This is a genomic window from Streptomyces sp. NPDC008079, from assembly GCF_042957385.1.
Classification (GTDB): Bacteria; Actinomycetota; Actinomycetes; order Streptomycetales; family Streptomycetaceae; genus Actinacidiphila.
On the sequence record NZ_JBIBIC010000002.1, the window covers coordinates 346,030 to 403,700 of the forward strand.

The 57,671-nt window shown below is 71.1% G+C and carries 42 protein-coding genes and 1 tRNA gene (2 of these 43 only partly in view); 31 read left to right on the plus strand and 12 right to left on the minus strand.

Features of this window, described 5'->3' with window-relative positions:
- Both gltB and ACFZAM_RS08570 read left to right on the plus strand, forming a co-directional pair.
- Positions 1-2,987, plus strand: partial view of a glutamate synthase large subunit gene (gene gltB / locus ACFZAM_RS08565; protein WP_355333988.1) — the 3' portion only. The gene continues 1,579 nt to the left of window position 1, outside the view; only the last 2,987 of its 4,566 coding nucleotides appear in the window; its start codon lies off the left edge, out of view; the stop codon is at positions 2,985-2,987.
- Positions 2,980-4,443 carry a glutamate synthase small subunit gene (locus ACFZAM_RS08570; protein ID WP_391044035.1) on the plus strand — a complete coding sequence of 488 codons (1,464 nt, stop codon included), beginning with the start codon at positions 2,980-2,982 and terminating at the stop codon, positions 4,441-4,443. The genes gltB and ACFZAM_RS08570 overlap by 8 nt, the downstream gene beginning before the upstream one ends.
- Positions 4,444-4,629: 186 nt before the next feature.
- On the opposite strand, the gene ACFZAM_RS08575 is transcribed toward ACFZAM_RS08570, so the two are convergent.
- A complete protein-coding gene (locus ACFZAM_RS08575; protein ID WP_355333984.1) occupies positions 4,630-5,559 on the minus strand; it encodes a hypothetical protein in 930 nt (309 codons plus the stop codon).
- 139 nt (positions 5,560-5,698) lie between these two features.
- Between ACFZAM_RS08575 and pepN the strand changes: the two genes are divergently transcribed.
- The 3 genes from pepN (at position 5,699) to ACFZAM_RS08590 (ending at position 11,872) form a co-directional block, all read left to right on the plus strand.
- Positions 5,699-8,215 carry an aminopeptidase N gene (pepN, locus tag ACFZAM_RS08580; protein WP_391044037.1) on the plus strand — a complete coding sequence of 839 codons (2,517 nt, stop codon included), beginning with the start codon at positions 5,699-5,701 and terminating at the stop codon, positions 8,213-8,215.
- A 637-nt stretch (positions 8,216-8,852) separates the two neighbouring features.
- The gene (locus ACFZAM_RS08585; protein WP_391044040.1) at positions 8,853-10,331 is read left to right on the plus strand and encodes an aminotransferase class V-fold PLP-dependent enzyme; all 1,479 of its coding nucleotides are present in this window, start codon (positions 8,853-8,855) and stop codon (positions 10,329-10,331) included.
- Positions 10,328-11,872 (plus strand): SidA/IucD/PvdA family monooxygenase, encoded by a 1,545-nt coding sequence (locus ACFZAM_RS08590; protein WP_355333978.1) that lies wholly within the window; start codon positions 10,328-10,330, stop codon positions 11,870-11,872. The genes ACFZAM_RS08585 and ACFZAM_RS08590 overlap by 4 nt, the downstream gene beginning before the upstream one ends.
- Here ACFZAM_RS08590 and ACFZAM_RS08595 read toward each other — a convergent pair.
- On the minus strand, positions 11,841-13,670 hold the full coding sequence (locus ACFZAM_RS08595; RefSeq protein ID WP_391044044.1) for a 5'-nucleotidase C-terminal domain-containing protein: 1,830 nt from the start codon (positions 13,668-13,670) through the stop codon (positions 11,841-11,843). The genes ACFZAM_RS08590 and ACFZAM_RS08595 overlap by 32 nt on opposite strands.
- A gap of 307 nt (positions 13,671-13,977) precedes the next feature.
- On the opposite strand from ACFZAM_RS08595, the gene pyk reads away from it, so the two are divergent.
- The 6 genes from pyk to ACFZAM_RS08625 all read left to right on the plus strand — a co-directional run bounded on the left by pyk (position 13,978) and on the right by ACFZAM_RS08625 (position 21,734).
- Positions 13,978-15,414, plus strand: a complete 1,437-nt coding sequence (pyk, locus tag ACFZAM_RS08600) for a pyruvate kinase (RefSeq protein ID WP_391044046.1) — start codon at positions 13,978-13,980, stop codon at positions 15,412-15,414.
- A 522-nt stretch (positions 15,415-15,936) separates the two neighbouring features.
- Complete coding sequence (locus ACFZAM_RS08605) at positions 15,937-17,184, plus strand: ABC transporter substrate-binding protein (RefSeq protein ID WP_391044049.1); 1,248 nt, start codon at positions 15,937-15,939, stop codon at positions 17,182-17,184.
- Positions 17,185-17,295: 111 nt separating this feature from the next.
- Positions 17,296-18,225 carry a branched-chain amino acid ABC transporter permease gene (locus ACFZAM_RS08610; protein ID WP_355333968.1) on the plus strand — a complete coding sequence of 310 codons (930 nt, stop codon included), beginning with the start codon at positions 17,296-17,298 and terminating at the stop codon, positions 18,223-18,225.
- Positions 18,226-18,230: 5 nt separating this feature from the next.
- Positions 18,231-20,120 (plus strand): branched-chain amino acid ABC transporter permease, encoded by a 1,890-nt coding sequence (locus ACFZAM_RS08615; protein WP_355333965.1) that lies wholly within the window; start codon positions 18,231-18,233, stop codon positions 20,118-20,120.
- Between the two features lie 7 nt (positions 20,121-20,127).
- Complete coding sequence (locus ACFZAM_RS08620) at positions 20,128-21,021, plus strand: ABC transporter ATP-binding protein (protein WP_355333963.1); 894 nt, start codon at positions 20,128-20,130, stop codon at positions 21,019-21,021.
- On the plus strand, positions 21,018-21,734 hold the full coding sequence (locus tag ACFZAM_RS08625; protein ID WP_188282943.1) for an ABC transporter ATP-binding protein: 717 nt from the start codon (positions 21,018-21,020) through the stop codon (positions 21,732-21,734). Before ACFZAM_RS08620 ends, ACFZAM_RS08625 begins: the two co-directional genes overlap by 4 nt.
- Before the next feature lie 87 nt (positions 21,735-21,821).
- On the opposite strand, the gene ACFZAM_RS08630 is transcribed toward ACFZAM_RS08625, so the two are convergent.
- Positions 21,822-22,463, minus strand: a complete 642-nt coding sequence (locus tag ACFZAM_RS08630; RefSeq protein WP_355333958.1) for a response regulator — start codon at positions 22,461-22,463, stop codon at positions 21,822-21,824.
- Between the two features lie 91 nt (positions 22,464-22,554).
- Between ACFZAM_RS08630 and ACFZAM_RS08635 the strand changes: the two genes are divergently transcribed.
- Positions 22,555-22,637 (plus strand) — tRNA-Leu (locus ACFZAM_RS08635).
- Between the two features lie 24 nt (positions 22,638-22,661).
- On the opposite strand, the gene ACFZAM_RS08640 is transcribed toward ACFZAM_RS08635, so the two are convergent.
- Positions 22,662-23,147 carry a PaaI family thioesterase gene (locus tag ACFZAM_RS08640; protein WP_188282940.1) on the minus strand — a complete coding sequence of 162 codons (486 nt, stop codon included), beginning with the start codon at positions 23,145-23,147 and terminating at the stop codon, positions 22,662-22,664.
- 68 nt (positions 23,148-23,215) lie between these two features.
- Entirely contained in the window at positions 23,216-25,537 is a 2,322-nt protein-coding gene (locus ACFZAM_RS08645) for an FdhF/YdeP family oxidoreductase (protein WP_391044056.1), read from the minus strand.
- A gap of 166 nt (positions 25,538-25,703) precedes the next feature.
- On the opposite strand from ACFZAM_RS08645, the gene polA reads away from it, so the two are divergent.
- The 4 genes from polA to ACFZAM_RS08665 all read left to right on the plus strand — a co-directional run bounded on the left by polA (position 25,704) and on the right by ACFZAM_RS08665 (position 31,377).
- Positions 25,704-28,421 (plus strand): DNA polymerase I, encoded by a 2,718-nt coding sequence (polA, locus tag ACFZAM_RS08650; RefSeq protein WP_355333953.1) that lies wholly within the window; start codon positions 25,704-25,706, stop codon positions 28,419-28,421.
- 221 nt (positions 28,422-28,642) lie between these two features.
- Entirely contained in the window at positions 28,643-29,914 is a 1,272-nt protein-coding gene (locus tag ACFZAM_RS08655; protein WP_355333950.1) for a lytic transglycosylase domain-containing protein, read from the plus strand.
- 196 nt (positions 29,915-30,110) lie between these two features.
- Positions 30,111-30,245: an SPW_0924 family protein gene (locus ACFZAM_RS08660; RefSeq protein ID WP_188282936.1), complete on the plus strand. Its 135-nt coding sequence runs from the start codon at positions 30,111-30,113 to the stop codon at positions 30,243-30,245.
- 106 nt (positions 30,246-30,351) lie between these two features.
- On the plus strand, positions 30,352-31,377 hold the full coding sequence (locus ACFZAM_RS08665) for a DUF3068 domain-containing protein (RefSeq protein WP_355333948.1): 1,026 nt from the start codon (positions 30,352-30,354) through the stop codon (positions 31,375-31,377).
- A gap of 173 nt (positions 31,378-31,550) precedes the next feature.
- Here the strand turns inward: ACFZAM_RS08665 and hrpB are convergent, their stop codons facing one another.
- On the minus strand, positions 31,551-34,127 hold the full coding sequence (gene hrpB / locus ACFZAM_RS08670) for an ATP-dependent helicase HrpB (protein ID WP_391044280.1): 2,577 nt from the start codon (positions 34,125-34,127) through the stop codon (positions 31,551-31,553).
- Positions 34,128-34,192: 65 nt separating this feature from the next.
- Positions 34,193-35,065 carry a methyltransferase domain-containing protein gene (locus ACFZAM_RS08675; protein ID WP_391044060.1) on the minus strand — a complete coding sequence of 291 codons (873 nt, stop codon included), beginning with the start codon at positions 35,063-35,065 and terminating at the stop codon, positions 34,193-34,195.
- 283 nt (positions 35,066-35,348) lie between these two features.
- On the opposite strand from ACFZAM_RS08675, the gene rpsA reads away from it, so the two are divergent.
- Positions 35,349-36,854 carry a 30S ribosomal protein S1 gene (gene rpsA / locus ACFZAM_RS08680; RefSeq protein WP_188283396.1) on the plus strand — a complete coding sequence of 502 codons (1,506 nt, stop codon included), beginning with the start codon at positions 35,349-35,351 and terminating at the stop codon, positions 36,852-36,854.
- Positions 36,855-37,069: 215 nt separating this feature from the next.
- On the plus strand, positions 37,070-38,011 hold the full coding sequence (locus ACFZAM_RS08685; protein ID WP_391044062.1) for a hypothetical protein: 942 nt from the start codon (positions 37,070-37,072) through the stop codon (positions 38,009-38,011).
- 53 nt (positions 38,012-38,064) lie between these two features.
- On the opposite strand, the gene ACFZAM_RS08690 is transcribed toward ACFZAM_RS08685, so the two are convergent.
- Complete coding sequence (locus ACFZAM_RS08690; RefSeq protein ID WP_391044064.1) at positions 38,065-39,060, minus strand: right-handed parallel beta-helix repeat-containing protein; 996 nt, start codon at positions 39,058-39,060, stop codon at positions 38,065-38,067.
- A 182-nt stretch (positions 39,061-39,242) separates the two neighbouring features.
- On the opposite strand from ACFZAM_RS08690, the gene ACFZAM_RS08695 reads away from it, so the two are divergent.
- The 4 genes from ACFZAM_RS08695 to ACFZAM_RS08710 all read left to right on the plus strand — a co-directional run bounded on the left by ACFZAM_RS08695 (position 39,243) and on the right by ACFZAM_RS08710 (position 42,589).
- Entirely contained in the window at positions 39,243-40,172 is a 930-nt protein-coding gene (locus ACFZAM_RS08695; protein WP_188283398.1) for a PAC2 family protein, read from the plus strand.
- Between the two features lie 371 nt (positions 40,173-40,543).
- On the plus strand, positions 40,544-41,152 hold the full coding sequence (coaE, locus tag ACFZAM_RS08700; RefSeq protein WP_391044068.1) for a dephospho-CoA kinase: 609 nt from the start codon (positions 40,544-40,546) through the stop codon (positions 41,150-41,152).
- A gap of 91 nt (positions 41,153-41,243) precedes the next feature.
- A complete protein-coding gene (locus ACFZAM_RS08705) occupies positions 41,244-41,612 on the plus strand; it encodes a tetratricopeptide repeat protein (RefSeq protein ID WP_188283400.1) in 369 nt (122 codons plus the stop codon).
- Positions 41,613-41,617: 5 nt separating this feature from the next.
- Positions 41,618-42,589, plus strand: coding sequence for an SPFH domain-containing protein (locus tag ACFZAM_RS08710; protein ID WP_391044070.1), 972 nt, complete (start codon positions 41,618-41,620; stop codon positions 42,587-42,589).
- Between the two features lie 86 nt (positions 42,590-42,675).
- Here ACFZAM_RS08710 and ACFZAM_RS08715 read toward each other — a convergent pair whose 3' ends face one another.
- Both ACFZAM_RS08715 and ACFZAM_RS08720 read right to left on the minus strand, forming a co-directional pair.
- Positions 42,676-42,831 (minus strand): hypothetical protein, encoded by a 156-nt coding sequence (locus ACFZAM_RS08715; protein ID WP_355333933.1) that lies wholly within the window; start codon positions 42,829-42,831, stop codon positions 42,676-42,678.
- Between the two features lie 74 nt (positions 42,832-42,905).
- Positions 42,906-43,409 carry a methylated-DNA--[protein]-cysteine S-methyltransferase gene (locus ACFZAM_RS08720; RefSeq protein WP_355334689.1) on the minus strand — a complete coding sequence of 168 codons (504 nt, stop codon included), beginning with the start codon at positions 43,407-43,409 and terminating at the stop codon, positions 42,906-42,908.
- A gap of 211 nt (positions 43,410-43,620) precedes the next feature.
- Between ACFZAM_RS08720 and uvrB the strand changes: the two genes are divergently transcribed.
- The 6 genes from uvrB (at position 43,621) to ACFZAM_RS08750 (ending at position 51,611) form a co-directional block, all read left to right on the plus strand.
- Complete coding sequence (uvrB, locus tag ACFZAM_RS08725; protein WP_355333931.1) at positions 43,621-45,717, plus strand: excinuclease ABC subunit UvrB; 2,097 nt, start codon at positions 43,621-43,623, stop codon at positions 45,715-45,717.
- Between the two features lie 121 nt (positions 45,718-45,838).
- Positions 45,839-46,417, plus strand: coding sequence for a TerD family protein (locus ACFZAM_RS08730; protein WP_355333929.1), 579 nt, complete (start codon positions 45,839-45,841; stop codon positions 46,415-46,417).
- An 81-nt stretch (positions 46,418-46,498) separates the two neighbouring features.
- Positions 46,499-48,421 carry a TerD family protein gene (locus tag ACFZAM_RS08735; protein ID WP_391044073.1) on the plus strand — a complete coding sequence of 641 codons (1,923 nt, stop codon included), beginning with the start codon at positions 46,499-46,501 and terminating at the stop codon, positions 48,419-48,421.
- A 202-nt stretch (positions 48,422-48,623) separates the two neighbouring features.
- On the plus strand, positions 48,624-49,622 hold the full coding sequence (locus ACFZAM_RS08740; protein WP_355333925.1) for a TerC family protein: 999 nt from the start codon (positions 48,624-48,626) through the stop codon (positions 49,620-49,622).
- Between the two features lie 166 nt (positions 49,623-49,788).
- Positions 49,789-50,823 carry a cytochrome c oxidase assembly protein gene (locus ACFZAM_RS08745; RefSeq protein WP_391044282.1) on the plus strand — a complete coding sequence of 345 codons (1,035 nt, stop codon included), beginning with the start codon at positions 49,789-49,791 and terminating at the stop codon, positions 50,821-50,823.
- 101 nt (positions 50,824-50,924) lie between these two features.
- Positions 50,925-51,611 carry a DUF3761 domain-containing protein gene (locus ACFZAM_RS08750; protein WP_355333922.1) on the plus strand — a complete coding sequence of 229 codons (687 nt, stop codon included), beginning with the start codon at positions 50,925-50,927 and terminating at the stop codon, positions 51,609-51,611.
- 111 nt (positions 51,612-51,722) lie between these two features.
- On the opposite strand, the gene ACFZAM_RS08755 is transcribed toward ACFZAM_RS08750, so the two are convergent.
- Positions 51,723-52,379, minus strand: a complete 657-nt coding sequence (locus tag ACFZAM_RS08755) for an MBL fold metallo-hydrolase (RefSeq protein ID WP_391044077.1) — start codon at positions 52,377-52,379, stop codon at positions 51,723-51,725.
- Positions 52,380-52,405: 26 nt separating this feature from the next.
- Complete coding sequence (locus ACFZAM_RS08760) at positions 52,406-53,134, minus strand: maleylpyruvate isomerase family mycothiol-dependent enzyme (protein WP_391044080.1); 729 nt, start codon at positions 53,132-53,134, stop codon at positions 52,406-52,408.
- A 214-nt stretch (positions 53,135-53,348) separates the two neighbouring features.
- On the opposite strand from ACFZAM_RS08760, the gene uvrA reads away from it, so the two are divergent.
- The 3 genes from uvrA to uvrC all read left to right on the plus strand — a co-directional run.
- Positions 53,349-56,339 (plus strand): excinuclease ABC subunit UvrA, encoded by a 2,991-nt coding sequence (uvrA, locus tag ACFZAM_RS08765; protein ID WP_391044083.1) that lies wholly within the window; start codon positions 53,349-53,351, stop codon positions 56,337-56,339.
- 164 nt (positions 56,340-56,503) lie between these two features.
- Positions 56,504-56,926, plus strand: a complete 423-nt coding sequence (locus ACFZAM_RS08770; protein WP_355333910.1) for a Rieske (2Fe-2S) protein — start codon at positions 56,504-56,506, stop codon at positions 56,924-56,926.
- Positions 56,927-57,039: 113 nt separating this feature from the next.
- Positions 57,040-57,671, plus strand: partial view of an excinuclease ABC subunit UvrC gene (gene uvrC / locus ACFZAM_RS08775; RefSeq protein WP_391044085.1) — the start only. It continues 1,459 nt past the right edge of the window; the window shows 632 of its 2,091 coding nt (coding positions 1-632); the start codon lies at positions 57,040-57,042; its stop codon lies off the right edge, out of view.

The following is a 57,671-nucleotide window of genomic DNA, read 5'->3' on the forward strand; positions in this document are numbered from 1 at the left end:
TCACCAACCCGCCGCTGGACGCCATCCGCGAGGAACTGGTCACCTCGCTGATCTCCACCATCGGCCCGTCGGGCAACCTGCTGGAGCCCAGCCCGGCCTCCTGTCGCAACATCACCCTGCCGTTCCCGGTGATCGACAACGACGAGCTGGCCAAGCTCATCCACGTCAACGCCGACGGCGACCTGCCCGGGCTCAAGGGCGCCACCCTGTCCGGCCTCTACCGGGTCACCGGCGGCGGCCAGGCACTCGCCGCCCGGCTCGCCGAGATCTGCGCCGAGGCCGACGCCGCCATAGAGGACGGCGCCCGCCTGATCGTGCTCTCCGACCGGCACTCCGACGCCGAGCACGCGCCGATCCCGTCGCTGCTGCTCACCTCCGCCGTGCACCACCACCTGATCCGCACCAAGCAGCGCACCCAGGTCGGCCTCCTCGTCGAGGCGGGCGACGTGCGCGAGGTGCACCACGTGGCGCTGCTCATCGGCTACGGCGCCGCGGCCGTCAACCCCTACCTGGCCATGGAGTCCGTCGAGGACCTGGTCAGGGCGGGCACCTTCCTGCCCGGCGTCGAGGTCGAGACCGCGCTGAAGAACCTGATCAAGGCGCTCGGCAAGGGCGTGCTGAAGGTCATGTCCAAGATGGGCATCTCCACCGTCGCCTCCTACCGCGGCGCGCAGGTCTTCGAGGCGGTCGGCCTGGAGTCCGACTTCGTCGACAGCTACTTCCACGGCACCGACACCAAGATCGGCGGCGCGGGCATCGACGTCGTCGCGCAGGAGGTCGCCGCCCGGCACGCCAAGGCGTACCCGCTGTCCGGCATCGCCGCCGCGCACCGCAGGCTCGACATCGGCGGCGAGTACCAGTGGCGACGCGAGGGCGAACCGCACCTGTTCGACCCCGACACCGTCTTCCGGCTCCAGCACGCCACCCGCACCCGGCGCTACGACATCTTCAAGCAGTACACGCAGCGGGTGAACGAGCAGTCCGAGCGGCTGATGACGCTGCGCGGCCTGTTCGGGCTGAAGAACGACCGCGGCCCGGTCCCGATCGACGAGGTCGAGCCGGTCTCCGAGATCGTCAAGCGCTTCTCCACCGGCGCCATGTCGTACGGCTCGATCTCGCGCGAGGCGCACGAGACGCTGGCCATCGCCATGAACCAGCTCGGCGGCAAGTCCAACACCGGTGAGGGCGGCGAGGACGCCGACCGGCTGTACGACCCGGCCCGGCGCAGCGCCATCAAGCAGGTCGCCTCCGGCCGCTTCGGCGTGACGTCGGAGTACCTGGTCAACGCCGACGACATCCAGATCAAGATGGCCCAGGGCGCCAAGCCCGGCGAGGGCGGTCAGCTCCCCGGCCACAAGGTCTACCCGTGGATCGCCGGCACCCGGCACTCCACCGCGGGCGTCGGCCTGATCTCGCCGCCGCCGCACCACGACATCTACTCCATCGAGGACCTCGCCCAGCTCATCCACGACCTGAAGAACGCCAACCCCAAGGCGCGCGTTCACGTCAAGCTGGTCTCCGAGGTCGGCGTCGGCACCGTCGCGGCCGGTGTGTCCAAGGCCCACGCGGACGTCGTCCTGATCTCGGGACACGACGGCGGTACGGGCGCCTCGCCGCTCACCTCGCTCAAGCACGCGGGCGGCCCCTGGGAGCTGGGCCTGGCCGAGACCCAGCAGACGCTGCTGCTCAACGGCTTGCGGGACCGTATCGTCGTGCAGACCGACGGCCAGCTCAAGACCGGCCGGGACGTCGTCATCGCCGCGCTCCTCGGGGCCGAGGAGTTCGGCTTCGCGACCGCGCCGCTGGTGGTCTCCGGCTGCGTCATGATGCGCGTCTGCCACCTCGACACCTGTCCGGTCGGCGTCGCCACCCAGAACCCGGTGCTGCGCGACCGCTTCACCGGCAAGCCCGAATTCGTCGTGAACTTCTTCGAGTTCATCGCGGAGGAGGTCCGCGAGATCCTCGCCGAGCTGGGCTTCCGCTCCATCGAGGAAGCCGTCGGCCACGCCGAGCTGATCGACGCCGACCACGCCGTGGAGCACTGGAAGGCGCAGGGCCTCGACCTCGCCCCGCTGCTGTACGTGCCGGAGCTGCCCGAGGGCGCGGTGCTGCACCGTACCGTCGAGCAGGACCACGGCTTGGACCGCGCCCTGGACAACGAGCTGATCCGGCTCGCCGCCGAGGCGCTGGAGTCCGGCGCCCCGGTCCGCGCGCAGGTGCCGATCCGCAACGTCAACCGCACGGTCGGCACCATGCTCGGCCACGAGGTGACCAAGAAGTACGGCGGCGCGGGCCTGCCCGACGACACCATCGACGTCACCTTCACCGGCTCCGCCGGCCAGTCCTTCGGCGCGTTCCTGCCCCGGGGCGTCACCCTGCGGCTCGAAGGCGACGCCAACGACTACGTCGGCAAGGGCCTGTCCGGCGGCCGGGTCATCGTCCGCCCCGACCGCGGCGCCGACCACCTCGCCGAGTACTCCACCATCGCGGGCAACACCATCGCGTACGGCGCGACCAGCGGCGAGCTGTTCCTGCGCGGCCGTACCGGCGAACGGTTCTGCGTCCGCAACTCCGGCGCGACCGTCGTCTCCGAAGGCGTCGGCGACCACGGCTGCGAGTACATGACCGGCGGCCGGGCCGTCGTCCTCGGCGCCACCGGGCGCAACTTCGCGGCCGGTATGTCCGGCGGCATCGCCTACGTCCTCGACCTCGACCCCGGCGCCGTCAACTTCGGGATGGTCGGCGTCGAGTCGCTGGACGCGGGCGACATCACGTGGCTGCACGATGTCGTGCGCCGCCACTTCGAGGAGACCGGCTCCACCGTCGCCGAGCGGCTGCTCGCCGACTGGGGCGGCGCCCTCACCCGCTTCGGCAAGGTCATGCCGAGGGACTACAAGGCAGTGCTCGCCGCCAAGAACGCCGCCGAGCAGGCCGGACTCTCCGAGTCCGAGACCACCGCGAAGATGATGGAGGCGGCAAATGGCTGACCCCAAGGGCTTCCTCACCACCCCGCGTGAGACCGCTCCGACCCGCCCGGTCGAGGAGCGCCGGCAGGACTGGAAAGAGGTCTACGTCCCCGGCGGCCTGCTGCCGATCATCAGCAAGCAGGCCGGACGCTGCATGGACTGCGGCATCCCGTTCTGTCACAACGGCTGTCCGCTGGGGAATCTGATCCCCGAGTGGAACGACTACGCCTACCGCGAGGACTGGACCGAGGCCAGCGAGCGGCTGCACGCCACCAACAACTTCCCGGAGTTCACCGGGCGGCTGTGCCCCGCGCCGTGCGAGTCGGCCTGCGTGCTGGGCATCAACCAGCCCGCCGTCACCATCAAGAACGTCGAAGTCACCATCATCGACAAGGCGTGGGACAACGGCGACGTCACCCCGCAGCCGCCGGACCGGCTGTCCGGCAAGACCGTCGCCGTGATCGGCTCGGGCCCCGCGGGCCTGGCCGCCGCCCAGCAGCTCACCCGCGCCGGGCACACCGTCGCGGTCTACGAGCGCGCCGACCGGATCGGCGGACTGCTGCGCTACGGCATCCCCGAGTTCAAGATGGAGAAGCGGCACATCAACCGGCGCATCGAGCAGATGCGCGCCGAGGGCACCAAATTCCGCACCGGAGTGCAGATCGGCGTCGACCTCGACGCGGCCAAGCTCGCCAAGCGGTACGACGCGGTGGTCATCGCGGCCGGCGCGACCGTCTCCCGCGACCTGCCCGCACCCGGCCGTGAGCTGGGCGGCATCCACTTCGCCATGGAGTACCTCCCGCTGGCCAACAAGGTGCAGGAGGGCGACTTCGTCTCCCCGCCGATCACCGCGCAGGGCAAGCACGTGGTCGTCATCGGCGGCGGCGACACCGGCGCGGACTGCGTCGGCACCGCCCACCGGCAGGGCGCGGCCTCGGTCACCCAGCTCGAGATCATGCCGCGGCCGTCCGACGACCGGCCCGCGGGCCAGCCGTGGCCGACGATGCCCGCCGTCTACAAGGTGACCTCGGCGCACGAGGAGGGCGGCGAGCGGGTCTACGCCGTCAACACCATGAAGTTCGAGGGCGACGAGAACGGCAACGTCAAGGCGCTGCACCTGGTCGAGGTGGCCTTCCAGGACGGGAAGTTCGTCCCGCGGGAGGGCACCGAGCGGGTCATCCCCGCCGAGCTGGTCACCCTCGCGATGGGCTTCACCGGCACCGACCAGTCCAACGGCCTGGTCGACCAGCTCGGTCTCGCGCTGGACGCCCGCGGCAACATCGCGCGCGACGCCTCGTACGCGACCAACGTCGACGGTGTCTTCGTCGCCGGTGACGCCGGGCGCGGCCAGTCGCTCATCGTCTGGGCCATCGCCGAGGGCCGCTCCGCCGCGAAGGCCGTCGACTCCTACCTCACCGGCCTGGCCTCGGCCCTGCACGCCCCCATCCGCCCGACCGACCGGCCCCTCATGGTCTGACGTCGCGTCCGGACGGTCCCGACTGTCCCACCCCGCTCCGCACAATGGCGTGTGGAGCGCGCAACACCGCAGCGCCCGCCACTCCCCGACCAAGGAGGCGGGCGTTGTGCTTTTCCCTCGCGGCGGGGCGGTGCCGCGCCCTACGCGGCACGAACCCGCCGTGCGAACAGCGCGCCCCCGGCAGGGTCACGTGTCGACGTCCAGCTCCGTCTTGCACAGGGCGCACCGGGCGCGCAGGCGCCCCCGGCAGGGGACGCGGATGCGCTGGAAGCAGGTGGGGCACGGGAAGGAGACCCGTACCGTGCCCGAGGGCGCGGCCTCGAACGTGTAGTCCGGGCCGGAGGCCAGCGCGCGGCGGTCCTTGGCGTACCGGCGGCGGGCCGCCCAGCCCGACGCGGCCAGGGGAGCGCGGCGCACGTCCTGCTGGGCGCGGGCCAGCCCCGCGCGATAGGCGTCGCGGGCCTGGGCGCTGCGGAACCACGGCTCGATGTCGTCGCCGAAGGCCGCCGCGCGCTTGGCCAGCACGTAGCCGAACTCCTCCGGCGTGAGATAGCCGAGCTTGTACGCCGACATCATCAGCCGCTCGCCGCGGATCGCGGCCTCCTCGCGGTACGCGTCCAGCAGCAGCCAGCCCGCGCCCAGATACGCGGTGGCGGTGTCGGTCAGAATCTCGTTGTCCCGGGTGCCGGGGAACTCCAGACCGAGCCGGTGCAGGTAGACGTGCATGACCTCGTGGGCGAGCGCCGCCCCGACATCGCGCCGGTCGGTCCTGAACCGCGAGTGCAGCTCGATGAAGTACTCGGGCCCCGCGGCCAGCTCCACATTGCCCGCGTGCACCATGTCGCGGAAGCTCACGACCATCCGGGCGTCCGGCAGCCGGAAGTGCTGCACCATGACCCGCGCCACCCGCTGCGCGCCCAGATACAGGTCCTCGTCCGCGGGGAAGTCCACCAGTTCGGGATGGACGCTGGTGGCGAACCTGGCCACCCCGTCGCCGGACAGCCGCCGGTAGAGCGCGGTGAGCGCGGACCGCACCGTGTCGATGTGCGGGAAACCGTGCACGATGGCCCCGCCACCGGCCGTCGACGACGCGCTGGGTCCAGCCTGCTCGGCCATGAACACCTCCCCGTACCCACCGAGCCTACGCGTCGGCCCGCGCCGTTGTCGCCGCCATCGGCGGCCTCGGCGTCCCGCGGCGGCGGCCTCGCGGGGGTACCAGGTGACGGAGCCGCCGACGTGCGGCAGCATGTGCGACATGCCTGCTCTGACCCGCGCCGAGGCCGAGACCCGCGCCAGCGATCTGACCGTCCGCCACTACGCGATCGACCTCGATCTCACCCGAGGGGAGGACGTCTTCGGCTCGACCTCGGTGATCACCTTCACCGCCGACCGCGCCTGCGACACCTTCGCGGAACTCAAGCCCGCCGCACTGCGCCGCGTCGTGCTCGACGGCACGGAACTCGACCCGGCCACGCTGGACGACAACCGCCTCCCGCTGCCCGGCCTCGCCGCAGGGGACCACGAACTGCGGGTCGAGGCCGACATGCGGTACTCGCACACCGGCGAGGGCATGCACCGCTTCACCGACCCCGCCGACGGGGAGACGTACGTCTACACCCAGCTCTTCATGGAAGACGTGCAGCGCGTCGCCGCCGCCTTCGACCAGCCGGACCTCAAGGCCGTGTTCGAGGTCACGGTGACCGCGCCGCCGCAGTGGACGGTCCTCGGCAACGCGCTCACCACCCGTACCGGCCAGACGCCCGCGGGCGACGGGCGCTGGACGATGGCCGCGACCCCGCCGATCTCCACGTATCTGCTCGCCGTCGCCGCGGGACCCTGGCACTCGGTACGCACCGAGCACGCCGGGCTGCCCTTCGGCCTGCACTGCCGCCGCTCGCTCGCCCCGCACCTGGACCGGGACGCCGACGAGCTGTTCGACATCACCCGCCGCTGCTTCGACCGCTACCACGAGCTGTTCGCGGAGCCGTACCCCTTCGACTCCTACGACCAGGCGTTCGTCCCCGAGTTCAACGCGGGCGCGATGGAGAACCCCGGACTGGTCACCTTCCGCGACGAGTTCGTCTTCCGCTCGGCCTTCACGCCCACCGAGGCGCAGTTCCGGGCCGTCGTCATCGCGCACGAGATGGCGCACATGTGGTTCGGCGACCTGGTGACGCTGCGCTGGTGGGACGACATCTGGCTGAACGAGTCCTTCGCCGAGTACATGGGCTTCCAAGTCCTGTCCGAGGCCACCGACTTCACCGGCACCTGGACCGACTTCGCCGTCGCCCGCAAGGCGTGGGGCACCGACGCCGACCAGCGGCCCTCCACCCACCCGGTGGCCCCCGACCCCGAGGCCGTGCCCGACACCGCCTCCGCGCTCAACAACTTCGACGGCATCTCGTACGCCAAGGGCGCCTCCGCGCTGCGCCAACTCGTCGCCTGGCTCGGCCAGGAGGACTTCCTCGCCGGGATCAACGAGCACTTCGCCCGGCACCGCTTCGGCAACGCCAACCTCGCCGACTTCATCGACTCGCTGGCCGGCGCCACCGAACGCGACGTGCCCGGCTGGGCCGCCGCCTGGCTGCGCACCAGCGGCGTCGACACGCTCACGCCCGCCACCGTGGCCACCTCCGACAGCGGCTGGCGGCTGGAGATCAGCCACAGCGGAGACCGCCCGCACCGGATCGCCGTCGGCCTGTACGACCGGGCCGCCGACGACCCCGCGCGGCTCGTGCTGCGCGACCGGCTCACCGTCGACATCGACGCGAACGCCGCCGTCAGCGCGCACGAACTGCCCGGCACCCGGCCCGATGTGGTGCTGCTCAACGACGGCGACCTCTCCTTCGCCAAGGTCCGCTTCGACGAACACACCTGGGAGACGCTGGAGGAGACGCTCAGCGGGCTGCCCGAACCGCTCAGCCGGGCCGTCACCTGGTGCGCGGCCCGCGATCTCGTACGCGACGCGAAGATCGCCCCGCGCGACTATCTGGCCCTGGTCGCACGGCAGTTGCCCGCCGAGACCGACCCGGCGCTGGTCGAGGCGGTCCTCACCTTCGCGCGTACGCAGGTCGCCGACCGCTACCTCGACCCGGCGCTGCGCCCCGACGCCCTCGGCAAGCTCGCCGCCACCAGCCGGGCGCTGCTCGCCGACGGCGGCCCCGGGGTCCGGCTCACCGCCACCCGCACGCTCATCGACAGCGCCGTCACCGCGGGCGAGGCGGCCGTACTGCGCGAGTGGTACGACGACGGCAAGATTCCCGGTGCCGCGGATCTCGACGCCGAGCTGCGCTGGAAGGCGCTGCTGCGGCTCGCCGTCCTCGGGCACGCCACCGCCGCCGACATCGACGCCGAGCTGGCCCGCGACCCCAGCGGCACCGGTCGTGAGGGCGCCGCCCGCTGCCGGGCCGCCCTGCCGGACGAGGCGGCGAAGGAGGCCGCCTGGGCGTCGATGTTCCACGACGACACCCTGTCCAACTACCTCTTCGCGGCCACCGCCCAGGGCTTCTGGCACCCCGAACAGGACGCCCTGCTCAGCCCGTTCGTCCCGCGCTTCTACCCCGACGCCATCGCCGTCACCGGCCGTCGCGGCGCGGCCATCGCCGAGGCCATCAGCCGCTATGGCTTCCCCTCGGAGGTCGTCACCGAATCCGCCCTCGAACTCGGCCGCACCGCTCTCTCCGACCCCACCCTCATCCCCGCTCTCCGCCGTGCCCTCACCGACCGCCTCGACGACCTCTCGCGTGCCGCGCGCATCAGGTCCACCTGGTAGCCCAGCCCCCCGAGACGGCTCCTTCACCGGGCCCGGTGGGCCGATCTCTCCAGGGGCGCGGGACCCGCGCGACCTCGCGCCCCAGGACGGTTCCCTTGCGCTAGGCGGCACGCCGGTCTTTTAGGGCCTTGCGCCCCAGGGCGGTTGCTTTGCCGGGGCGCCAGCCACGTGTTTTTAGGGGCGCGGGGAACTGCGCGGCCTCGCGCCCCAGGGCGGTTGCTTTGCCTGGGGCGGTGGGCCGGTCTTTTAGGGGCGCTGGGGGCACCTCCCAGCGTTAGCTGGGGGAGGAACTGCGCGCTCAGCCCGCGCGGTGGCGCGGGTGAAAACCGGCCCCAGCGGGGCAGTTGCGGTTGTTTTCGGGCTGAAAGCCCGGTGGGGGCTGGTCGCGCAGTTCCCCGCGCCCCTAAAAGCAGGCCCTACGCAAGGTGGACGCGGGGGGGCCCCTGAGAGCACCGTCCTGCGCAAGGTGGACGCGGGGGGGCGCCCCCGAGAGCAGCGTCCTGCGCGAGGTGGGCGCACGGGGGGCGCGGCTGGAAACAGGGGCCTGCGCAGGGCGAAGGTACGGGGGGCGATACCCGTTGGCGTTCGGCGTCGTTGAGTACGGAGAGGTACCGGCGACGACAGGCGGCAACGACTCATGGCGAAGCCACAACTGGCCGGGGGCCGCCAAGGACCCGCAGAACTCGGGCCGTTGCTCGAAACGACCCGCGCGGCCCTCGCGGAAGGCGCGGCGACCCGCGGCGGCCCCCTGCCCAGCGGCGGCCCCGCCGCGGTGGCGGCGCGGCTGGCCCGGACGGGCCAGCCGCTGCCCCGCACCGGCACCGGAGCGGAAGAAGCCCTGCGCACACTGGTGCGCGCCGTCGCGGAGGGCGCCGCCGACCCGGCGGAACCGGGCTGCGTCGCGCATCTGCACTGCCCGCCCCTGGCCATGGCCGCGGCGGCCGACTTCGCCGCGTCCGTACTGAACCCGTCCATGGACTCCTGGGACCAGGCCCCCGCCGCCACGGCGTTGGAGGCCCGCGTCACGGCGGCACTGGCGGCCCTGGTGTACCCCGGCCACGACGCTCCCGACGCGCTGGTCACGACCGGCGGCACGGAGTCGAACCAGCTCGCGCTGCTGCTGGCCAGGGAGCGTGCGGCGCGTGCGGGCCGCCGCCCGGTGCAGGTGGTGTGCGGGTCGAACGCGCACCACAGCGTGGCCCGCGCGACCTGGCTGCTCGGCCTGCCCCGTCCGGTGGTGCTCGCCACACCCGGCGGCGTACTGGACCCGGCGGCCGTGGAGTCCGTCCTGCGCGGCCTCGCGCCGCACGTGCTGCTGGTCGCGACCGCGGGCACCACGGACACCGGTGCGATCGACGCGCTGCCCGCGCTGGCAGCCGCCGCCGCCCGGCACGACGCCGAGTTGCACGTGGACGCCGCGTACGGCGGCCCGTTGCTGTTCAGCGACCGCGAAGCGGCCAAGCTCGCGGGCCTCGACCAGGCCGTCTCGGTCACCGTCGACCTGCACAAGCTCGGCTGGCAGCCAGTCGCCGCGGGACTGCTGGTCGTACCCGACGCCGCCGCGCTGCGCCCGCTCGACCACCGCGCCGACTATCTGAACGCGGCCGACGACACCGAGGCCGGGCTGCCCGACCTGCTGGGCCGTTCGCTGCGCACCAGCCGCCGCCCCGACGTCCTGAAGATCGCCGTCACCCTGCGGGCGCTCGGCCGTGAGGGGATGGGGCAGCTGGTCGACGCCGTCTGCGCGTCGGCCCGTGAGCTGGCGGAGCGGATCGAACGCCACCCGGACCTGACGCTGTACGCGCACCCCGCCATCAGCACCGTGCTGTTCCGGCCGCGCGGCGCCACCGACGAGGCGATCGCCGCGCTGCGCCGCCGCCTGCTGTACGACGGCCGGGCGGTGCTGGGCCGCGCCCACGTCGGCGGGCGGCTGTGGCTCAAGGCGACGCTGCTGAACCCGTACCTCACCGCGGCGGACCTCGACGCGCTCGTCGCCCTGGCCGCCGAGCCCCCGGAGCCCGCTGCGCCCGCCGAGTCCGCCGAGCCACCGGCACCCGAGGCCCGCTTGCCGCACCCGACACCTCCCCTGACCACGGAAGGCACCACCCCCCGATGACGCCCTCGCACGACGACGCCTCGCACGAGGCCCGCGGAACGGCGCGACCAGCCGGCGCCCCGGCCCCCGCGCCGGTCCCCCACCCGACGACGGTTCCCGCACAGGCGCAAGGACCCGACCGCGCCCCGGCCCCCGCCGCGCCCCCCGCCGAATCGCAGCCGCCCCCCTTCGACCTGCTCGGCATCGGCATCGGCCCGTTCAACCTCTCGCTCGCCGCCCTCGCCGACGGCGTGCCCGACCTCACCGCCGCCTTCTACGACCAGCGGTCCTCCTTCCAGTGGCACCCCGGTCTGCTGATCGACGGCGCCACCCTCCAAGTCCCCTTCCTGGCCGACCTGGTGACCCTCGCGGACCCCGCGAGCCGCTGGTCCTTCCTGAGCTGGCTCAAGACCCGCGAGCGGCTGTTCCCCTTCTACTTCGCCGAGCGCTTCCATGTGCACCGCGCCGAATACGACGCCTACTGCCGGTGGGCCGCCGAGGGGCTGCCCAGTACGCACTTCGGGCAGCAGGTCGACGCCGTGCGCTGGAACGCGGAGCGCGGCCACTTCGAGGTCGACCACACGCACCTGGACGAGCACGGCGAGGCCGAGGCGCTGGGCCGCACGTACGCCCGGCACCTGGTGGTGGGGATCGGCACGGCCCCTTACGTACCGGAGCCCCTGCGCCCGCTCGCGCAGGCGCCGACCGTACCCGTCGTGCACTCCGCGGACTACGTCAAGCAGCGCGAACGGCTGCTGGACGCCGAGCACATCACCGTCGTCGGCTCCGGACAGTCCGGCGCCGAGATCTTCCTCGACCTGCTGCGGGCGCGTCCCGCCGGCCGGGAGCGGCTGACGTGGCTGGCGCGTACGCCCGCCTTCGCGCCGATGGAGTACAGCAAACTGGGCCTCGAACACTTCACCCCGGACTACACGCGGTACTTCCACGGTCTGCCGGAGCCGGTGCGCGACCGACTGGTGCCGCGGCAGTGGCAGTTGCACAAGGGCATCGACGACGCCACGATCACCGCGATCCACGACGAGCTGTACCGCCGTACGCTCGACGGCGGCTGGCCGGACGCGGTGCTGACGCCCGGCGTCACCGTGCGGACCGCGGGCCGGATCGGCACCCAGAGCATCGAACTGCACCTGGAACACGTCGAACAGGGCACCCGTACCCGGCTGATGACCGACGCGGTGGTGCTGGCGACCGGCTACCGGGAGCGCCCGCTCGACCAGTTGCTCGCGCCGCTCGACCCGTACCTGAAGCGGGACTCCGCCAACCGGCCGCGGATCGACGCGCGGCACCGGCTGGAGCTGGACCGGGCGGTCACCGGCCGGATCTACGTGCAGAACGCGGAGCGGCACAGCCACGGGATCGGCGCGCCCGACCTGGGCCTGGCGGCCTGGCGCTCCGCGGTCATCCTCAACGACCTGACCGGCCTCCTGACCGGCGCGGAGCACTACCCGCTGCCGGCCAGGACGGCCTTCACCACCTTCGGTCTCGACGGCGCCGCCGCCAGTGACGTCCCTACGCGAACAGCGGCACTCCGGCGCGGGTGAGGCGCCACTCGTCGCCGCCGAACGTCGTCGGGTCGATCGTGCCGTGCGCCTGCACCCAGGCGATGATCGTGTTGCGGATCTCGTCCGAGTTGGACCACACCGACTGGGCGGTGGCCACGTGCGGGTAGTTGCTGCCGCCGCCGGAGCGGTAGTTGTTGACCGCGAGCACGAACCGCGCGGCCGGGTCGACCGGCGCGCCGCCGTGCGTGAGGTTGACGATCCGGGAGCCGACCGGCTGCGCGATGTCGATGTCGTACGACACGCCGCTGAGGATGTCGTAGCTGTAGTCGGGGGTGTTGTTGGCGTTGGTGATCTTGGTGACGTCGACGGGCGCGTCCGGCGCGGTCTGCGCGTAGTACGCCGCCGACCACTCCAGGTAGTCCTTGACCTGGGCGCCGGTGAGCAGCTTGGCGTCCAGGGTGTTCTCGTAGACGTACAGCCCCGCCACGTCGCGCAGCGAGACCTGCCCCGCCGGGATCGCGGCGGTGCGGGAGAACGGCGACGCCTCGGAGAGCACCGGCAGGTCGGCGTACGCGGTACCGGCGAGCGCCGCCTTCACCGTGTCGGCCTGCACCAGGTTGAGGAAGTCGATGATCGGCGTGTCCTTGTACGTGGACTCGGCCGCGGACATCGTCGCGGTGCAGGTGCCGATGATCTGGTTGACGTACGCGACGACCTTGTTGTGCTCGTCGCGCACCAGCTTGGCCACGACCGGGTCCTCGGCGACGGTGTTGGCGTTGCGCACCTCGGCCTTGACGGAGGTGACCTCCCACCGGCCGCGGCTGAACTCCAGGTCGATGTCGAAGACGCTCAGCCGCATGCCCCACATCAGGGGCTCGGACAGCACGACGGTCTTGCCGGTCTTCTCGTTGACGACGAGCGTCTGCGGGCGCTCGACGTGGGTGTGGCCGACCAGGATCGCGTCGATGCCGGGCACCTGCTGGGCCACCAGCGAGGAGGCGTTCTCCGGGTACGGGATCGCGTCGCCGTACGAGGTGCTGCCGTCCAGGCCGGAGTGGTCGGTGCAGATCACCACGTCGCAGCCGAGGGCGCGGAGCTTGGGCACGTAGATCTTCGCCTGCTCGACCAGGCCGGGGAAGGCCATCTTGCCCTGCACGTTGGCCTTGTCCCAGATGGCGATGCCGGGGTTGGTCAGGCCGAGGATGCCGACCTTGACCGGGGGGCCGCCCTGGACGCGGATCTCCTTGACCAGGTAGGGCGGGAAGGCGGGCTTGAGGGTCTTGGCGTCCACCGCGTTGGCGGCGAGCAGCGGGAAGTCGCACTGGTCCTGGAAGGCGCGCAGCAGCGGGATGCCGTAGTTGAACTCGTGGTTGCCCAGCGCCGCCGCGTCGTACTTCATGTGGTTCATGGCCAGCGCCATCGGGTGCTTGGGGCCGCGGCGGGCGCCGGTGATCGGCTCGACCCGCGCGTAGTAGTACGAGAGCTGCGTGCCCTGGATGATGTCGCCCGCGTCGATCAGCAGCGTGCGGTCGTGGCCCTTCTCGGCGCGGGCGTGCGCGACGAGGGTGGAGACCTTGGCGAGGCCGATGTCGTTGTGGGTCGCGTCGTCGTACTCGGCGTTCGTGAAGTAGTCCCAGTTCAGGGCGTGTCCGTGCAGGTCGGTGGTGCCCAGCACCCGCAGGCTGAACGTCTTGGGCTTCCCGTGGCCGTGTCCGTGGTGCCGGTCGGCGGCCTCCGCGGGGCTCGCCCCCACGACCGCCCCGGCGGTGCCCGCGAGCGCCACGCCCGCCCCCGTGGCGGCCGAGCGGTTGATGAAGTCCCTGCGGTTGAGCGCCATCTGTCGTCTCCTCGTTCCCGTCTGCTCCCGGTGCGGGAACAACGCGCGTAGATTCTGCACCGCCCGCCCCACCCGGCGACACCCCCCACACGTAACCGGAAGATGTCCCGCGCGTGACACGCACGGTGCGGCCGACGCGCGATTCCGGGCGCGTAAGACGTGCTCAGCGGGTGCGGGGGTGACAGGAGTGCTCATCGGAGCGGGGGGCCGCACACTTCGACACTTGTCAACAAGCGTTAATCCAGACGTCGTTGGGCAGTTGCCGTGAGCGTGTTCCCTACCAACGAGTAGGTCATACTCTCGACACATGCGCCGAGCCAAAATTGTCTGCACACTGGGCCCCGCCACCGACTCCTACGACCAGATCAAAGCACTGGTCGAGGCCGGAATGGACGTGGCACGACTGAATCTGAGCCATGGAGCGTACGCGGAGCACGAGGACCGCTACCGACGAGTCCGCAAAGCCGCGGACGAGACCGGTCGCAGCGTGGGCATCATGGTTGACCTTCAGGGCCCGAAGATCAGGCTCGGACGTTTCGCCGAAGGACCTGTACTACTCGAACGCGGCGACGAGTTCACGATCACCGTGGACGACATCGAGGGCGACCAGCAGATCTGCGGGACGACGTACAAGGGACTGTCCGCGGACGTCGCCCGCGGCGAGCGCATCCTGGTGGACGACGGGCGCGTCACCCTGGAGGTCACCGATGTCGAGGGACCGCGGGTGCACACCATGGTCATCGAGGGCGGGATGGTCTCCGACAACAAGGGGCTGAATCTCCCCGGTGTCGCCGTGTCGGTGCCCGCGCTGTCCGACAAGGACATCAGGGACCTGCGCTGGGGCCTGCGGATCGGCGCCGACATCATCGCGCTGTCCTTCGTCCGCACCGGCCGGGACGTCGAGGACGTGCTGCGGATCATGGCCGAGGAGGGCCGCCGGGTCCCGGTGATCGCCAAGGTCGAGAAGCCGCAGGCGGTCGACGCCCTCGAAGGGATCGTCGACGCGTTCGACGGGATCATGGTCGCGCGCGGCGACCTCGGCGTCGAGATGCCGCTGGAAGCCGTCCCGATGGTGCAGAAGCGCGCGATCAAGCTCGCCAAGCGCAACGCGAAGCCGGTCATCGTCGCCACCCAGATGCTCGACTCGATGATCGACAACTCCCGCCCCACCCGCGCCGAGGCCAGCGACGTCGCCAACGCCGTGATGGACGGCACGGACGCGGTGATGCTCTCCGGTGAGACCAGCGTCGGCAAGTATCCGATCGAGACCGTCAAGACGATGTCGCGGATCGTGTCCGCGGCCGAGGACGCGGTGCTCGCCACCGGCCTGCCGCCGCTCACCGACCGGAACAAGCCCCGTACCCAGGGCGGCGCCGTGGCCCGCGCCGCCGCCGAGATGGGCGACTTCCTCGGCGCCCGCTTCCTGGTCGCCTTCACTCAGTCCGGCGACACCGTCCGCCGGCTGTCCCGCTACCGCTCGCCGATCCCCCTGCTCGCCTTCACCCCGGAGCCCGCGACCCGCTCGCAGTTGAATCTGACCTGGGGAGTGGAGACCTTCCTCGGCCCGATGGTGCAGACCACCGACGAGATGGTCCAACAGGTGGACGAGCAGCTGCTGCGGATCGGCCGCTGCAAGAAGGGCGACATCGTGGTGATCACGGCCGGTTCGCCCCCCGGCATGCCGGGCACCACCAACATGGTCCGGGTCCACCACATCGGCGAGGACGATTCGCCGAAATCCTGACCTGTACGGCGCGGATTCACCCGCCGCGCACATCACGCCCCGTTCGGCATTCGCCGGGCGGGGCGTCGTCGTCGGCCGCCTTTGCCGCCGATTTCGGCAGCGGCAATGGCGGGGCCTTTGGCCGGCGAATCGAAAAACTTAACGCTATGTAACGCGAACGCAATACGGAATCAGGGCGGTACTCCGACAGGTGCTTACCCTCTGAATCTCCTGACATTCCTGCCGCGGCCACATCGCCTCCCGGCCGCCCCCAAGTCCCCTACCCTTGGCCGGAAGTGCGCGTTCTCATCATGCGGACGCCGGAGCAAAGCACCCAAATCCCTCCGCCAACCTCAGCAGAACCTCAAGAGTTTCCTTCCGGCATAACAAGACAGTCACACTCTTCCCTTCACCTCTGCCTGACTCAGCTCCACGCGCCTAGAGTCACGGCCAGTCACCGCGCCTCCGGATTTGTCAGTTCGGGTTCCAGCGCGCGACTCGGCGTCTCATCAGAGACGGCCGCGCCAGGGGAAAGGACTGATCGTGCGACACCGTTCCTTGCTTGTACTGACCGCCGTACTCACCACTGGAGCCCTCACCCTCACCGCCTGCGGATCGCGGAGCGACGACAAGAAGGGCAGCGGGGACAGCAGCGGCGCCGCCAAGACGACCGTTGTCATCGGTGTCGACGCTCCGCTTACCGGGCAGAACTCGGCCACCGGCCTCGGCATCCAGTACGGCGTGCAGATCGCTGTCGACGACGCCAACAAGAACAACCTCGTCCCCGGGGTGACCTTCAAGATCAAGGCCCTGGACGACAAGGCGCTGCCCGCCACCGGCCAGCAGAACGCCACGGCCCTGGTCGCGGACAGCAGCGTGATCGCCGCCGTCGGCCCGCTGAACTCCGGCGTCGCCCAGTCCATGCAGCAGGTGTTCACCACCGCGAACATGGTCGAGATCTCGCCGTCCAACACCAACCCCACCCTGACCCAGGGCAAGGACTGGAACACCGGCACCAAGGTCCGGCCGTTCAAGACCTACTTCCGTACCGCCACCACCGACGCCCTCCAGGGCGGCTTCGCGGCGGACTACGCCTACAACACCCTGAAGAAGACCAACGCCTTCGTGGTGGACGACAAGCAGACCTACGGCGCGGGTCTCGCGGGCATCTTCAAGGACAAGTTCGGGTCCCTCGGCGGCAAGATCGCCGGCACCGACCACGTCAACACCGGTGACAACGACTTCTCCACGCTCGTCACCAAGATCAAGAACGCCAAGGCCGACATGGTCTACTACGGCGGCCAGTACGACGAGTCGGAGCAGCTCACCAAGCAGCTCAAGGCGGCCGGCGTGAAGATCCCGCTCATGGGCGGCGACGGCATGTTCTCCGACACCTACATCAAGACCGCGGGTCCGGCCTCGGAAGGCGACCTCGCCACCTCCGTCGGCGTCCCGGTCACCACGCTCCCGGCGGCCAAGGACTTCATCGCCACGTACAAGGCGAAGAACTACCCCGGTGACTACGGCACCTACGGCGGCTACTCGTACGACGCCGCCACCGCGATCATCAAGGGCGTCAAGGCCGTCATGGACGCCAACGGCGGCAAGCTCCCCGCCATGGCCGACGCCCGCTCCAAGCTCGTCGACGCCGTCCAGAAGAGCGACTTCGACGGCATCGCCGGTCACGTCTCCTTCGACCAGTACGGCGACACCACCAACAAGCAGCTCACCGTCTACCAGGTCAAGAGCGGCAAGTGGGAGGCCGTGAAGAGCGGCACCTACAGCGGCTGACCGACTCCGTAGCACCCAGGGCCGCGCGGCTGGTCACCCCGACCGCGCGGCCCCCCGCTTACCCCCGGCGTACCTTCCCCCCTGCTCCCTCAGTGACATGGAGGCCATGCGGTGCACACCCTGCCGCAACAGCTGGCCAACGGGCTGTTCATCGGCTCGATGTACGGGCTCATCGCCATCGGCTACACGATGGTGTACGGCATCGTCCAGCTCATCAACTTCGCCCACGGCGAGATCTACATGACCGGAGCCTTCGGCGCGCTCGCGGTCTGGACGAATCTCCCCGACAGCACGTCCATCTGGCTCGCACTGCCCCTGATGCTGCTCGGCGGCGCCATCGTGTCCGTGCTCATCGCCGTGGCCGCGGAGCGATTCGCGTACCGGCCACTGCGCGGCGCACCACGGCTGGCACCACTGATCACCGCCATCGGCCTCTCCCTCGCACTTCAGCAGGCGATCTTCCTCTGGTACCCGGGCGCCGACAACGCCAAGAGCTTCCCGCAACTGCCCGGCGGCCCCTTCCACGTGGGATCGATCAACATCCAGAGCGGTGACATCTTCCTGGTCTCCGCCGCCGTGATCTGCATGGTCGGCCTCGCCGCCTTCGTCCGCACCAGCCGCACCGGCCGCGCCATGCAGGCCACCGCGCAGGACTCGGACACCGCCCAGCTCATGGGCATCGACACCAACCGCATCATCGTCATCGCCTTCGCCATCGGCGGCTTCTTCGCCGCCGTCGCCGGACTCGCCTCCGGCCTCAAGTACGGCCAGGTCAAGTACGACATCGGCTTCCAGGCCGGACTCAAGGCGTTCACCGCGGCCGTCCTCGGCGGCATCGGCAACATCTACGGAGCCATGCTCGGCGGCCTCGTCCTCGGCATCGCCGAGTCCTGCGCCTCCGCCTACATCTCCAACATCCCCGGCATGCAGCAGCTCGGCGGCGGAAGCTGGGCGAACGTCTGGGCCTTCGTGCTCCTCATCGTCGTCCTGCTCGTCCGGCCGCAAGGTCTGCTCGGCGAGCGCGTCGCGGACAGGGCGTGACACCGATGACCGACATCCCCGTAAGCGCCGCGGAGTCCATCGCCGTCGACACCGCGAAACCGGCCGGACGCAGGGTCGCCCCCTTCGTACCGCTGCCGCGGACCGCCGCCCAGGCGGTCACCCTCGTCGGCGCCGTGGCGACCATCGCCTCCACCTTCATGTCCTGGACGTACACCACCGAGTTCCCCGGCGACCTCACCGTCTCCGGCTACCCCGGCGGTCTCCAGGTCCTCACCCTGGTCGGCGCCATCGTCACCGGCCTGTTCGCGCTCGGCGCCTTCGGCCTCAAGGGCCTGCGCTGGCTCACCCCCAACCGCTCCAACAACCCGGTGCTGCTGCTCGCCCTCGGCACCCTGGGCACCACCTGGTACACGGTGATCGCCATCGCCGAGAAGCTCGGCGGTCTGGCCAACCTCGACCCCGGCGGCTTCGTCGCCGCGATCGGCAGCCTGGTCCTGGTGATCGGCGCCCTCGCACTGCCGATCCACCGGCACCCGCGGGAGACCCACGACACCGAGTACTTCGAACTCGGCCGCTTCTCCACGGTCGGCCCGGTCGTCGGCACGTACAAGTGGCTGCGCGAACTGCGCCCCCACCACAGCGATCTCCCGGTCGCCGACCCGACGAAGCTGCCCGGCTGGGTCCAGCGGCTGATCATCACCGTGGCCGCCGCGATCGGCCTCGAGGTCTTCACCTACGGCCTCGCCACCGGCTACACCGAGATCTTCCTCGGCTTCCTCATCGTCGTGGTCTTCACCATCTGGGCGCTGAGCGCGGCCGGTCTGCTCCGGCAGTTCTCCGGACTCACCGCCGCCCACCGCTCGTTCGCCAACACGATGGGCTTCCTGGCCGCGCTGGCCTACCCCTTCGCGCAGAACGACGAGCACTACGCCAACCTCGGCGTCAACATCCTGATCTTCGGCACCGTCGCCCTCGGCCTCAACATCGTCGTCGGCCTCACCGGCCTGCTCGACCTCGGTTACGTCGCCTTCCTCGGCGTCGGCGCGTACGCCGCCGCCCTGGTCTCCGGCTCGCCGTTCTCGATCTGGTCCGGCGTCCAGTTCCCGTTCTGGGCCGCCGCCCTCACCGGCATGGCCGCCTCACTGGTCTTCGGCGTCCTCATCGGCGCCCCCACCCTGCGGCTGCGCGGCGACTACCTGGCCATCGTCACGCTCGGCTTCGGTGAGATCTTCCGCATCGTCGTCAACAGCCTCGACGGCGTATCGGGCCCGAAGGTCACCAACGGCCCCAACGGCATCTCGCAGATCCCCGACCTGTCGATCTTCGGGTACAACCTCGGCGCCTCGCACGACATCGGCTCCGTCACCCTCGGCCGGTTCGCCAACTACTACCTGCTGATGCTGCTGATCACGGTCATCGTGGTGCTGATCTTCACCCGCGCCGCCGACTCCCGGATCGGCCGCGCCTGGGTCGCCATCCGCGAGGACGAGACCGCCGCCACCGCCATGGGCATCAACGGCTTCCGGGTCAAGCTGATCGCCTTCGCCCTCGGCGCCTCGCTCGCCGGACTCGCGGGCACCGTCAGCGCCCACGTCACGTACAACGTGGTGCCCAACCCGTACCAGTTCGCGGGCGCCGCCCCGCCCAACTCGGCCTTCCTGCTCGCCGCCGTCGTCCTCGGCGGCATGGGTACGGTCAGCGGCCCGATCCTCGGCGCGGCGCTGCTCTACCTGCTCCCCGAGAAGCTCGGCTTCCTGGAGCGGTACGAACTCTTCGCGTTCGGCCTCGCCCTGATCCTGATCATGCGCTTCCGGCCCGAGGGCATCATCCCCAACCGGCGCCGCCAGCTCGAATTCCACCAGGACGAAGTGCTCATCCCCGAGCAACGCCCGCTCGGCGACGACACCGTCCCGGCCAGCCCGGCAGGGGCGTGAGAGACACATGACCATCATCAGCCAAGAGCAGCCGACCCCGGCAGCGGCCTCCGACGGCGGCCCGCTGCTCCAGGCCAGCGGCGTCGTCATGCGGTTCGGCGGCCTCACCGCCGTCCGCGACGTCGACCTCACCGTCAACAGCGGTGAGATCGTCGGACTGATCGGCCCCAACGGCGCCGGGAAGACCACCTTCTTCAACTGCCTCACCGGCCTGTACGTCCCCACCGAGGGCAAGGTCACCTACCGAGGCGAGGTGCTGCCGCCCAAGCCGCACCTGGTCACCCAGGCCGGACTCGCCCGCACCTTCCAGAACATCCGGCTCTTCTCCAACATGACCGTGCTGGAGAACGTGCTGGTCGGCAGGCACACCAGGACCCGCGAGGGACTGCTGTCCGCCCTCATCCGCGGCCCCGGCTACCACAAGGCCGAAGCCCGGTCGCGGGCGCGGGCCATGGAGATCCTGGAGTTCATCGGCCTGGCCGGCAAGGCCGACCACCTCTCGCGCAACCTCCCCTACGGTGAGCAGCGCAAGCTGGAGATCGCCCGCGCGCTGGCCAGCGAGCCCGGCCTGCTGCTGCTGGACGAGCCCACGGCCGGTATGAACCCGCAGGAGACCAGGGCCACCGAGGAGTTGGTCTTCGCCATCCGCGACCAGGGCATCGCCGTCCTGGTCATCGAGCACGACATGCGGTTCATCTTCAACCTGTGCGACCGCGTCGCCGTCCTCGTCCAGGGCGAGAAACTGGTCGAGGGCACCTCCGACGTGGTCCAGCAGGACGAACGGGTCATCGCGGCCTACCTCGGTGAACCCTTCGAAGGCGCGCCCACCGGTGAGGGCGACGCCGCAGTGGAAGCGGCCGCGGCCGAAGCCGGGGCCGAGGAGCAGGAGAACGACCGATGACCGCACTGCTCGAAGTCGAGGACCTCCGGGTCGCCTACGGCAAGATCGAGGCCGTCAAGGGCATCTCGTTCACCGTCGAGGCGGGCCAGATCGTCACCCTGATCGGCACCAACGGCGCGGGCAAGACCACCACGCTGCGCACCCTCAGCGGGCTGCTCAAGCCGATCGGCGGCCGGGTCAGCTTCGACGGCAAGGTGCTCACCCGCGTCCCGGCGCACCGGATCGTCGCCCTGGGCCTGGCGCACTCCCCGGAGGGCCGGCACATCTTCCCCCGGCTCACCATCGAGCAGAATCTCCAGCTCGGCGCCTTCCTCCGCAAGGACACGGCGGCCATCGCCAAGGACATCCAGCGCGCCTACGACCTCTTCCCGATCCTCGGGGAGCGCCGCAGGCAGGCCGCGGGCACGCTGTCCGGCGGCGAGCAGCAGATGCTCGCCATGGGCCGCGCGCTGATGTCGCAGCCCAAGCTGCTCATGCTCGACGAGCCCTCGATGGGCCTGTCGCCGATCATGATGCAGAAGATCATGACGACCATCGTGGAGCTGAAGGCCCAGGGCACCACGATCCTGCTGGTCGAGCAGAACGCGCAGGCCGCGCTCTCGCTCGCCGACCAGGCCCATGTGATGGAGATCGGCACGATCAAGCTCTCCGGCACCGGCCAGGACCTGCTGCACGACGACGGCGTCCGCAAGACGTACCTCGGCGAGGACTGAGGCTCGCCCGACCGGGCCCGGAACACGGCGCAGGGCCCGCACCCCGACCGGGGTGCGGGCCCTGCGCCGTGTCCCGTCCGCGGGCGCCTACTTCTCGGAGACCTCTTCGATCACGGCCTGCGCGACCGCCTGCATCGACATCCGGCGGTCCATCGACGTCTTCTGGATCCAGCGGAAGGCGGCGGGCTCGGTCAGCCCGTACTTGGTCTGGAGGACACTCTTGGCCCGGTCGACCAGCTTGCGGGTCTCCAGCCGCAGCGACAGGTCGGCGATCTCCGCCTCCAGCGCCTTCAGCTCCTGGAACCGGCTCACCGCCATCTCGATCGCGGGCACCAGATCGCTCTTGCTGAACGGCTTCACCAGATACGCCATCGCGCCCGCGTCCCTGGCCCGCTCCACCAGCTCGCGCTGCGAGAACGCGGTCAGCATCAGCACCGGCGCGATCTTGTCCGCGGCGATCCGCTCGGCCGCCGAGATCCCGTCGAGCACCGGCATCTTCACGTCCAGGATCACCAGATCGGGACGCTGCTCCTCGGCGAGCTTCACCGCGGTCTCGCCGTCCCCGGCCTCCCCGACGACGGAGTAGCCCTCCTCCTCCAGCATCTCCTTGAGGTCGAGGCGGATCAGCGCCTCGTCCTCGGCGATGACCACGCGGGTCGTCAGGGGAGGGACGTGGGACTTCGACTGCTCGTCGTCGAGCGGGGCGGCGGACTCGTCGGGCGCGCTCACGGTGCTCCTCGTATCAGGCGGGGTACTGCACACCTGAGCCTACCTAGCTGCGACGGCGCGCACCTACACGGTACGCTGTGCACGCGACCTGGCCGGGTTGGCGGAATGGCATACGCGGATGTCTCAAACACATCTGTCCGAAAGGGCGTGCGGGTTCGAATCCCGCACCCGGCACCTCTGAAATCCCCCCGTATCCCCTCAGTTCGCCGGGGGAGCGGTCGTGCCCGTGGGAGTCGCCGGGCGCAGCATGCAGGTCAGCCGGGCCGTACAGACCCGCTTGTCCGCCTCGTCCGTGATGACGATCTCATAGGTCGCCGAGGAGCGGCCCCGGTGGACCGGGGTCGCGGTGCCGGTGACGAGACCGGAGCGCAGACCGCGGTGGTGGGTGGCGTTGAGGTCCACGCCGACGGCCATCTTGCTGGGACCGCCGTGCAGCATCGCGCCGACCGAGCCGAGGGTCTCGGCGAGCACCGCGGACGCGCCGCCGTGCAGCAGCCCCATCGGCTGGGTGTTGCCCTCGACGGGCATCGTGCCGACCACCTTCTCCGGCGCCGCCTCCAGGATCCGGATGCCCATCCGCTCACCCAGGTGACCGCCGGAGAACAGACCCCGCAGATCGACGCCGAGCCCGGCGTACTGCTCCAGGATCTCCGGCGGGAAGTAGGTGGTGGTCCGCTCGCCCATGGGGTGGTGCTCCGATCGTCCTCGTCCGGCCTGATCCGGTGTGCCCGTACGCGTTTTCCGTGTACTGATCAGTTTTCTACCGGACGGCCCGCGTCGGCCGTGCGTCGGGGGGCGTCCGCCGCGGTCCGCTCCAGCCGGATGACCACCGACTTCGAGGCGGGGGTGTTGCTGGTGTCCGCGGTGTGGTCGAGGGGGACCAGCACATTGGTCTCCGGGTAGTACGCCGCCGCGCACCCGCGCGGGGTCGGGTAGTGCACGACCCGGAAGCCCTCCGCGCGCCGCTCCGTGCCGTCCTTCCACTCGCCGACCAGGTCGGCGTAGTCGCCGTCGGCCAGACCGTTGGCCGCGGCGTCCTCGGGGTGCAGCAGGACGACGCGGCGGCCGTTCTTGATGCCGCGGTACCGGTCGTCCAGACCGTAGATGGTGGTGTTGTACTGGTCGTGCGAGCGCAGCGTCTGGAGCAGCAGCCGCCCCTCGGGCACCGCCGGGTACTCGACGGCCGCGGCCGTGAAGTTGGCCTTGCCCGTCGCGGTGGGGAAGGTGCGGCTGTCGCGCGGGGCGTGCGGCAGCGTGAAGCCGCCCGGGCGCCGCACCTTGGCGTTGAAGTCCGCGAAGCCGGGGACGACCCGCGAGATACGGTCGCGGATCGCGTCGTAGTCCCGCTCGAAGTCCGCCCACGGCACCACGCTGCGGTCGCCGAAAACGGCGCGGGCCAGCCGGGTCACGATCGCGGGCTCCGACAGCAGATGCGGCGAGGCCGGGTCCAGGCCGCCGCGCGAGGCGTGCACCATGCCCATCGAGTCCTCGACGGTGACGAACTGCGGGCCGCCCGCCTGCCGGTCCTTCTCGGTACGGCCCAGCGTCGGCAGGATCAGCGCGCGGGCGCCGGTGACGGCGTGCGAACGGTTCAGCTTGGTGGACACATGAACGGTCAGCCGCGCCTTGCGCATCGCGGCCTCCGTGACGTCGGTGTCGGGGGACGCGGCGACGAAGTTGCCGCCCATCGCGAAGAACACCTTCGCCGTCCCGTCGCGCAGCGCCCGGATCGCGCGCACCACGTCGAAGCCGTGCTCGCGCGGCGGCGCGAAGCCGAACTCCTTCTCCAGCGCGTCCAGGAACGCCGCCGGGGGCCGCTCGAAGATGCCCATCGTCCGGTCGCCCTGCACATTGCTGTGCCCGCGCACCGGGCAGACCCCGGCGCCGGGGCGGCCGATGTTGCCGCCCAGCAGCAGGAAGTTGACCACCTCGCGGATGGTCGGCACCGCGTGCTTGTGCTGGGTCAGGCCCATCGCCCAGCACACCACGACGCTCTTGGCGTCCAGCACCAGGGCGAGCAGCTTGTCGATCTCGGCCCGCGCCAGACCGGTGGCGCGCTCCACCTCGTCCCAGTCGGTGGCGAGCGCGGCGGCCTCGTACTCCGCGAAGCCGTGGGTGTGCTCCGCGATGAAGTCGCGGTCCAGCGCGCCGGCCTCGATCAGCAGCCGGCCCAGCGCGCGGAACAGCGCCTGGTCGCCGCCGAGCCTGATCTGGAGGAACAGATCGGTCAGCACGGTGCCGGAACCGGCGAGACCCGAGGCGTTCTGCGGATTCTTGAACCGCTCGAGACCCGCCTCCGGAAGCGGGTTGACCGACACGATCGTCGCCCCGCCCTGCTTGGCCTTCTCCAGTGCGGACAGCATCCGCGGGTGGTTGGTGCCCGGATTCTGCCCGGCGACGATGATCAGGTCCGACCGGTACAGATCCTCCAGCAGCACACTGCCCTTGCCGACGCCCAGCGTCTCGGTCAGCGCGGAACCCGACGACTCGTGGCACATGTTGGAGCAGTCCGGCAGATTGTTGGTGCCCAGCTCGCGGGCGAAGAGCTGGAAGAGGAACGCCGCCTCGTTGCTGGTGCGGCCCGAGGTGTAGAAGACCGCCTCGTCCGGGGTGTCCAGGGCGGTCAGTTCGTCCGCGACGATCGAGAAGGCCCGCTCCCACGGCACCGCCTCGTAGTGGTCGGCGCCTTCCGCCAGATACATCGGCTGCGTGATCCGGCCCTGCTGGCCCAGCCAGTAGCCGCTGCGCCGCGCGAGGTCGGAGACCGGGTGCGCGGCGAAGAAGTCCGGGGTCACCCGGCGCAGCGTCGCCTCCTCGGCGACCGCCTTCGCGCCGTTCTCGCAGAATTCGGCGACATGCCGGTGGTCCGGCTCGGGCCAGGCGCAGCCCGGACAGTCGAAGCCGCCCTTCTGGTTGACCTTCAGCAGCGTCAACGTGGCCCGCCGCACCCCCATCTGCTGCCCGGCCATCTTGACCGTGTGCCCGATGGCGGGCAGGCCCGCCGCACTGTGCTTGGGCGCGGAGACCTGCGGAGCGTCCTGGACGGGGTCACCTGAAGGGGGCTTCTTTGCCATACGTCCTTTGTACCGCCTTTGCGCGGCGGGGGAGCCGGCGGGCGGCGCCCGGCTTGATCGGCCCGCCGAGCCGCCCGCCCGGCTCCCGGCCCCGCCGCCCCCCGCACGGCGTGCCCCCGGCGGGAGGCGTCCTTCGTTGTCGTACCCGCGTGGGAGGATCGGAGACGTGGCAGACAACGCATCCGCATCGAAGACGACCGACCGCCCCCGCCTGCTGCTGCTGGACGGGCACTCGCTGGCGTACCGGGCGTTCTACGCGCTGCCCGTGGAGAACTTCAACACCGCCACGGGCCAGCCGACGAACGCGATCTACGGCTTCACGTCCATGCTGGCGAACACGCTGCGTGACGAGCGGCCGACGCACCTGGCCGTCGCCTTCGACGTCTCCCGCAAGACCTGGCGGTTCGACGAGTTCCCCGAGTACAAGGCGAACCGCTCGAAGACGCCGGACGAGTTCCGCAGCCAGGTCGAGCTGATCGGCGAGCTGCTGGACGCGATGGGCGTCAGCCGCTTCGCGGTCGAGGGCTTCGAGGCGGACGACGTGATCGCCACGCTCGCCACCCAGGCGGAAGCGCTCGGTTACGAGGTGCTGATCGTCACCGGCGACCGGGACTCGTTCCAGTTGGTCACCGAGAACGTGACGGTGCTCTACCCCACCAAGGGCGTCTCCGAGCTGACCCGCTACACCCCGGAGAAGGTCGAGGAGAAGTACGGCCTGACGCCCCAGCAGTACCCGGACTTCGCGGCGCTGCGCGGCGACCCGTCGGACAATCTGCCCGGCATCCCCGGCGTCGGCGAGAAGACGGCGGCCAAGTGGATCACGCAGTTCGGGTCCTTCGCCGACCTGGTCGAGCGGGCCGACGAGGTCAAGGGCAAGGCCGGTGAGAATCTGCGGGCGCACCTGGACGCGGTGAAGCTCAACCGGCGGCTGACCGAGATGGTGCGCGACGTGAGCCTGCCGTCGGGCCCCGAGGGCCTGGCAAGGGAGCCGTACGACAGGACGGCCCTGGTCGGCGTGCTGGACGTGCTGGAATTCCGCAACTCCAACTTCCGGGAGCGGCTGTTCGCCGTCGATCCCGGCGCCGAGCAGGAAGAGGCGGAGATCGCCGAGGGCGTCGCCGTGGAGGGCACCGTGCTCGCCGCGGGCGACCTGCCCGGCTGGCTCGACGAGCACGGCGGCGCGCCGCTCGGCCTGGCCAGCGTCGACACCTGGGCGCTGGGCAGCGGCAGCGTCACCCAGATCGCGCTCGCCTCACCGGAGGTGGCCGCCTGGTTCGACCCCGCGGAGCTGGACGAGGCGGACGAGAAGTCCTTCGCCGCCTGGATCGCCGACCCCGCCCGCCCCAAGGTGCTGCACAACGCGAAGAACGTCGAGCGGGTCTTCGCCGAGCACGGCTGGAGCGTCGCCGGGGTGACGATGTGCACGGCCCTGGCCGCGTATCTCATCAAGCCCGGCCGCCGCTCCTTCGCGCTCGACGTGCTGTCGGTGGAGTACCTGGGCCGCGAGCTGGCCCCGGCCGACGCCGCGGGCGGACAGCTCGCCTTCGGCGAGGAGGGCGAGGACGAGGGCGCCGCCGCGGCCGACGCGCTGATGGTGCAGGCCCGTACCGTCCTCGACCTCGCCGAGGTCTTCGGCGAGCGGCTGCCCGAGGTCGGCGCCACCGAGCTGCTGCACGAGGTCGAACTGCCCACCTCGGCGCTCCTGGCCCGGATGGAACGCTCCGGGATCGCCGCCGACCGGGCCCATCTCGAAGGTCTGGAACAGCAGTTCGCCGCGGCCGTGCAGCACGCGGTCGGCGAGGCGCACGCCTCGGTCGGCCACGAGTTCAACCTCGGCTCGCCCAAGCAGCTCCAGGAAGTCCTCTTCGGCGAGCTGGGCCTGCCCAAGACCAAGAAGACCAAGACCGGTTACACCACGGACGCCGACGCGCTGGCCTGGCTGGCCGCGCAGACCGAGCACGAACTGCCGGTCATCATGCTGCGCCACCGGGAGCAGGCCAAGCTCCGGGTCACCGTCGAGGGCCTGGTCAAGACGATCGCCCCGGACGGACGCATCCACACCACCTTCAGCCAGACCGTCGCGGCCACCGGACGCCTGTCGTCCACCGACCCCAACCTGCAGAATGTGCCGGTCCGCACCGACGAGGGCCGGGCCATCCGCCGCGGCTTCGTCGTCGGCGAGGGCTACGAATCGCTGCTGACCGCCGACTACAGCCAGATCGAACTGCGCGTGATGGCCCACCTGTCGCAGGACGAGGGACTGATCGCCGCCTTCGCCTCCGGCGAGGATCTGCACACCACCGTCGGCTCCCAGGTCTTCGGCGTCGCACGGGACGCGGTGGACGCCGAGATGCGCCGCAAGATCAAGGCGATGTCGTACGGGCTGGCGTACGGCCTGTCCGCCTTCGGCCTGTCCCAGCAGCTCAACATCGAGGCCGCGGAGGCGCGCGGGCTGATGGAGACGTACTTCGAGCGATTCGGCGGCGTGCGGGACTATCTGCACCGGGTGGTCGAGGAGGCCAGGAACACCGGCTACACCGAGACACTGCTCGGCCGCCGCCGCTACCTGCCCGACCTCAACAGCGACAACCGGCAGCGCCGTGAGATGGCCGAGCGGATGGCGCTCAACGCGCCGATCCAGGGCTCGGCCGCCGACATCGTGAAGATCGCGATGCTCAAGGTCGACCAGGCGCTCACCGACGAGAAGCTGGAGTCGCGGATACTGCTCCAGGTGCACGACGAAATCGTGCTGGAGGTCGCGCCCGGCGAGCGGAAGAAGGTCGAGACGCTGGTCCGCCGCGAGATGGCGGGCGCGTATCCGCTGCGCGCCGCGCTGGACGTGTCGGTCGGCGACGGCACCGACTGGGAGTCGGCCGCGCACTGACCCCACCCCGCCGCCTGCGCGAGTCTGTGACCGGGCTGTGTGAACGAGTCGCGACCCCTCGGTGAAAGGTCCGCCGAGGGGCCGGAAACCTCGGCGGATTGCCGGTATTTGCCCCGGATCGCGTCTTCCCCGACTGTGGTCGGGGGGCTGAAGTTGCCGTAGGGTCAATCGAGTTGTGGCGCGGCCACGCGCCCATCTCGCACCTGGGGAGGACCGCGGACATGTCAGCGCGGCGGTACGGCCGAAGGCTACGCAGGGGAGCGGCGGGTACGGCGGTCGCCGCCGCCGCGATGGCGGCGCTGGGCGCCTCGCAGGCGCCGGGGCTCATCCCGGTGGCGCACGCCGCCGCGCGGCAGACGACCACCGTGGCCCCGCCGCCCGGCCCCGCGATCGACGGCGGTTCGCCGTACATCACCGATGTGCCGCCGCTGAACACCCCGACGGACCTCACGAATCCGACCGCCACGCCCTCCGGCGGCCCGGTCGTCACCCCGCTGCCGTCCGGCGGCTCGCTGCCCGCGACCGTCCTGGACGCCTACCGGCGCGCCGAGGCGAGCGTCGCCGCGAGCAACCCCGGCTGCCACCTGCCGTGGCAACTGCTCGCCGCCATCGGCCAGGTGGAGTCCGGCCAGGCCCGCGGCGGCGCCGTGGACGCCAAGGGGACGACGTACACCCCGATCCTCGGCCCGGTGCTCGACGGCAACGGCTTCGCGAACATCAGCGACACCGACGGCGGACGCTACGACGGCGACCCGGTCCACGACCGCGCGGTCGGCCCGATGCAGTTCATCCCCTCGACGTGGGCGAACTGGGGCGCGGACGGCAACGGCGACGGGGTCGCCGACCCCGACAACGTGTACGACGCCGCGCTGGCCGCCGCCCACTACCTGTGCGCCGACGGCCGCGACCTGGCCGTACCGCGGGACATGGACCGCGCGATCCTCGGCTACAACCACTCGCAGGCCTACCTCGACCTGGTGAAGTCCTGGTACGAGCACTTCCGGCAGGGCGACGCGGTCTCCGTGCCCGACCGCCCGGGCACACCGGGCGCGGGCGCGCCGCCGTTCGCCAACACCCCGCGGCCGTCGACCAGTCCGTCCGCGTCGGCCCCCGGCGGCACACCGTCGCCCTCGCCGTCCGGCACCCACCCGAGCGGCGGCATCGTCCCGCCGACCGCGGGCACCCCGTCGACCGGCCCCGGCAAGACCCCGCCGCCGTCGTCGCCGTCGTCGCCGACCGGCACCCCCACGGGAACCCCGACCGGCACGCCGACGGACACCCCGACGACCCCCGGCTGCCCGACGCAGTCCCCGTCGCCCTCGCCGACCGACAGCGCGAGCCCCAGCCCGACCGCGACGCCGACTCCCACGGACACCCCCGGCACGCCCGACCCCTGCGCCACCGACACCCCGACGCCGACGGACACCCCCACCCCCAGCGGTGAGGCGACCGCCAGCGCGGCCACGGGCGCCGCCGTCACCGCGAAGCCGTAACCCGCGACGGGGCTTTCCCCGACACGGCACCCCCGGCGCCCCGCGCGCCGGCAACACTCCCACGCACCGGGGACGTTCAGGCGAAAGCCTCACGAACGTCCCCGGTGAAACGTGTTCTCATCTCACCTCCCGGTTGCTACGGTGCCCCGGCCCCGGCCGACGACCGCGTCGGCCCATGCCCGAGGGAGGTCAGGCCATGCGCGCTCTCGCCGCGGCGGCGATCGGACTCGCCGCCGCCCTCGCCCTGGTCTTCACCGTCACCGCGATCGGCGCGCCCGCGGGTCACACCTCGCCGAAACCCCTGCTGACCACGGTCCCCAGCCACCCCTGAGCCGGTCACCCCTGAGCCGGTCACCCCTGAGCCGGTCACCCCTGAGCCGGTCACACCTGAGCCGGTCACCTCTGAGCCAGCCACCCCTGAGCCGTCTGGAGCCGCGATGCGCCGCAAGTCCAGCCTGGTGCTGCTCGCCCTCGCCGTCTTCTTCGCGACCCTGGCGCCCATGCTGCGCTGGTACGCCTACCCGCGGCTGGCCAAAGTGCCGCCGAGCGAGTACCAGGTCGCCGTCCTCGAGGCGAAGAACGCCACCCTCGTCGACTACTCCAGCCTCACCGCCAAGAAGGTCTCCAAGGTCAGCATCGTGCAGACCCTCAAGGGCAATGTGACGGCGGCCCGGCAGGTCAAGGCCGAGACCGGCAAGGACGTCGTGGTCTGGGACGCGCTCTCCTACGTCGCGGGCCCCGACGGCAAGATGGTCTCGGAGATCCCCGAGCGGTACGTCTTCGACGCGCACACCCAGGAGCCGGTGCACACCGCGAGCGAGTCGGTCGACGGCGACCCGGTCACCCGGCAGGGCATCGAGTTCAAGTTCCCCTTCCTGACCCAGAAGCGCGACTACTACTACTTCGACGCGCAGAGCCGCACGTCCGCGCCGATCCACTACGCGGGCACCCAGCGCTTCCACGGCCTGAAGGTCTACTACTTCGAGCAGACCGTGCCCTGGCAGCGGGTCCCGCTGCCCAAGAAACTGCCCGAGATCGCGCCCGGCGCTCCCGCGCTCACCCCCGAGACGGTCAAGGCCACCGGCATCCAGCGCTGGTACACCACCAAGCGGATGTTCTGGGTCGACCCGACGACCGGCGCGCCCGTCAACGGCGAGGAGATCCACACCGAGGAGCTGCGCTTTCCCGCCTCGACCGGCAAAGCACCGGTCACCGCCTTCGCGGGCGACGTGAAGATGCGGCCCGACTACATCGACTCCATCGTCCATCTGGTCAAGACGCAACGGCAGTTGGTGCTGCTGCTCACCAGTTACCTGCCGTGGGGCTTCGGCGGGTTCGCCGCCGCGCTGCTGGCGCTGTCCCTGCTGCTCGAAGCGCGCGGGCGGCGGCCCGCCGACCCGGTGGGCGGCCGGGAGCCCGACCCCGACCGCGCCCCCGACCACCCGGACCCCGTACCGGTCTGACCCACGGCCCGGACCCTGTACGGTCCGAGCCGTGCCCGGACCCCCGCACCGGCCGACCTGTCCCGGACGCCTACCGGTCTGACTCACGGCCCGGACCCCGTACGGGCCGAGCCGTGCCCGGACCCCCGCACCGGCCGACCTGTCCCGGACGCCGTACGGGCCGGGCGGGCTGCCTACGCGCGGCGGCTGTTGTTCGTCCGCTTGGTCGGCTCGGCCGTCGCCGGGTCCTCGGGCCACGGGTGGCGCGGGTAGCGGCCCCGCAGCTCGGCGCGCACCGCGCGGTAGCCGTCACGCCAGAACGACGCCAGGTCCGCGGTCACCGCCGCGGGCCGCCCCGCGGGTGACAGCAGATGCACCAGCAGCGGCACCCCGGCGATCTCGGGCGTCGCCCGCAGCCCGAACAACTCCTGGAGCTTCACGGCCAGTACGGGCTGGTCGCCGCCGTAGTCGATCCGGATCCGCGAACCGCTCGGCACCTCGAACCGCTCCGGTGCCAGCTCACCGAACCGGGCGGCCTCGCCCGTGGCCCACGGCAGCAGCCGGGGCAGCGCGCCGCCCGCCGAGATCCGCTCCAGATCCGCCCGCCGCCCGGCCCGCGCCAGCTCGGGCCCCAGCCACTCCTCGGCCCGCTCCACCAGCGCCCGCTCCGAGACGTCCGGCCAGTTCCCGCCCAACTCCCGGTGCAGGAAGGCCAGCCGCTGCCGTACCTCACGGGCCTCCCGCGACCAGTGCAGCAAACCGGTGCCCTCGCGCCGCAGCCCGTCGAGCAGCGCGGCCCGTACCGCGTCCCGGTCCGGCCGGCGCAGCGGCGCCGCCGACAGCTCCAGCGCGCCCAGCCGCTCCACCCGGCGCGCCACCACGTCCCCGCCGCGCCAGGTCACCTCCTCGTACGACTCCAGCAACCCGGCCGCCGCCGCCCGCGCGGTGCCCTCGTCGATCACCGCGGCCACCCGCACCCGCGCGTCCGTCCGCCCGACGCCCCGGTCCGCCACGGCCACCGCCACCCACTCCGCCCCGCCCACGCCCCCGCCGACCTCCGCGCCGGTCCCGGACGCCATCACGTATCCGTCCCCGCTCCGCCGCCGCGCGACCCGCTCGGGAAACGCCAGGGCGACGACGAGCCCGGCCGCCGCGTCGTCCGACAGGCCCCCGCCCGCGGTGCGGCTCGCGGGGGACGGGCGCGCCGCGGAGCGCGGGACGGGGGCGTCCGTCGCGGGCGGGCTCCCTTCCGTCACCGTGCCGCGCAGCCGGTCGGCCTCCGCGCGCCAGCGCGCCGCGTACGGGTCGCCGCCGCGCCGGGCGGTGTGCCAGGCGGCGGTGAGGTCGGAGCCGTAGGAGTGGGGGAGTTCTTCGCTGAGGAGCGCGGTGACCTCGGCGGCGCGGCGGGCGCCGAGCACGGGCGCGGAGTCGAGGAGGGCGCGGGCGAGCCGGGGGTGCAGCCCGAGCCGGGCCAGCCGGCGGCCCCGGTCCAGGACGCGGCCCGAGGCGTCGACGGCGCCGAGGCCGCGCAGCGTGTCGCGGGCCGCGGCCATCGCGCCCTGCGGCGGGGCGTCCAGCAGGGCGAGCCCTGAGGCGTCCGGATCGCCCCAGCAGGCGGCCTGGAGCGCGAAGGCCGTGAGGTCGGCGAGCGCGATCTCGGGGGAGGGGTGCCGGGGTCTGCGGGCGTCCTCGGCCGGCGGCCAGCAGCGGTAGACGGTGCCGGGACCCTCGCGCCCGGCGCGCCCGGCGCGCTGGTCGGAGGCGGCCCGCGACACCCGTACGGTGACCAGCGCGCCGAGGCCCCGCGCGTGGTCCATGCGCGGCTCGCGGGCCAGCCCGCTGTCCACCACGACCCGCACGCCCGGCACGGTCAGACTGGACTCGGCCACGGAGGTCGCGAGCAGCACGCGCCGCCGCTCACCGGGCGCGAGCGCCGCGTCCTGGACGGCGGCCGGGGCGCGGCCGTGCACCTGGAGCACCTCGATGCCGCCGCCCGCGCCGCCGGAATCCGTGAGGTCCCCGAGCAGACCCGCGACCCGCGCGATCTCCCCGACGCCCGGCATGAAGCACAGCACGTCCCCGTCGCGCTCCCGCAGCGCCCGCCGCACCACCGTCGCCACATGGTCGAGCAGCGCCCGGTCCACCCGGCCCCCGGCGTGCGTCGCCCGTACGGGACCGGGCGGCGGCGCCCACTCCACGGCCACCGGGTGCAGCACCCCGCCCGCCTCGACCACGGGCGCGGGCGGCCCGTCGGCCCCGCCCAGCAGCGCCGCCCACGCGGCCGTGTCCGTCGTCGCGGAAGCCGCGACCAGCCGCAACTCCGGCCGCAGCAGGGCCCGTACGTCCAACAGGAACGCCATGGACGTGTCGGCGTCCAGATGCCGCTCGTGGCACTCGTCGAGCATCACCGTGCTCACGCCCGGCAGTTCCTGGTCGCGCTGGAGCCGTTGCAGCAGCACACCGGTGGTGACCACCTCGACCGCGGTGCGGGCCGAGACCCGCCGCTCGCCGCGGACCGTGAAACCGACGCTCTCGCCGACCCGCTCCCCGAGCAGCCAGGCCATCCGCCGGGCCGCCGCCCGCGCCGCCATCCGCCGCGGCTCCGCGACCAGCACCCGCCCGCCGAACGCGTCGGCGATCAGCAGCGGGACCAGCGTGGTCTTGCCGGTGCCGGGCGGCGCGGCCAGGACGGCGCAGCCCGGCGACCGCAGCGCGGCCAGCAGCTCCGGTACGACGGAGGCCACCGGCAGCGCGCGCCCCTCGGCCCGGATCGCGTACGTACCGGCGCTCCCGCCGGCTTCCCCGCCGGCCGCCCGACCGTCCTGTGCGCCGGCCTTCACTCCGCCGCGCACACGAAGATCGCCGTGCCCGGCAACAGCCGCCCGCGCAGCGGGGACCAGCCGCCCCACTCCTGGTCGTTCCACTCCGGCCACTCGGGCTCGACGAGGTCGACCAGCCGCAGGCCCGCCGCCGCGATCTCGCGGACGCGGTCGCCCAGGGTGCGGTGGTGCTCGACGTACACGGCGATGCCCCGGTCGTCCTCCTCCACGTACGGCGTGCGGTCGAAGTAGGAGGCGACGGCCGTCAGGCCCTCGGGGCCCGGCTCGTCGGGGAAGGCCCAGCGCACCGGGTGGGTGACCGAGAAGACCCAGCGCCCGCCGGACCGCAGCACCCGCCGCACCTCCCGCTGGACGCGCGCGGTGTCGGCGATGAAGGGGAGCGCGCCGTACGCGGAGACCGCCAGGTCGAACGAGCCGTCGGCGAAGGGCAGGGCGCCCGCGTCGGCCTGGACCAGGGGCACCAGCGGCGCGCCGTCGGCCGAGGACTCGTCGTCGATCCGCCGCGCGTGCTGGAGCTGCCGGAAGGAGAGGTCGAGGGCGACCGGCCGGGCGCCCTGGGCGGCCAGCCAGCGCGAGCACTGGGCGGCGCCCGCGCCGATCTCCAGCACGTCCTTGTCCTTCAGGGCCGCCGTCGGGCCGAGCAGCCCCGCGTCCGCCTCGTCCAGACCCTCAGGGCCCCAGACGAAGCGGGCGTCGCCCAGGAAGTCGCCGTGCTCCACCTGGTAGTCGTCCGCGTTGCGGTCCCACCACCGGCGGTTGGCCCGGCTGCTCTCCGTGACCCCCGCGCTACGGCGGGTGGCCTCCGGTTCCTCGTGTGCCTCTCGGGGCGCTTCCCGGCGTACGTCCCGGGGATCGGGTCCTTGGATCATCGCGGCAGTCGTCGTACTCTCTGAGAAGACCTGGCACTGGGTGACTTGTGCCGGTTCGGTCCGTTACGCGCCCGGTGGGCTCTTCGTGCGTTGACCGTGCCCGGCTGCCCCCGTATGCTACAAGTTGCGCTGCGAGCCTGCGCGCCTCAGACAGAGCAGGCTGCGCTCGGAATCTGTTGCATACCCCTCGGCCCCACGGCTGTCCGGAATTCGGCAGGAGCGAAAAGGGCTTACGGCGTAGCAGTACCTACGACTTACTGTCCGTACCGGAGTCCTTTCCCTAATGACGAGCAGCACCGAGGCCCCTCGCACCACCCCGCAGGTGGCGGTCAACGACATCGGCAACGAGGAAGCCTTCCTCGCCGCGATCGACGAGACGATCAAGTACTTCAACGACGGCGACATCGTCGACGGCGTCATCGTGAAGGTCGACCGGGACGAGGTCCTGCTCGACATCGGTTACAAGACCGAAGGTGTCATCCCCTCCCGCGAACTCTCCATCAAGCACGACGTCGACCCCAACGAGGTCGTCGCCGTGGGCGATGAGATCGAGGCCCTTGTTCTCCAGAAGGAGGACAAGGAAGGCCGCCTGATCCTCTCGAAGAAGCGCGCTCAGTACGAGCGTGCCTGGGGCACCATCGAGAAGATCAAGGAAGAGGACGGCATCGTCACCGGCACCGTCATCGAGGTCGTCAAGGGTGGTCTCATCCTCGACATCGGCCTCCGTGGCTTCCTGCCTGCGTCGCTCGTCGAGATGCGCCGCGTGCGCGACCTCCAGCCCTACGTGGGCAAGGAGCTCGAGGCCAAGATCATCGAGCTGGACAAGAACCGCAACAACGTGGTCCTGTCCCGCCGTGCCTGGCTGGAGCAGACGCAGAGCGAGGTCCGCCAGACCTTCCTCACCACCCTCCAGAAGGGTCAGGTGCGGTCCGGCGTCGTCTCCTCGATCGTCAACTTCGGTGCGTTCGTGGACCTCGGCGGCGTCGACGGTCTCGTGCACGTCTCCGAGCTGTCCTGGAAGCACATCGACCACCCGTCCGAGGTCGTCGAGGTCGGTCAGGAAGTCACCGTCGAGGTTCTCGACGTGGACATGGACCGCGAGCGTGTCTCCCTGTCGCTGAAGGCGACGCAGGAAGACCCGTGGCAGCAGTTCGCCCGGACCCACCAGATCGGGCAGGTCGTCCCCGGCAAGGTCACCAAGCTCGTCCCGTTCGGCGCGTTCGTCCGCGTCGACGAGGGCATCGAGGGCCTGGTGCACATCTCCGAGCTGGCCGAGCGCCACGTGGAGATCCCGGAGCAGGTCGTTCAGGTCAACGACGAGATCTTCGTCAAGGTCATCGACATCGACCTCGAGCGTCGCCGCATCTCGCTGTCGCTCAAGCAGGCCAACGAGTCCTTCGGCGCCGACCCGGCCTCGGTCGAGTTCGACCCGACGCTCTACGGCATGGCCGCGTCGTACGACGACCAGGGCAACTACATCTACCCCGAGGGCTTCGACCCCGAGACCAACGACTGGCTCGAGGGGTACGACAAGCAGCGCGAGGAGTGGGAGGGCCAGTACGCCACGGCCCAGACCCGCTTCGAGCAGCACCAGGCGCAGGTCATCAAGTCCCGCGAGGCCGACGAGCAGGCCGCGGCCGAGGCCGGTTCCGCCGCCCCCGCCGCGACCGGTGGCCCGGGCGTCTCCGGTGGCTCGTACTCCTCGGAGTCCGACGACACCTCCGGTGCCCTCGCCTCCGACGAGGCCCTCGCCGCCCTCCGCGAGAAGCTCGCGGGCGGCCAGAGCTGACAGCTCACCGCTAGGCCCAGTCACAACACCGCGGTCCCGCACCCCTCAGGGGGTGCGGGACCGCGGTGTTACCGGCAGCCGCAGAAAGCCTCTCGAGCCCGTTCGATTTTTGTGTCACACTTCCACTTCGTTCAACGGCCCTTCCAGTCCTGGCGACTCGCTGTGGCCGTAGACCACTTCACCCCTGCGAGGGTCCTAGTGATGGAGGTTGCCCCGTGCCCACAACGGGATACGTCTACATTCCCGTCCGTTCGGCGGAAAATCTGCAAATCGGCGTCGCCCGCGGGCTTTGGGGCTGGAGGTCCAGCGCTCTCGACCGATCCACCGCTCGTTCTGACATCAAGTCGCTCAAGGCGGGCGATTTGCTCTTCTTCGGTCACAGCGGTCCCGACAGCCGGGTAAAGCCGGGCGGCTGGACAGAGGTATCACTCAAGCGTGTGCTCGTGGCAGAGGTTACTCGGCCTCTCTTCACAAGCACCGAGCGTGTGTGGCCAGAGGAGACCGACGGCGAGATCTTCCCCGAGCGCATTGGTATCGACGTGCTGGACGACAGAAGGAACGTTTCTGGTGCGAGTCTGGGCGCGCCCGCCATGGAGAAGCTGCGATTGTCTGCGAACAAGCAGTGTGTGGCTATCGTCCGCGACGGCCGGGATATCGCGGCAGCCTTGGCCATCGTCGTCGGCGCTGACAAAGATCTGGACGCGCCTGACAGCAGCGATGAATTGGGTCACAACGGTGCGACGGATGCACTGGTATCCGTCCTCGCGCGCAAGGAACAGGGCAAGCTCCGGCAGCGTGTGATGGGCCACGCGGCCATCGTTACCTGCCAACTCTGTGGTCGAGCGTTGCCTCGGCGACTGGTGCACGCAGCGCACGTCAAGCGGCGCAGCGCAGCTACCCACATGGAACGGAACAACATCCACAATGCGATGAGAGCCTGCGTCGGCGGCTGCGACGCCCTGTTCGAGTACGGCTATATCTACGTGGATGACACGGGCTACATCCAGATGACACCTGTAGTGAATAACGTGGGTGACCTTGGCTCGCTCGCGAGCCACCTGAAGAATCGGTTCTGTGCGGCCCACAACGCCAAGAGCGCCCATTTTTTTGCCTGGCACCGCAGGAATGTGGCCGAGCCTCTCGCAGCCAGTCACTAAGCATTAGGTGTGCCGCCGCGGCCGGACTTTGCTGTTGTCCGGCCGCGGGGGGGCTACGGGGTCACGGGGATGTTGGTCAGGGCCTTGCCGCCGGTGCGCTTGTTGGAGGCGTAGACGGTGGTGGGGCAGTCGGCGGAGTAGTTGGTGACGTAGATCGCCGTCTGCGTGGCGCCGGTGGCGCCGGTGAGGTCGGAGGTGTTGTCGCGGAAGACGGTGCCGCAGCCCCAGCCGGGCTGCTGGGTGTGGGTCTGGTAGCCGTCGTTGAGGGTGCGGGTGCCGGTGTTGCCGGTGATGGTGTAGCCGTTGCCTTTGACGTCGACCCAGGAGTCGTCGTAGTTGGTCATGCTGAGGCCGCTGCCGTCGAAGGTGTTGCCGGAGACCAGGCCGCCGGTGGTGCCTTCCTTGAGGTCGATGTTCTCGGCGCCGATGTTGGGGCCGATGACGTTGTTGAGGATCTGCACCCGGTCGCTCTTGTCGGTCAGGGTGTTGGCGGTGCCGACGTAGACGCCCTCGCCGTATCCCGGCCGCTGGAGCCCGGTGTCGTAGATCCGCGAGTTCTTGATCACGCCGTCCGTGCTGGAGGTGCGGAAGTGCACGCCCTCCATCTGGAGTCCGTGCACGGTCACCGAGTCGATGACGACATGCGCGGCGGCGTCGGTGACGATGCCCTTCTGGCCGCCGGTGACGCTGACCCCCTTGACGGTCCAGTAGCTCGCGCCGTTCAGATAGAGGCCGTAGCCGCCGGAGGAGGTGAGCACGGCGTTCGAGGAGCCGGTGAGCGTGATCCGGTCGGCGGCCGTGCCGGACACGGTGACCTTGAAGTTGCCGGTGTACGTGCCGTCGGCGAGATGGATCGTCTGGCCGGGGGCGGCGGCGGTCAGCGCCGCCTTCAGCTCCTTGGCCGTGGTCACCTCGACGGTGCTCGCCGCGGCGGCCGTTGCCGCACCGGCCGTTGCCGCACCGGCCGGCGTCGCGTACGAGAGCAGCCCGGCGAGCAGTGCCGCGACGGGCAGGGCCACCGGCAGGGTCAGAAGCGTGTGGGGTCGCATCCGCGTCCTTCCATCGTTCCAAGTATGTGAATCTTGGTCGTCCATGTGAACACATGGACGTAACGAGAGAAGGTAGGGCCCACCCGACGGACCGTCAAGACGTCCGGGTTCCGGGGGGACGCGTGGGAATGGCCGGGCGGGTACGTTCGTTGAGGGGGGAGAGAGCGAGGAGGACGATCATCGTGCTGGATCCGCAAGGGCTGTACGAATACGTGCCGGGCGGGGCCGAGGCCGTCGACGCAGCGGTCGGAGACGCAGGTCCCGTACTGCTGTACCACTTCGAGGGGTACATGGACGCCGGGGACACCGGCGAGCAGATCAGCGAGCAGTTGCTGGACCGCCTGGACAACCAGCTCGTCGCGCGCTTCGACGCCGACCGGCTGGTCGACTACCGCGCCCGCCGCCCGCTGATGACCTTCGAGCGCGACCACTGGACCTCCTACGAGGCACCGGAGATCGACCTCTATCTGGTGCGGGACACCACCGGCACCCCCTTCCTGCTGCTCACCGGCTCCGAGCCGGACGTGGAGTGGGAACGGTTCGCGACCGCCGTGCTCCAGGTCATCGAACGCCTGGGCGTACGCCTCGCCATCAACTTCCACGGCATCCCGATGGGCGTGCCGCACACCCGGCCCGTCGGCCTCACCCCGCACGGCAACCGGGTCGACCTCATGCCCGGCCACCGCGCCTGGTTCGAGGAGGCCCAGGTCCCCGGCAGCGCCGCCTCCCTCATCGAGCTGCGGCTCGCCGAGGCCGGCCGTGACGTGCTCGGCGTCGCCGCCCACGTCCCGCACTACCTGGCGCGTTCGCCCTACCCGGACGCCGCCCTCGCCGTCCTGGAGACGATCACCGCCGCCACCGGCCTTGTGCTGCCCGAGATCGCCCACGCCTTGCGCAATGAGGCGCACACCGTCCGCGTCGAGATCGACCGCCAGGTCGCCGAAGGAGACGGCGAACTCGTCTCCGTCGTCCGCGGCCTTGAGTCCCAGTACGACGCCGTCGCCGGGTCCCAGTCCCGCGAGAGTCTCATCGCCGAGGCCGTCGAGCTTCCTTCCGCCGACGATCTCGCCGCCGAGTTCGAACGCTTCCTCGCCGACCGCGAGGACGACTAGCGCCTGCGGCGCGCTCACGAAAGAGGGTTCGCGTCCCCAGGGCGCGGGCCCTTTTCCGCTTCCCCTCAGAAAGGCGCGCCGCGCTCGCGCAGGGCCCGGTTTTCAGGGGCGCGGCCCCTGGACGGTTCCTTGCGCGGGGCCTGGTTTTTAGGGGAGCGGCCCCTGGACGGTTCCTTGCGAAGGGCCTGGTTTTCAGGGGCGCGGGGAACTGCGCGGCCCGCCCCCACCGGGCTGCCAGCCCGAAAACTCACAGCATCTGCCCCGCTGGGGCCGGTTTTCGACGGCCGCGCCACCGTTGGTGGCTGAGCGCGCAGTTCCCCGCGCCCCTGGGAGGCACCCGCGGAGGGCCGGAGGGCCCGTAAGCTGGCGGCATGCTGAACGTCGGGCTGACCGGTGGAATCGGGTCAGGAAAAAGCTCCGTGGCGAAACTGCTGGTGGCACACGGCGCGATCCTGGTGGACGCGGACCGCATCGCCCGCGAAGTGGTGGAACCCGGCACGGAGGGCCTGGCGGCGGTGACGGCCGAGTTCGGCCCGGACGTGCTGGCGGCGGACGGGACACTGGACCGCCCGAAACTCGGCGCGATCGTCTTCGCGGACGAGGCCCGGCGCCGGGCGCTGAACGCGATCGTGCACCCGCTGGTCGGCCGCAGGTCGCAGGAGCTGCGGGCGGCGGCGGCCCCGGACGACATCGTGGTCAACGACGTACCGCTGCTGGCGGAGAACGACCTGGCCCCGTTCTACGACTTCGTGATCGTCGTGGACGCGGCACCGGCCACGCAGATCGAGCGCCTGGTGCGGACACGCGGGATGACCGAGGACGAGGCGCGGGCGCGGATGGCGGCGCAGGCCGGCCGCGAGGAGCGCATCGCCGTCGCGGATCTGGTGATCGACAACGACGGCCCGCTGGAGGAGCTGGAGCCCCAGGTGCGCGCGGCGTGGCAGCGGCTGCGGGAGCTGGCGGCGGCCGGGACGGCGTAGTCGCCCGGGGAATGCGGTTGCCGACGACGACGTTGGGTATGTCAGACCAGACGATCAGTCGTCACCCGTGCCCGAATTCAGGGAGGCGGCCTTGCACGAGCGGACCCCAGAGACGCACGTCATCGACTTCCGCGCCGCGGAGCAACTGCTGGAGGCGCGTGACCCGCGCGGCGCCGTACAACTCCTCGACCCGGTGATCTCGGCCCATCCGGAGAACACCGCGGCCCGCCTGCTGCGCGCCCGCGCGTTCTTCGCCGCGGCCCAACTGCGCCCGGCGGAGCTGGAGTTCCAGATAGTGCTGGAGCGCGAGCCGGACAACGCCTTCGCGCACTTCGCGCTGGCCCGTACACTGCAACGCGCGAACCGCGCCGACGAGGCCCAGCGCCACTTCCGGCTCGCCGCCGCACTCGACCCCCGGCCGGACTATCTGGCCGCAGCCCGTTTCGACGACGCCGGCTGACGGCCGTGGAAGTCGTCGTGGTGCTGCTGATCATCATCGCGGTGGTCGCCCTGATCGGCGTGTCCAGCAGTCTGAGGGTGGTCAAGCAGTACGAGCGCGGGGTGATCTACCGCTTCGGCCGGGTCAACCGGCTCCCCAAGGAGCCGGGCCCGCGCATGCTGGTGCCGTTCGTGGACAAGATGACCAAGGTCAACATGCAGGTCGTCACCATGCCGGTGCCGTCCCAGGACGGCATCACCCGCGACAACGTGTCGGTACGGGTCGACGCGGTGCTCTACTTCCGGGTCATCGACCCGATCCGGGCCACCGTGGACGTGCAGAACTACCAGTTCGCGATGTTGCAGGTGGCGCAGACCTCGCTGCGCTCCATCATCGGCAAGAGCGAACTCGACGATCTGCTGTCCGGCCGCGAACGCCTGCACGAGGGGCTGGAGTTGATGCTGTCCACGCCCGCCACCGGCTGGGGCGTCCACATCGACCGCGTCGAGATCAAGGACGTGGCGCTGCCGGAGTCCATGAAGCGGTCGATGGCCCGGCAGGCGGAGGCGGACCGGGAGCGGCGGGCCCGGATCATCACCGCCGACGGTGAGTTGCAGGCGTCCCAGAAGCTCTCCGAGGCGGCCAGGACCATGGACGCCAACCCGTCCGCCCTCCAACTGCGCCTCCTCCAGACGGTGGTGGAGGTCGCGGCGGAGAAGAACTCGACCCTGGTGATGCCCTTCCCCGTCGAGATGCTGCGCTTCTTCGACCGGGCCGCGAACTCCGGCGCGAATTCCGGTGCGAACCCCGGTGCAAACTCCGGCGGCGGCCAGGACACGAAGCCGGTCGAGAAGACGGCGGCGCCCGCGGCGACGGACGAACTGACGGACGCGGAACCGCGGTCCGCCGTCGAGGCCGCGGCCGAGGAGCCGCCCGCGATCGACCGGAAGCCGCCGGGCCCGATCCAGATCCCGGACCCGCGCACGTCCGAGGAGTGAGCGACGAAGCCGTAGCGGCAGGGCAGGGCAGGAACGGGACGGGAGCGGGCGGGTCACTCCGCCCGCTCCCGCGCGTCAGCCCCGCGTCAGCGCGTCCAGTCGATCTTGAACACCCACGCGTACCGCCCCTTCGCCCGCGCCGCCGCGGGCACCCGTACGGTCAGCGTGCCGCCGTCGAACTCCCGGTCCAGCGGCCGGTCGTGGCCGAGCATCGTCACCCGGTCGCCCTTGCGGACCGGCACCGGAGCGCTCGTTGACCGTGACGTCCCTGCCGCCGCGCGGCGCGGGGGTGGACGTGCGGAGCCTGCTCAGATCATCAGAACAGCGGTGCGGGCAGCACGCCCTCCAGCGCCAGCAACGTGCGCTTGATCTCCAGGCCGCCGCCGAAGCCGCCTATGCCGCCGTCGCTCTCCACCACCCGGTGGCACGGCACCACCAGCGGTATCGGATTCGCGCCCATCGCCGTCCCGACCGCGCGGGCCGCCCCGCGCTCGCCCACCCGGTCGGCCAGGTCCTGGTACCCGACGACCGTGCCGTACGGCACCCCGGCCGCCAGCTCGCGCAGCACCCGGCGGTTGAAGCCGGTGATCAGCGACCAGTCCAGAGCGAGCGAGAACTCCTTCAGCGCACCCGCGAAGTACGCCTCCATCTGCTCGGTGACCGGCGCCAGCCGGGCCGCGTCCTCGACCGGCTCGCCGCCCAGCCGCCGCCCCATCGACGCCACCGCGCGCCGTACCGCCGCCTCGTCCGCCCGGAAACCGACATTGACCAGCCCCTCGTCGGTCGCCGCCAGCAGCAGCGGCCCGATCGGGGTCTCCATGACCGTCCAGGCGGTGTCGTTCGTCACACGGCCAGCCTAGATCGGGGGTCCGACAACGCCCCGCCGCCGCGATCCGCCCGGCAAACACGGCCGCCGCGAGGCCCGTCACCGGAAGTGACCGGGTGGTCACACGAGGGGAAGTGGCCGCCCCGGCGGCGGCCCGCCCGTCCGGGCCCGGACGATTGTCGGTGGTGGGTCGTACGGTGGTGACATGCGGCCCGTATCAGACATCGAACGCAGTGTGGCGCCCTTCGAGGTCGTCAGCCCCTACCAGCCCAGCGGCGACCAGCCCACCGCCATCGACGACCTCGAGAAGCGGATCCGCGGTGACGAGCAGGACGTCGTGCTGCTCGGCGCGACCGGTACGGGCAAGTCCGCGACCACCGCGTGGATGATCGAGCGGCTCCAGCGCCCCACCCTGGTCATGGCGCCGAACAAGACGCTCGCCGCCCAGCTCGCCAACGAATTCCGCGAGCTGCTGCCGAACAACGCGGTCGAGTACTTCGTCTCGTACTACGACTACTACCAGCCCGAGGCGTACGTCCCGCAGACGGACACGTACATCGAGAAGGACTCCTCGATCAACGAGGAGGTGGAGCGGCTGCGGCACTCCACCACCAATTCGCTGCTGACCCGGCGCGATGTCGTCGTGGTCGCCTCCGTGTCCTGCATCTACGGCCTCGGCACCCCGCAGGAGTACATCGACCGCATGGTGCGCCTCAATGTCGGCGACGTCATCGACCGCGACCAGCTCCTGCGGAAATTCGTCGACATCCAGTACGCGCGCAACGACGTGGCCTTCGCCCGCGGCACCTTCCGGGTACGCGGCGACACCATCGAGATCTTCCCGGTCTACGAGGAACTGGCCGTCCGCATCGAGATGTTCGGCGACGAGATCGAGGCGCTCTACACACTGCACCCGCTCACCGGCGAGGTGATCACCGAGGACCGGCAGATCTACGTCTTCCCCGCCACCCACTACGTCGCGGGCCCCGAGCGGATGGAACGCGCCATCGCGGGCATCGAGAAGGAGCTGGAGGGCCAGCTCGCCCTGATGGAGAAGCAGGGCAAGCTGCTGGAGGCCCAGCGGCTGCGGATGCGCACCACGTACGACATCGAGATGATGCGGCAGATCGGCACCTGCTCCGGCATCGAGAACTACTCGCGGCACATCGACGGCCGCGAGCAGGGCTCCGCGCCCGACACCCTCATCGACTACTTCCCCGAGGACTTCCTGCTGGTCATCGACGAGTCGCACGTCACCGTGCCGCAGATCGGCGCGATGTACGAGGGCGACGCGTCCCGCAAGCGCACCCTGGTCGACCACGGCTTCCGGCTGCCGTCCGCGCTCGACAACCGGCCGCTGAAGTGGGAGGAGTTCCTGACCCGCGTCGGCCAGACCGTCTACCTGTCCGCGACACCCGGAAAGTACGAGCTGTCCCGCGGCGACGGCGTGGTCGAGCAGATCATCCGCCCGACCGGCCTGGTCGACCCCGAGGTCATCGTCAAGCCCACCGAGGGCCAGATCGACGACCTGGTGCACGAGATCCGGCTGCGCACGGAGAAGGACGAGCGCGTCCTGGTCACCACCCTCACCAAGAAGATGTCCGAGGACCTCACCGACTACCTGCTCGAACTGGGCATCCAGGTGCGGTATCTGCACAGCGACATCGACACCCTGCGCCGCGTCGAGCTGCTGCGCGAACTGCGGGCCGGTGAGTACGACGTCCTGGTCGGCATCAACCTGCTGCGTGAGGGCCTCGACCTGCCCGAGGTGTCGCTGGTCGCGATCCTCGACGCCGACAAGGAGGGCTTCCTGCGCTCGGGCACCTCGCTGATCCAGACCATCGGCCGCGCCGCCCGTAACGTGTCGGGCCAGGTCCACATGTACGCGGACCGGATCACCCCGGCGATGGAGAAGGCCATCGAGGAGACCAACCGCCGCCGCGAGAAGCAGATCGCGTACAACAAGGAACGCGGCGTCGACCCGCAGCCGCTGCGGAAGAAGATCGCCGGAATCCTGGACTCCTTCGCCCGCGAGGACGCCGACACCGAGGAGCTGCTGGGCTCCGGGCGGCAGCGCTCGCGGGGCAAGGCGCCGGTGCCAGGACTGTCCGCCCGCGCGGGCGAGAAGCGCGGTGCGAAGACGCTGCCCGCCGAGGAGCTGGCCGACCTGATCGCTCAGCTCACCGACCAGATGCACGCGGCGGCCGGCGAGCTGCAATTCGAGGTGGCCGCCCGGCTCAGGGACGAACTGGGCGAGCTGAAGAAGGAGTTGCGCCAGATGAGAGAAGCGGGAATGGCGTGACGCGGGACCGGCGACCGGCCGGTGTTCGCCAGGAATCGCCACGCGGCGAACCGGGATACCGTTGCACGGCGTCTTGTTAGGGTGCGGGACAACCGCACACACGGGTGAGAGGGGACAGCGCGTGACGGTCAACATGACCAAGGGCCAGAAGATCAGCCTGAGCAAGTCCGACGGAGGGACGCTGACGGCGATCCGGATGGGGCTGGGCTGGCAGGCCGCGCCGCGCCGCGGACTGTTCGGGTCCCGCACCCGGGAGATCGACCTGGACGCCTCGGCCGTGCTCTTCGCGGACAAGCAGCCGGTCGACGTGGTGTTCTTCCAGCACCTGACCAGCGACGACGGCTCGGTCCGGCACACCGGTGACAATCTGGTCGGCGGCGCGGGCCAGGGCGGCGACGACGAGTCGATTATCGTCGACCTCCAGCGCGTACCGGTCCATGTCGACCAGATCGTCTTCACGGTGAACTCCTTCACCGGCCAGACCTTCGCCGAGGTGCAGAACGCGTTCTGCCGCCTGGTCGACGAGACCAACGGGCAGGAGCTGGCCCGCTACACGCTGACCGGCGGCGGCCAGTACACGGCGCAGATCATGGCCAAGGTGCAGCGCGGCGCGACCGGCTGGTCGATGACGGCCATCGGCACGGCGGCCAACGGCCGGACGTTCCAGGACCTCATTCCGGCCATTCTGCCCGCGCTCTGAGGCCGCACGGCCGCTGACGCGGCCCCCGGCCCGCGGGCCGGAACACGTACACACGCATAACGGGAACGGGGGGCGGCGGACATGACGGCCGAACTGGTCCGGGGACAGAACCATCCGCTGCCGGGCACCCGGATGGAGATCCGGGTGTCGGCGGGCACCCCGGTGGTGGCCGCGGTCACCCTCGGGGACGAGCGGGGGCGGGTCGTCGGCGACTCCTCGCAGTGGCTGGCGCACCCCGGCGCGCCGCAGCTCCCCGGCGTCGAGGTGCCCCGGCAGGCCGCCGCCGAGCACCGGCTCGCGGTGGACCTCGGCGCGATGCCGCCGCAGGTGCACCGGGTGCACGTACTGCTCGCCCTTCCGGGCGCCGCGGGCCGCCCCGGCGCGCCCGCCGCCTTCGGCGCCGCCCCCGCCCCGCATCTCGCCGTCACCACCACCGAGGGCGAGGCCGTCGCCGGATTCACCATGACCGGCCTCGGCCCCGAGACGGCCCTGCTGGCCATCGAGCTGTACCGGCGGCAGGGCGCCTGGAAGGTGCGCGCCGTCGGCCAGGGGTACGAGGGCGGTCTGCCCGCGCTGCTGCTCGACCAGGGTGTCCCGGAGCCCGCCGGGGTGGCCGCGGGCATCGACGAGGCGGTGGGGCGCGAGCTGTCCCGCTCGGTCGACCTGCCCGCCGCGCCGCGTACGGTCCCGCCGCCGCGGCCGGAAACCGCGGCCCCGGCCGCCGCTCCGGGCGACGGCCGGACCACCGCGTCCTCAGGACCGGTCGACTACCGGCACCCGCGGCGCAAGGCCGCCGCCACCGCGCCGCCCCCGCCCGCTCAGGGACGGCCGGGCTCGCCGTACGACGCCCCGCCCGCCGCGCCGCGGCCGTCCTCCGACGGACAGCCCGGCACCCCGCCCGGCACCCCGCCCGTCCCCGTCGCGGGCGACGCCTCCGGCTGGACGATGGAGGAGCGGCTGCACAATCAGGTGTGGGGCATGTTCGAGGACCTGGCCCGCACCATCGCCGCCTACCGCAGCGCGGTGGACTTCGCCGAGTCCCGCTTCGAGCAGGAGCTCGACCGGCTGCTCGCCGACCCCGCGACCCGCGGCGGACAGGCCGCGGACGCCGCCCGCGACCAGGCGCAGGCCCGGCAGTTCGCGCTGGTCGACCAGGCCCGCGCCGTGCTCGACCGGGACATCGCGCAGCTCGTCGCCGAGGCCGAGGTCGTCGAGCCCGCGCTGCCCGCCGCCTTCGCGGGCTGGGAGAATCCGGTGTGGCACGCCTACCGGGTGCCCGACCAGCCGCCGCTCGCCGTACGGCTCGGCGGCCTCTACCTGCCCGAGGCGCCCGAACTGCGCATCCCGCTGCTGGCCCGGCTGCCGCTGGACCGCGGTCTGTGGATCGACAGCGAGGAGGACCGCAGGGTCGCCATGGACACCGCCGTGGCGATCGCCGCCCGGCTGCTCGCCTCGTACCCGGTGGGCGGTTTCGCGGTGCACGCCCTCGACCCCGCGGGCTCCGGCTCCGCCGCGCTCGCCCCGCTCACCGGCAGTGGCGCCGTGCTGATGCCGTCGGCCGGGGGCGCGGCCGGGGTCGGCGAGGTGCTGAACCGGCTGACCGAACGCGTCGATCTGCTCCAGATGGCGCTGCGCGGCGGCGCCGCCGACTCGCTGCCGCCCGGCTTCGACACCGCCGAGCAGCTTCTGATCGTCAACGAGTTCCCGTACGGCTTCGACGACCGGGCGGTCACCCAACTGCGCTATCTCGCCGACGAGGGACCGCGCGCCGGGGTGCACCTGCTGCTGGTCGCCGACCGCGAGGACGCGTCCGCGTACGGGCCGGTGCTCGATCCGCTGTGGCGCTCGCTGCTGCGGCTCACCCCGCTGCCCAGCGACCACCTGGCCGACCCGTGGGTGGGGCACGCCTGGACGTTCGAGCCGTCGCTGGTGCCGCCGGGCAGCCAGGTGCTCACGCAGGTGCTCAGGGAGATCGCGGCGGCCCGCCCGGCCTACGGCCCCTGACCGGTCGTGCCGGGTCCTGCGCCGGTGCTCTACCGGCTTTACGGCTCTGACCTGCACGCTTGTGCGATTCTTTACTAACTCTTGGGCAATTCGTGTACTGTTCTTGGTGCGGAGTGAAACCTTCCCCTGAACGGACTCAAGGGGTGGGGACCTCCGGCAGCGACGACGCTGACAGTTGCCGTATCGAATTGCCGGAGGACCTGTGGATGTCTCCCTCGCCCTCTGGGCGCTCACCATCGCCGGACTGATCGCCCTGATCGCCGTTGACTTCGTCATCGGCCGCACCCCGCACGACGTCTCCGTCAAGGAGGCAGGGGCCTGGACGATCGTCTGGGTCGTACTCGCCGGGCTCTTCGGACTCGGCCTGCTCGTCTTCTCCGGCGGCCAGCCGGCGGGCGAGTTCTTCGCCGGTTACATCACCGAGAAGTCGCTGAGCGTCGACAACCTCTTCGTCTTCGTCCTGATCATGTCCAAATTCGCGGTGCCGTCCCAGTACCAGCAGCGCGTACTGCTGGTGGGCGTGCTGATAGCGCTGGTGCTCCGCGCGGTGTTCATCGCGGGCGGCGCGGCGATCATCGCCAGCTTCTCGTGGGTCTTCTACATCTTCGGCGCCTTCCTCATCTGGACCGCCTGGAAGCTCATCCAGGACGCCCGTTCGGACGACGAGGACGAGGAATTCGAGGAGAACCGGCTGCTCAAGGCGGTCGAGAAGCGCGTACCGTCCACCGACAAGTACCACGGCACCCGGCTGTTCATCACGGAGAACGGCAAGCGGCTGATGACGCCGATGCTCGTCGTGATGCTCGCCATCGGCACCACCGACGTGCTCTTCGCGCTCGACTCGATCCCCGCGATCTTCGGCCTCACCCAGGACCCGTACATCGTCTTCACCGCCAACGCCTTCGCCCTGATGGGCCTGCGTCAGCTCTATTTCCTGATCGGCGGCCTGCTCAAGAAGCTGGTCCACCTGTCGTACGGGCTGTCGGTGATCCTCGGCTTCATCGGCGTCAAGCTGGTGCTGCACGCGTTGCACGAGTCCGGTGTGCACGTGCCGGAGATCTCCATCCCCGTCTCGCTCGGCGTCATCGTCCTCGTCCTCGCGGTCACCACCGCCACCAGCCTGGTCGCCTCCAAGCGGCAGGCGGAGGCCGAGGCCGCCGCCTCCGAGGACGAGGAGCGCCCCGCGACGCCGGTCCGCTGACCGGTCCCTCCGCACTCCCTCCGTAACCCCCTCCGTAACCCCCTCCGTACCGGCCCCTCCGTACCGACCCCTTCGCGCAGACCGCTCCGTCACGAGGGCTACCGTGGCCCTCGTAACGGAGCGGTTGTGCGTGGCGTGTGGGAAGGCGCGGATGGTGGCGAGCGGCATGGTGGTCCTTCCCGAGCTGACCGGCGCGCGGTTCTTCGACGCCTGGCGGCTCGACGCGGTCGCGCTGACCGCCGTCGTCCTGCTCGGCGTCGCGTACGCGCTGGGCGTACGGCGCAAGCGGCGCGCGGGGGAGCGGTGGCCGCTGTGGCGCACCGCCGCGTTCTACGTCCTCGGTCTCGGCACCCTCGTCGTCGCGACGATGTCCTCGCTCGCCGTCTACGACCGGGTGCTGTTCTGGCCCGCCGCCGTGCAGAACATCCTGCTCGACCTCTTCGCCCCGCTCGGCCTGGCGCTCGGCGACCCGCTCGCGCTCGCCGCACCCGACAGCCGGCTGCGCCGCGCCTTCACCGGCCGTACGGTACGACTGCTGATGTATCCGCTGGTCAGCTCGGTGCTGGTGCTCGCCTCCGAGCTGACGATCTACTTCACGCCGTACTTCTCCACCGCCCTCGGCAACGGGCTCGTGCTCCAGCTCATGCACCTGCAACTGCTGCTCACCGGCTGCCTGTTCGTGCTGCCGATGCTCAGCCGTCAGGACCTGCTGCCGTCCTGGTGCGGCCATCCGGTCAGGGCCGCGCTGGTCTTCTTCGACGGGCTCTTCGACTCCGTGCCCGGCATCGTCGTCATGACCAGCGGCACGCTGGTGGCCGGGCACTGGTACACCGCGCACCCGCGCTCCTGGGGGCCGAGCGTCCAGCACGACCAGATGCTCGGCGGCGGCCTGATGCTCACCCTCGCCGAACTCGTCGCGCTGCCCTTCCTGATCCTGGTCTTCTTCGAGTGGTGGCGGGCCGAGCGGGAGAAGACGGCGGAACTCGACGCGCGGCTGGACCGCGAGGCCGTCGTCGCGATGTCCGGTGCTGGTGCTGGTGCCGGTGCTGGTGCCGCCGCCGGTGCCTCTGCCGCGCCCGCCTCCACAAAGGCCCCCGCGTCCGCCGCCGCTCCCGCCGCCGCTCCCGTTCCGGAGATGACCCGCCCCTGGTGGGAGACCGATCAGGGCGAGGTCGGCGAGCGCATGCGGCGCGGTCGCTGAGCGGTCCGCGGCGGCTCGGGGTCACAACTGCGTTACGGGCACCACGTCACGAGTCGGCGCGTGTCACGCTCTCCCCCTCATACCTGTCCTGGGGGGACAAATTGCGTCAACGTGCCATCACCGCTGCCTGTTTACTGGCCGTCGCGGGGCTCGCGCTCGCGGGATGCGACGGCGACGGGGGGACCGACGACATATCGGGCGCCGCCGCCTCGGTCTCGGCCACACCCACGGCCGCGCCCACCACCACGCAGGCCGCGCTCACCGGCCAACTGCCCAACCTGACCGGGATGCCGCTGCTCGCCGCGCGCACCATGGCCGACGACGCCGGGTTCACCCGGATCGCCGCGCACGACGCGACGGGGGCCGAGCGCACCCAGGTCTCCGACGGCGACTGGAAGGTGTGCTTCCAGCAGCCCGGCCAGGGGCCCGCGGCGCTGTCCGACCCGGTCGACCTCGCCGTCGTCAAGATCGCCGAGATCTGCCCGCCCGCGGACGGCACCCCGGCGCCGTCACCCACACCCACGGTCACCCGCACCACGGCGCCGTCGCCGACCGCCACGCACAAGGCGACGCCCAAGCCCCGCCCCACCACCGTCACCCACAAGCCGACCCCGAAGCCCAAGCCGAAACCCAAGCCGAAGCCGAAGCCGACCGTCGGGTACACCGAGCCCCCGGTCAACGACCACGACGGCGCCACCGCCCTCTGCAACGACGGCACGCTGTCCTACTCGCAGCACCACCGGGGCACGTGCTCGCACCACCACGGCGTGGCCGTCTGGTACAAGTAGCCCGCTCGGCCGTACGGCGACCGTACGGACCTCCGGGGGAGCGCGGGGCGGGGGCGAGCCGGCGGCAATCCGCTGCTCGTCCCCGCCGGGCCGGGGTGTGCGCGCCGGCCGCTACCAGCCGCGCTCGCGCCATTCCTTGAGGTGGGGGCGCTCGGCGCCGAGGGTCGTGTCGTTGCCGTGGCCGGGGTAGACCCAGGTCTCGTCCGGGAGCACGTCGAAGAGCTTGGCCGTGACGTCGTCGAGGAGCGAGGTGAAGGCGGCCGGGTCGTCGTGCGTGTTGCCGACGCCGCCCGGGAAGAGGCAGTCGCCGGTGAAGACGTGCGGGGCGCCGTGCGGGTCGTCGTAGACGAAGGCGATGCTGCCCGGGGTGTGGCCGACCAGGTGCCGCGCGGTGAGGCTGACGCGGCCGAAGGTCACGGTGTCGCCGTCGTCCAGCGCCACATCGGTGGGGACCGGGATGCCCACCGTGTCCTCGCGGCCCGCGTAGGTACGCGCGCCGGTCGCGTCGATCACCGCGCGCAGCGCCTGCCAGTGGTCGCCGTGCTGGTGGGTGGTCGCGACGGCGCCGAGCCCGGCGTCGCCGACGACCTCCAGCAGCGTCTGCGCGTCGTTGGCCGCGTCGATCAGAAGCTGCTCGTCGGTGGCCCGGCAGCGCAACACGTACGCGTTGTTGTTCATCGGCCCGACCGCGACCTTGGTGATGATCAGGTCTTCCAGTTCATGCACGTCGGGGGTCCCGCCCACCGTCACTTCTCCGCTGTACGCCATGCCGCCAGCCTAGAGGTTCGGGGTGCCTAGAGCGGAGGCAGTACGGGCAGCGGGCCGTCGGGGGTCACGGTCAGGCCCTCGTACGGGCCGCGGCCGGAGACCCAGGCCAGCAGGGGGCGGGTGGCGGCGCTGACGGTGAGGTCGGGTTCCGCGGCGGCGCCGATCGTCCAGGACGCGCCGGACTCGGTGTCCTCCAGGCGGACCGCGGCGATGCCCTCGTGCCCGGTGAGGCCGTCGGCGAGGGAGGCCAGCTCACGGGCGGCGAAGTCGGCGGGCAGGTCGGCGGTGGTGGGGCCGATGCCGAGGTCGACCAGGTGCAGCCACACCTCGCCCAGCCGCCGCCAGGGGACCTCGGCGGCGGCGATCACCCGGCCGGAGCGCAGCGTGACCTGCGTCGCCCAGCCCGACGGCGGCACCTGCGCGGCGGCCCGCTCGAACCGCTCCGCCGAGGCCCGCAGATCGGCGAGGTGGTCGTCGAGGGGACGGCCCGCGCCCTCCTCGATGGCCCGGTCGCGGGACGTCGCGTCCGCGTACATCGGGGTCTCCACGCCGGTCCCCGCCCAGATCAGCAGATTGGCCAGGGCGTCGGCATTGCGGGCGACATGGGTCAGCAGATGCCCGCGGGTCCAGCCGGGCAGCAGCGAGGGTTCGGCGACGCCGTCGGCGGGGAGCGCGGACACCGCGGCGACGAATCGGTCGGTGGCTTCCCGGACGGCAACCGCATCGAGTACGGGATCCGGTCGTTGGACGGTCACGTACCGACGCTAGCGCGTCACCCCGCGCTCGCGCAGGACACACGATCGGGTGAAGTGGTCAGAGCGCGCCCGTAAATCGAATGCACGTGCTATATGGTCGGTGTGTCGCAACTTCTGAGAACGCGGCGAACCGGAAGAAAACCCGAGCGCACCCCGTTTAGGCTGACTGGGGGTGCCGACTCTCCCCCCGTCTCTATGAAAGGTGCGCACTGGCGTGGCCGATCGACTCACCGTCCGTGGCGCTCGCGAGCACAATCTGAAGAACGTGTCGCTCGACCTGCCGCGGGACTCCCTCATCGTGTTCACAGGGCTGTCCGGATCGGGCAAGTCCTCCCTCGCCTTCGACACGATCTTCGCCGAGGGGCAGCGCCGGTACGTCGAGTCGCTCTCCTCCTACGCCCGCCAGTTCCTCGGCCAGATGGACAAGCCCGATGTGGACTTCATCGAGGGCCTGTCCCCGGCGGTCTCCATCGACCAGAAGTCCACCTCGCGCAACCCGCGCTCGACGGTGGGCACCATCACCGAGGTCTACGACTACCTCCGGCTGCTCTTCGCCAGGATCGGCAAGCCGCACTGCCCCGAGTGCGGCCGCCCGATCTCCCGGCAGTCGCCGCAGGCCATCGTCGACCGGGTGCTGGAGCTGGAGGAGGGCAGCCGTTTCCAGGTGCTCTCCCCGCTGGTCCGTGAGCGCAAGGGCGAATTCGTGGACCTCTTCGGCGACCTCCAGACCAAGGGCTACAGCCGTGCCCGGGTCGACGGGGCCACGATCCAGCTCACCGACCCGCCCAAGCTGAAGAAGCAGGAGAAGCACACCATCGAGGTGGTCATCGACCGCCTCACGGTGAAGGACAGCGCCAAGCGCCGCCTCACGGACTCCGTCGAGACCGCGCTCGGCCTGTCCGGCGGCATGGTCATCCTGGACTTCGTCGACCTGCCCGAGGACGACCCGCAGCGCGAGCGGATGTTCTCCGAGCACCTGTACTGCCCGTACGACGACCTGTCCTTCGAGGAGCTGGAGCCGCGCTCCTTCTCCTTCAACTCGCCCTTCGGCGCCTGTCCCGACTGCACCGGCATCGGCTCCCGCATGGAGGTCGACCCGGAGCTGATCGTCCCCGACGAGGAGAAGTCCCTGGCCGAGGGCGCCATCGCGCCCTGGACCGGCGGCATGTCCAAGGGCTACTTCGAGCGGCTGGTCGAAGGTCTCGCGGGGGAGCTGGGCTTCAGGACCGACATCCCCTGGGCCGGGCTGCCCGCCCGCGCGAAGAAGGCGCTGCTCTACGGCCACAAGGCCGAGGTCAGGGTCGCGTACAAGAACAGGTACGGCCGCGAGCGCGCGTACAACGCGCATTTCGAGGGTGCCATCCCGTTCGTGAAGCGGCGGCACCAGGACTCCGAGAGCGACTCCAGCCGGGAGCGCTTCGAGGGGTACATGCGCGAGGTGCCCTGCCCCACCTGCCACGGCAGCAGGCTCAAGCCGATCGTGCTGGCCGTCACCGTCCAGGACCGCTCCATCGCGGACGTCTCCGCCATGTCGATCAGCGACTGCGCCGAGTTCCTCGGCGGGATGAAGCTGGACGCCCGCGACAAGAAGATCGCCGAGCGGGTGCTCAAGGAGGTCAACGAACGGCTGAAGTTCCTGGTCGACGTCGGCCTGGACTACCTCTCGCTCAACCGCGCCGCGGGCACCCTGTCCGGCGGCGAGGCCCAGCGCATCCGGCTCGCCACCCAGATCGGCTCGGGCCTGGTCGGCGTGCTGTACGTGCTGGACGAGCCGTCGATCGGCCTGCACCAGCGCGACAACCACCGGCTGATCGAGACCCTGGTACGGCTGCGCGACCTGGGCAACACGCTGATCGTCGTCGAGCACGACGAGGACACCATCAAGACCGCCGACTGGGTGGTCGACATCGGCCCCGGCGCCGGTGAGCACGGCGGCAAGGTGGTGCACTCCGGCTCGCTGAAGGAGTTGCTGGTCAACGAGGAGTCGCTGACCGGGCAGTACCTCTCGGGCAAGCGCGTCATCGTCACCCCCGACGTACGCCGCCCGATCGACCGCAAGCGGCGGCTGACGGTGCACGGCGCCCGCGAGCACAATCTCCAGGACATCGACGTGTCCTTCCCGCTCGGAGTGCTCACCGCCGTCACCGGCGTCTCCGGCTCCGGCAAGTCGACGCTGGTCAACGACATCCTCTACACCCACCTGGCCCGCGAGCTGAACGGGGCGCGCAGCGTCCCCGGCCGGCACACCCGGGTGGACGGCGACGACCTGGTGGACAAGGTCGTGCACGTCGACCAGTCGCCGATCGGCCGCACCCCGCGCTCCAACCCGGCCACGTACACCGGTGTCTTCGACCATGTGCGGCGGCTCTTCGCGGAGACGATGGAGGCGAAGGTCCGCGGCTATCTGCCCGGCCGCTTCTCCTTCAACGTCAAGGGCGGTCGCTGCGAGAACTGCTCGGGCGACGGCACGATCAAGATCGAGATGAACTTCCTGCCGGACGTCTACGTCCCGTGCGAGGTCTGCCACGGCGCCCGCTACAACCGCGAGACGCTGGAAGTGCACTACAAGGGCAAGTCCATCGCCGAGGTGCTGGAGATGCCGATCGAGGAGGCACTGGACTTCTTCGAGGCGGTGCCCGCCATCGCCCGGCACCTGCGCACGCTCTACGAGGTCGGCCTGGGATACGTACGCCTGGGGCAGTCCGCGCCGACGCTGTCCGGCGGCGAGGCGCAGCGCGTGAAGCTCGCCTCCGAGCTCCAGAAGCGCTCCACCGGCCGTACGGTCTACGTCCTGGACGAGCCGACCACCGGTCTGCACTTCGAGGACATCAGCAAGCTGATCAAGGTGCTCCAGGGCCTGGTCGACAAGGGCAACACTGTGATCGTCATCGAGCACAATCTCGATGTCATCAAGACCGCCGACTGGGTGGTCGACATGGGCCCCGAGGGCGGCAACGGCGGCGGACTGGTCGTCGCCGAGGGCACCCCCGAGCAGATCGCGGCCGTCCCGGCCAGCCACACCGGCAAGTTCCTGCGGGACGTCCTGGGCGCGGAGCGGATCAGCGACGCGTCGGTGCCCGCGCCCAAGAAGCGGGTGCCCGCCCCCAAGAAGGCCACGGGGACGGCCGCCGCGGCCAAGAAGGGCACGACGGCCGCCGCGAAGAAGACCCCGGCGCCGCGCAAGCGGACGGCGGGCAAGGCGTAGCACCGCGGAAGGTCAAGGACGGGTCGGCGCGGGCGCGGCGGCACGCCGTCGAGGCGCGGTCGTCAGGCAGTGGCCGTCCGGGAGTGGCACAGAGGAAGCGGACAGGTGGGGGACGTAGGGTTACGGGTCGCGAGACCTCCCCACCTCCCCGACCTGGAGCGCACATGACCACCGAACTGCCCGCCTGCCGCCGTACCGTCCTGCGAGGCGCGGCCCTGGCCGGAGCCGCCGGGTTCGGCCTCACCGCGTGCGGCGGCTCCGGCGGCGGTTCGTCCGACGGGCCCGCCAAAGCCGTGGAGTTGGGCGCCGCCACCGAGGTACCGGTCGGCGGCGCCAAGCTCTACCGGAACGACAAGGTGGTCGTGGCGCAGCCGAAGGAGGGCACCTTCAAGGCGTTCAGCGCGGTCTGCACGCACGCGGGCTGCGTCGTCACCTCGGTGGACGGCACGACGATCACCTGCGCCTGCCACGGCAGCCAGTTCGACGCGGACACCGGCGCCGTGCTCCAGGGCCCGGCGACCAAGCCGCTGCCCGCCGTGCAGGTCACCGCCTCCGGCGGCAAGCTCACCGCCGGTCCGGCGAGCTGACCACCGGCAGTCCGGCACCCGCGAACCGGCGGTCCCGCCCGCCGGTATCCGCACCGGTCGGCACTGCCCGGCCTGGCCCGGGAATGTCGCATCCCGCCAGTAGGGTGGGAGACATGGCGGACCCCAGCAGCTACCGACCGAAGCCGGGCCAGATCCCCGACTCCCCGGGGGTCTACAAGTTCCGGGACGAGCACGGTCGGGTGATCTACGTCGGCAAGGCGAAGAGCCTGCGCCAGCGGCTTTCCTCGTACTTCCAGGACATCACCAACCTCCACCAGCGGACCGCCACGATGGTGACCACCGCGGCGGCCGTCGAGTGGACGGTGGTCTCCACCGAGGTGGAGGCGCTCCAGCTCGAATACTCCTGGATCAAGGAGTTCGACCCGCGGTTCAACGTCAAGTACCGCGACGACAAGAGCTATCCGTCCCTCGCGGTGACGATGAACGAGGAGTTCCCGCGCGTGCAGGTCATGCGCGGCCCCAAGCGCAAGGGCGTGCGCTACTTCGGTCCGTACGCGCACGCCTGGGCGATCCGCGAGACCGTCGACCTGCTGCTGCGGGTCTTCCCGGTCCGCACCTGCTCCGCCGGGGTCTTCAAGCGCTCCGCGCAGATCGGCCGCCCCTGTCTGCTCGGCTACATCGGCAAGTGCTCCGCGCCCTGCGTCGGCCGGATCAGCGCCGACGACCACCGCGAACTGGCCGAGGAATTCTGCGACTTCATGGCCGGACACACCGGCACCTACCT

What these genes read in the sequence shown, in the direction of transcription:
- ACFZAM_RS08735 (WP_391044073.1), top strand. Translation starts at nt 46,499, where the DNA reads ATGACGGCCGAACTGGTCCGGGGACAGAACCATCCGCTGCCGGGCACC.
- ACFZAM_RS08615 (WP_355333965.1), top strand. Translation starts at nt 18,231, where the DNA reads ATGACCGACATCCCCGTAAGCGCCGCGGAGTCCATCGCCGTCGACACC.
- ACFZAM_RS08660 (WP_188282936.1), top strand. Translation starts at nt 30,111, where the DNA reads ATGCGCGCTCTCGCCGCGGCGGCGATCGGACTCGCCGCCGCCCTCGCC.
- ACFZAM_RS08655 (WP_355333950.1), top strand. Translation starts at nt 28,643, where the DNA reads ATGTCAGCGCGGCGGTACGGCCGAAGGCTACGCAGGGGAGCGGCGGGT.
- coaE (WP_391044068.1), top strand. Translation starts at nt 40,544, where the DNA reads ATGCTGAACGTCGGGCTGACCGGTGGAATCGGGTCAGGAAAAAGCTCC.
- pyk (WP_391044046.1), top strand. Translation starts at nt 13,978, where the DNA reads ATGCGCCGAGCCAAAATTGTCTGCACACTGGGCCCCGCCACCGACTCC.
- ACFZAM_RS08595 (WP_391044044.1), bottom strand. Translation starts at nt 13,670, where the DNA reads ATGGCGCTCAACCGCAGGGACTTCATCAACCGCTCGGCCGCCACGGGG.
- ACFZAM_RS08570 (WP_391044035.1), top strand. Translation starts at nt 2,980, where the DNA reads ATGGCTGACCCCAAGGGCTTCCTCACCACCCCGCGTGAGACCGCTCCG.
- ACFZAM_RS08620 (WP_355333963.1), top strand. Translation starts at nt 20,128, where the DNA reads ATGACCATCATCAGCCAAGAGCAGCCGACCCCGGCAGCGGCCTCCGAC.
- ACFZAM_RS08690 (WP_391044064.1), bottom strand. Translation starts at nt 39,060, where the DNA reads ATGCGACCCCACACGCTTCTGACCCTGCCGGTGGCCCTGCCCGTCGCG.
- pepN (WP_391044037.1), top strand. Translation starts at nt 5,699, where the DNA reads ATGCCTGCTCTGACCCGCGCCGAGGCCGAGACCCGCGCCAGCGATCTG.
- uvrB (WP_355333931.1), top strand. Translation starts at nt 43,621, where the DNA reads ATGCGGCCCGTATCAGACATCGAACGCAGTGTGGCGCCCTTCGAGGTC.
- ACFZAM_RS08575 (WP_355333984.1), bottom strand. Translation starts at nt 5,559, where the DNA reads ATGGCCGAGCAGGCTGGACCCAGCGCGTCGTCGACGGCCGGTGGCGGG.
- ACFZAM_RS08640 (WP_188282940.1), bottom strand. Translation starts at nt 23,147, where the DNA reads ATGGGCGAGCGGACCACCACCTACTTCCCGCCGGAGATCCTGGAGCAG.
- ACFZAM_RS08645 (WP_391044056.1), bottom strand. Translation starts at nt 25,537, where the DNA reads ATGGCAAAGAAGCCCCCTTCAGGTGACCCCGTCCAGGACGCTCCGCAG.
- ACFZAM_RS08585 (WP_391044040.1), top strand. Translation starts at nt 8,853, where the DNA reads ATGGCGAAGCCACAACTGGCCGGGGGCCGCCAAGGACCCGCAGAACTC.
- ACFZAM_RS08770 (WP_355333910.1), top strand. Translation starts at nt 56,504, where the DNA reads ATGACCACCGAACTGCCCGCCTGCCGCCGTACCGTCCTGCGAGGCGCG.
- ACFZAM_RS08745 (WP_391044282.1), top strand. Translation starts at nt 49,789, where the DNA reads ATGGTGGTCCTTCCCGAGCTGACCGGCGCGCGGTTCTTCGACGCCTGG.
- ACFZAM_RS08675 (WP_391044060.1), bottom strand. Translation starts at nt 35,065, where the DNA reads ATGATCCAAGGACCCGATCCCCGGGACGTACGCCGGGAAGCGCCCCGA.
- ACFZAM_RS08720 (WP_355334689.1), bottom strand. Translation starts at nt 43,409, where the DNA reads ATGGAGACCCCGATCGGGCCGCTGCTGCTGGCGGCGACCGACGAGGGG.
- ACFZAM_RS08755 (WP_391044077.1), bottom strand. Translation starts at nt 52,379, where the DNA reads ATGGCGTACAGCGGAGAAGTGACGGTGGGCGGGACCCCCGACGTGCAT.
- rpsA (WP_188283396.1), top strand. Translation starts at nt 35,349, where the DNA reads ATGACGAGCAGCACCGAGGCCCCTCGCACCACCCCGCAGGTGGCGGTC.
- ACFZAM_RS08590 (WP_355333978.1), top strand. Translation starts at nt 10,328, where the DNA reads ATGACGCCCTCGCACGACGACGCCTCGCACGAGGCCCGCGGAACGGCG.
- ACFZAM_RS08625 (WP_188282943.1), top strand. Translation starts at nt 21,018, where the DNA reads ATGACCGCACTGCTCGAAGTCGAGGACCTCCGGGTCGCCTACGGCAAG.
- ACFZAM_RS08665 (WP_355333948.1), top strand. Translation starts at nt 30,352, where the DNA reads ATGCGCCGCAAGTCCAGCCTGGTGCTGCTCGCCCTCGCCGTCTTCTTC.